Here is a 57,671-nt window from a genome sequence, read left to right as displayed (position 1 = left end):
GTTGAGGTGTCAATTGAATGCAAAAGCCAAGCAGCAAACTAAATTGATTGCAAAAGCACCAGCAGATATGGAGTTGCCCTTGTCGTATGCACAACAGGGGTTGTGGTTTATTGACCAGTTAGACGCGGGTAGCAGCCAATATAATGTGCCAGTTACGCTTGAACTAATTGGTGAGTTGCAAGTTACGGCAGTGGAAAGTGCCTTAAATCGTATAGTGCAAAGACATGAGATTTTACGCACCGTGTATAAAGAAGTGGACGGCAGTCCAATACAGCAGGTCATGCCAGCTCAACCTTTTCATCTAGCACAATATGATTTATCTGAAGTACCTGATGTGGAACAATCCAAGCGCATTCAGGAGTATGCACAGGTAGAGCTTCAGCAGCCATTTAACCTCAGTTTAGATCTGATGCTAAGAGGCTGCTTGTTGCGCTTGTCAGAGCAGCAGCATGTACTTTTTTTGACCATGCACCACATCGTATCTGACGGTTGGAGCCAGGGGGTGTTTAGCTATGAATTCACCTCTTTTTATAATGCTTTTTGTCAGGGCCTACCCGATACGCTCCCTGAGCTTGAGATTCAGTACAGTGATTTTGCGTGGTGGCAGCGACATGAAGTAACGCAGGATAAATTAAATGAACAACTCAACTTCTGGCTAGAGCAGTTAGCAGATATTCCTCTGCAACACAGTTTACCGTTAGACAGGCCTAGACCTGTACACCAGCAGTACCACGGCCAAACTTATAGTTGGCAAGTCGATAACCGGGTGTTAGAGCCGCTGAAAGCCTTAGCGGCGGAGTATAAAACTACGTTATTTGTTGTGATCCACAGTGCATTATCGGCTATGCTAGCCCGCTACAGCGGACAGCAGGATATTGTTTTAGGATCGCCGTTAGCGGGTCGGAGCAATAGTCAGTTGTCTCCGCTATTAGGCTACTTTATTAATACTCTGGTGTTTAGAAGCCGCATTGATTTAGATATGACTCCCCGAGATTTGTTGCTGAAAAACAGAGAGTATGCTGTCAATGCTTTTGCAAATCAGGAGTTGCCCTTTGAGTGGTTAGTGGATGCTTTGAGACACCAAAAGTCCTTGAGCCATAGTCCACTGTTTCAAATCATGTTCACTTTACAAAATAATCCTCCTAGTGAGCTGGTATTAGAGGGCTTAGAAGTTGCTCCTTTTAGTACACAAAATAGTATCGTAAAATACGACATGGAATGGGTGGCAGAAGAAACGGCTGCAGGTTTGCAGATGCACTGTAATTACTCGACAGCTTTGTTTGACCGCTCGACAGTGATGCAAATGGCGGAACATTTAGAAGTCATGCTGTTAAGTTTTATAGAACAAGCAGACGACACTATTTGGCGCTTGCCATTGCAAGGGTTAGAGCAAGGGCGAGAAGCGCAGGATCATTGGCAACATTTGAGCTATCCACAAGCTATGGAGGCCGCTTTGAAATGTCGAGGTATTGCACAAAACGCTTTGATTGTGGGGCCAATAGAGCTGGCTCAGAAGATTTGTATTTTACCTAAAAACACGAATACGCAGACCATCGAAATAAAGTCAAAAGCCCAACTACTAGCCGCTATTCCTGATTACCTCACACCAGATGAACTCCTATTTATTGAGTCACCACCAAGCGGTATGACTAAGCGGGACGGAGTGACCATCTTAGAAACTCAGTTTAATGAATGGCACCGTAGGGTGCTTGCGATTAAGCGTAAAGCAATGGCTAGAGCAACTGATTTAAACACCATCACAGGTGGGCAGAGGACGGGGGCGCGAAATAGCGAAACACTTAGTAAGCCTTATAGCAGAGATCAACAGGCTACCCTACAGTTGTGTGCTTTAGTGAGTGATAAATTGCAAAACTCAACATGTAAGCTTGCGATTAGTGAGGGAAGTGCACAGCCTGACTTTAAATCATTACAGTTAAAAATGCTTATAGCCCTACAAGTGTTGTTGCAAATTAGATGGCCAGACCAACCCTGCTTGCTCAAAACGGGTAGTTCCCCTTATTTTTCGACGAATGAGACTCGGTTGCTGTACTTAGATCTAGAATCTAGTACTCAGTTAAAGGATGTTTGTTCGAGTTTTATCACTCAACTTAATAACACTTGCTACTTGCCTCATGATTGGATGTTGGCGCACACAGCGCATGTGCTCCAAGAGCAAGGCCAACAAGTTTTGACAATGGGTTGTTATGCCGTTGATGAGATTGCTCAGGCTGAAACCTCAAAAGAGTTTGGGCTTTTCTATCGCCTTTTCCAAAAGCCAAAGGGCATAGACGGCATCGAATTACATTGGCGTCTTCCTGCCAGCTATAGCACACAGGGCAACCCTGAGAAGTGTCATGAACAATTTCAACTTATTTTAACTAGCGTGCTGGATGCACCCCATCAGACCCTGTCTGATATTCAATGCCTTTTACAACAAGGTACTCAGGCTAAAGTACAAAAAGCCAAACGTTCATTCAAATCTTTCAAAACAGGGTTGACTAAGGAGCTCTAATGAAGTTTGCAAAATGGAAAACTGAAAAAAAAGACAATGCTAGTGCTAACATAGATGCAATCGTAAATCGTTATTTTTTCAAACACGCCCCCAAACTACCTTTGGTATATCACTCCCGATTACCTTCTTATGATCTGAATCGTTGGTATGAGCATAATCGCAGTGTAGTGGAATCGGAGTTAAAGCAATACGGAGCCATTGTATTTCGTGGTTTTCAGATTAAAGACCAGCAAGATTTTTCCCGTTTTACTGAAGTAGCCATTACCCAAAGGGCCGCATATGTTGAAGGAGCGACTCCTCGTACCCACTTAGACGGTGGCATATATACTGCAACTGAATTTCCATCGGATCAGGAAATCGCGCTGCATAACGAGTTATCTTATGTTACCAGCCCGCCGTCCAGACTGGCATTTAGTTGCTTGCAGCCACCCCAAACGGGCGGTCAGACTCAGATCTGTGATGTGCAGGCGGTATTGCGAGCTCTTGATCCGAAAGTCGTTGAGGCTTTTGAGCAAAAAGGCGGTTGGCTACTTAGACGCAACTACCTTGAGGGGTTCGGTCCCACCATCTTTAAAGCCTTTGGTAAGTCTACCTTAGAAGATATAGCCAACTACTGTAAGAGCGTAGACGTATCAATGAAGGTGCTCTCGCCTAAGCATGTTGTTACTGAACAAGTCAGGCCCGCTGTGCATCAACATCCTCAATCTGGACATGACGTCTGGTTCAATCATATCGCCTTTTGGCACCCTTCTAGCCTGTGCCCTAAAGTGCGCGAAGAAATGGATAAGGCGTTTTCAAATGCAGGTTATCCTTATGCCACGTATTATGCTGATGGTTCAGAGATCCCAGAAGAGCACATACAGCATATTCGTCAGGTATACCTTGATAATGAAGTTACCTTTGACTGGAAAAAAGGCGATGTGATGTTGTTGGACAACTGGCAGGTTTCACACGGTCGCAAACCATTCACTGGTAGTCGTCAGGTTTTGGTAGCGATGGGGTAAAAAAGTGTGACAAAATAAGCAATATGGATAGGTACTATTTATCCTTCTATTAACACATGAGGAGTCGTTTGAAAGCACTCCTCATTGAACTCATGCTCTTAATCACGCCATTCAGACTCAATTACACGAAAATAGCCTTAATGCTGTATTGGTAGAGCATTGGCGAACCTCCAAACCATGTTACAGCATATCTATAAACTGCTTGTAATGAATATACAAGCTTGTTCGAGCGTGTTGCTGGATGCAGCAAGTAGCCAGATAAAAGCGTTCAAGGTACCTTGTGCATATTCTCTCCAGCTTTGATCACCCAATGGCATTAACTTTGATCACTTATTCTCATTAAGCTTTGATCACGAAAATCACTCGATAATGATCACTTTTGTGCTCTTAATGATTTTGCCGATCAAAGCTTAATGCCACTCGTTACTGAGTTCACGTTTTATCATTTTTGTAGGTATGTTAAACCGTTATCTAAATCATTTGATGAGGATAACAATAATGTCAACAAGACCTATATCTATGAGTAAATTACATGCTATTTTACGGCTGAAATATTCAGCAAAATTATCCCATCGAAAGATTGCCAGAAGCTTAACTATCTCCCCTGGCACTGTGGCTAATTACGTTAAAAAGGCCAATGAGTTAAGCTTAAACCAATGGCCGTTACCTGAAGATAAACAACACGGTACTTTTCTTAATACAAAAATCAGGGACTTCTCAACCCGTCAAAAAAGATACCCAACACCTGACTGGCTCACCATCAATAAGGATTTAAAGCAGCACAAACATTTGACGTTGCAGTTAGTATTCGATGAATTGCGTGATAAAGTCGGTGAGCCTTATTACAGCTATAGCCACTTCTGCCGCGCCTATCGGGAATGGTTAGGAAAACAACGGTTGTCGATGCGTCAGCATCATAAAGGCGGTGAAAAATTGTTTGTGGATTATTGTGGCCCCACGCTGACCATCACGTGCCCTACAACACAGGAGACACGACCTGCTCAAGTGTTTGTTGCCGTGCTCGGCGCATCAAATTATACCTATGCTGAGGCAACGTATAGTCAACAACTTGAAGATTGGGTGATGAGTCATGCCCGTTGCTTTGCGTTTTTAGGTGGTGTGCCTGAACTTGTTATTCCCGACAACTTAAAAAGCGCCGTTAGTAAACCCTGTCGCTACGAGCCTGATTTAAACCCCACGTATCATCAATTAGCCGAGTATTTTAATGTCGCGGTCATACCCGCTAGACCTTATAAACCCAAAGATAAATCGAAGGCTGAAGTCGGTGTACAAATTGTTGAGCGTTGGATCATGGCACGTCTGCGTAACCAAACCTTCTACAGCTTAGCGCACCTAAATCAAGAAATAGCAAAGCTACTTGATGTAATGAACAATAAGGTGATGAAGCAATATCAACAGTCACGTAAACAGCTCTTTGATAGGGTGGATAAAAGCGCATTAAAGCCATTGCCTGAAAAGCCTTATCACTATACACAAATCAAAACGGTGCGAGTACACATTGATTATCATGTTGAAATAGAAAAACATTATTACAGTGTGCCGTATCAGTGGGTTAAGAAACAATTACGCGCACACATAACCAATCAGCTAGTACAGCTTTATCATGACGATACCTTAATCGCACAGCATCCGCGCTCACATCGTTTAGGGGGGCATACAACACAGCCTCATCATATGCCTCTGGCGCATCAAAAACAGCATGAGCAGTCACCAATAAATTTACGCTCATGGGCATTAAGTATTGGAGAGTATACCCACTAAGTTGTTGAGTTACAGCTCAGTGGACGACGTCACCCCGAGCACGCTTATCGCGCCTGTTTAGGGCTGTTAAGTTTAGCTAAAACCTATTCAAAAGAAAGGCTTGAGCAAGCGTGTTATCGCGCAATCGTGATGAATACGACCACACTCAAATCAATTAAGCAGATGCTGAAAAAAGGGTTGGATCAACAACCGTTACCCACACAGCAAACCGAGCCAGAAAAGCCAATTAAGCATGGCAACATACGCGGCACACAGTATTACCATTAAGGAAATGAATCATGATAGACACCATTAACCAGCAACTTCAACTACTCAAGTTATCGGGTATAAAGCACGCACTCAAGCAGCAGCTTGAACAGCCAAATCTATATCAAGAACAAAGCTTTATAGAGCGCGTCAGTTTATTGCTAACACATGAAATTGACACGCGTGAGCAAAGAAAAATCGACCGACTCGTACGCCACGCTAAATTCCGCTTACCGGCTCAGTTAAATCAGCTAATTTACTCGCCGACACGTAATATAGAAAAAGCACAGATACGTAACTTAAGCCAAAATAGCTGGCTGAACTTACACCAAAATATCTTAATCACCGGGGCAACAGGCTGTGGAAAAACATACCTCGCATGTGCCTTAGGGCATGAGCACTGCCTACAAGGAAAAAGTGTTTACTATATTCGATTAAAAGAACTACTTGAAAGCCTGTTTCTAGCACAAGCAGATGGTAGTTACCGGAAATTACTGGCGAAGTTAATAAAGTATGATCTACTGATCTTAGACGACTGGGGGCTTGAACCACTGAGTGCGCAGCAACGAGGTGACTTACTCGAATTAATCGATGCGCGGTATGGGTATAAATCACACATAATTATAAGCCAGCTCCCGCAGGAAAACTGGCATGAGATGATCGGAGAATCAACCCATGCTGACGCCATTTTAGATAGGCTAATTCATGGTTCGATTAAGTTGAACTTAAAAGGAGAATCGATACGAAAACAACTAAATAAATTGACTGATGATGATCAGTTAAGCTAATTTAAAAACGGCTCTACAAAATGATAAATCAGGTGATCAAAGCTGATGAGAATCGGTGATCAAAGTCATGAGAATACGCACCTTGAAGGGAACATTTTATTTTGTAGCTGATATAATGTGAAACATTCTCAGAGGAACGCAGCGCTATTATTGATGAATAATCCTAGGGTGGCTGCTTCATTTGTGTCTTCATGAATTGTGAAATCTAAAAAGTCAATATTGTTTCAAGCTGACATTATGAAGCCTCCCATTCCTATGTTGTGAAAGGGTAGAACGAAACCATGATGTATCATCTTTGCAGCTTGAGGGTGAGATTACTTTCGCACTACCTAGGAGCGAGAACATACGTCTGATGTTTTGATTTCACATGAGGTGGGGTTACAAAAACGCACAAATCTTGCTACTGCTCAGAATAAAATCGGGGATTATCTCGAAACCATTGATTGTTTATATAGCCAAGATCAGCGAAAATAGTGACCAATCACGATTAACAAGACGGGTTTGACTGACGAAGAGCTAAGTGTGCGTTTCTTCTCAAAGTATTTACAACCCCGTGTAAAGACAAAAGAATTCATACTTGGTAAACCAAGATTTTCTTAATGAAATCAATAAGATAATGGCGTTCGCTATCATTTCGCACCCTGATGCGCCCAGCCTTTCAACGCTTAAAACCACCTTTCATTGCACACCACAATCACATCTCTACGTACTGAATTTAAAGGCTTTTTGTCTTTTTCTTGTTTCTTTGCTTTTCAATGATGTTCAAGCGTAACCTCGGAAAGTGTGTACAAACTTGAGTACAAATTCCGTTTTAGAGGCCTTTGGCGAAAATTCCATGACACAAACCTGGCTGTAGGCCATGTGGTTAGTGGGTTTGACGCAATGAGGAGACTAAAGCTTTTAATAGTTTTAAGGACTTACTTACTCAATCAGCAATTTCTTATCAACATATCATCGAGAATGAAAAAGTCATTAAATATGTAATTTCATCTGCTCATAAAAAATTAAAAAATATAAGAGCTTTTAATTCCGATGCCGCAGGATTGATCGTTGCTTCATCTGTCGGTCACGCTACCAAAATAGCAGTGCTTATGAAAGCTTGGTTTAATGAAAACAGTACTGTAGTGACATACAGAGAAAGTGACTCAACTACTATTATTCAACAGTTTAGACATTCAACAAGTAAGTGGATTATTTTAGTTGGGATGATAAGTGAAGGTACTAATATTCCTCGACTACAGGTTTGTTGCCACCTAACTAATATTAAAACAGAGATGCACTTTAGGCAGATTTTGGGGCGAATTCTGAGAGTAACAGATTCTACAAACCAAGAAGCTATTATATATATGCCCGCAGAGCCTAAACTGGTGGAATACGCCTACCGTGTTAAACAGGACGTCCCCTTTGAAGCAGATATAGTTAAATTTGATACTATAAAGCCAGAAGTTGATACCGGTATTAATGCAGAAGAGGTGACTATTTTATCTGGTGATACTAATTTGAGCCCTTTTAAATATGAGCTTCAACTTAGAGATATTGATACTGAAAAAACAGATTTTGAGCAGGCGAGTGATGTATCTGAAAAGTGTTTAATATCTTCTTATGAACAGACAGTAAATATATTTGGCCGGTTTAAGCAAGAGGCGATAGCATTGGGGTTAAGCGAGTTAAGGTAATTGCCGTTAAGCTCTCACAGCTTTTTATTCACGCTTCAAACTAATAGCTAGTCATTCTTTGCGTACAGAGGTGCTACTATGATCATGCAATTTCCGATAGCGCACAATGATGAGCTACTTGTAAGTATCTTAGCTCGCTTTGTAGCAAGACAAGGACTAAAAAATGACAAAGCTGCGTTAGATCTATTATTTGGTACTAGAAATATTGTCCCTTCAGCATTACTGCAAGGCCATATACAGCCTTTATTGTCGAATGTAGGGCATTTATGGTCTGTTAGCGAGACTGATGTAATCAATCGACACTCACTACTGCCTTTTTTTCAGTCATTTATAGAACCTCAAAGAATTGAAGCCGTACAAAATAGTTTGATATACAGTGAAAAATCAACGGCTCTGACGACTATAGGGAAAAACGCTTCAAATATTCATTGGCCTATGTATTATCGGTATTGTCCGAAATGTGTTGCCGAAGATAATAAGCTATTGGCTTACTCGTACTGGCGTAGGTCTTTTCAACTTCCGGGGTTAGTTGTTTGCCCTAAACATTTTGTTTATTTACAAAATAGTCACTTCAAACTGTTTCCAAGCAGTAGGCATGGATTCTGTAATGCATCTCAGGTTATTACTTCAGATAAGTTAATACATATAGATGTTGATTCAAACAATAAGCTGTCAAAACTCGCAATTCATTTACAGCAGTTACTACAGATAAATACTCCTTATGTTTCACCTTTACAATGGGCAATATTTTACCAAAAAGCGATCAGAGACATTGGCCTTGTAAATGGTGCAAGGCCCGATCACCTTAAGATTAAAGAAAGGGTTATATCCTACTGGGGTATTAAATTTTTATCATCACATGGCCTTGGGATACATAATGAAAATAGCTGGCTACTTGCTTTTTTCCGCAAACACAGACGGCATTATACAGCTCTACACCACTTAGTTTGTATGATGGCTTTATTTCCTTTTCAATCAATTTTTGGTGCGATAAACGAAGCGTCTTTGATAATCCCGGAAAGACAGAAAAAGAAGGTTTATACGAACAGTAAGCTTGAAGATAAAGTTGATGAATACCGCACTAATTGGTTGCTGATTTATTCCCAGTTCGATAGCTTAAAAAGCATTCGGGGGACTAGGGAAGGAGCTAGATTGTATTTATGGCTTTTTCGGTATGATAATGCTTGGCTACAAAAGCATTTACCTAAGCGCATTTATTACAATATAGGGAAGGTAAATTGGGCAAAGCGTGATCAAGAGCTAGTTAAGAAGCTGATTCTAGTTCGAAATAAAAGCTATGATAATTTAAGCTTACCTCGAATGACTCAAACTTGGTTCATTGCTCAAGTGGGGGTTATATGGGGGGTTACTAGTCATTTAGAGAAGCTTCCTCTTAGTAAGTGCTTTTTTATTAAATATACAGAGTCAATTGATGAGTACCAAATTCGTAGAGTTCTGGCTATTATAATAAATTGTATAAATAAAAATGAGCCTTTACCCAGACCTTATGAAATTGAACGTCTTGCCGGACTTAGTAAACAGCGTAGTCGTGAGCCTGTCAAATGCATCCTCGAAATGGATTTCGAGGAATTTTCCTGCTTTCAGATCCCTTCGAGAAAATGTTGAACTTAAAGAAGTGGTCGGTGTTTTCAGTTCAAATATATTATTTAAAAATAAGCGCGTATATATAGGTGTGCAATGGCAAGATGGACAGTATTCATCTTTGCCTATTGAAATGGCAAGTTTGGCGGCTCCGGGAAGAATATTTGAGAATAAAAAAATATCAAAAGAAACTGAATTTGAAAGGCTTAAAGTAACCATTTTAGAAGGAAAAGGCATAGATAAGTCATCAGATCATTATAGATACCTATATCAAACAGATATGGGGGTTATATCTATAACGGGATTTGAATTAGCGAGGATATTATTTTTTCATAATAGACATCTGGTAGATGCAGCTTATATGGCAAACGGCTTGTCTCAACTTGCATTTATTAATAAAGTGACCTCTCCCATAAAAATTAGCTTTCCAGAATCTACGACGTATCCTGTTAGTTATTTAAAAACTAAACAACAAAGGACACATCTTGCATGGCTTTTACTAGATAAAAATGCAAGAAAAAGCCTTTTCTCGATTTACCGAAGCTTTCAAAAAAACTCAAGTTTAATGGCTTTCGACTTTACTCCACCACTCTTAAAAGAATGGCAGGTTGAATTGTCAGTCATAAAAGATAATAAATCGGGGAAATTACTCGTACAGAGGATTGAGTCTATAGTTAATGCACATATTGATAGGGAGTATCCCAAAGTTGAAATTAGCCATCCTAAAAAAAAGGATGCAGCAGCACTTTCGAGTAAAGAAAAAGCAAAACTTACTAAGGCACCTAGTGTAGACATAGATCCTGAGCTTGATCTAGGTGATATTCCGGGTTTTTCTAAGCGGCTTCATAGTCTTAATTCAACAAGTTTTTCATTTAATATATCAGGTATCCAGAGTGCAACTCTTTCTGATGGAAAGAAGGCTTTAGAACGCTCAGCAGTCATTAATGACAGTGGCGATTTTACTCCTGAAAAAGCTGGCGTTGGTACGCCAGAGGTCGAAGGAAGTGCTCAAGAGTTCGACCCTATAATAAATCAGGAAGATGATTTTGAAGAAGCCGAAGAATCGCCTCAGAAGTTTTTAATTTTTAAAGATGTGGTAAATGAGCTAAGCGGCAAAAAAGGAATCGAGCTTAAAGCAATTAATTGTGGTGTGTTTCCAAATCCAACAAATGGAAGTATGGCTATCTTTAAGACTAAAGATAAGCAAACATTAAGGTTCTTTAGGGCTATTATTGTGGTGCAGCAGGTGGAAGTTGTAATGCTTGAAGCTGATACTACAAGCTTGATAAAGGCAAAGGGAGCAAGTACTTTAATTTTAGGACTGAAAGATGATGCGAATATTCGTTTTAAGGAAATTATTCAGAATTTTTCTGACAACGGAGCTCAATGGAAGCATCAATTTATCAGAGAAAGAGCTCATTTATTTCAAGCTTGTAATCACCCGAGACTAAAACATAAAGGTAAGACTTTAAATGAGGGTGAATATAAAGAAAAATGGGTTACTAGTTTACAAGAAAAGTTAAATCAACTTATCAAAGAGCTACAAGGAACCATTTAAAAAATATCAAACTTTATTATAGGATCGCTAGAGGCTGAGAAGGAATAATTATCAAACTTTAGCTAATTTATAGCTTTTAAGGGGCTATGTTTTTATCAAACTTTATTATAGTCGCACATTTATTAATGTTAAAAAAGCGCTTAAGGCGCTTTTTTTGTGCCTGAAACTCTGTTAACTTAAGTAACTTATTATTCTCTAAGGGATTAGTCATGCGTTTATTAACCGTTATTTGTTTTGTTAGCTTTAGTATTATTTTTAGTTCACAAAGTGCCTTTGCACAATCTGGCACTAAACAGCAAAGTACAGATTACTCTCAGTACACACACACTATTAAATCGGCTGTTTTAAACGAAGAACGCACTGTTGTTGTACAGTTACCAAAGAGCTACCAAGCTGAGTCAAATAAGGTATATCCTGTTATATATCGCTTAGATGGAGCGGGTAATATATCGCTTGCTAGTGCTGTTATTGAGCGCTTACAAAATGATAATCGTGCGCCTGAGGTTATTATTGTCGCTATTGAAAACACTAATCGACTTAGAGATATGTATCCTACAGTGAATAAAGAGCCACAAGGGCCTGTCGGTGAAGGGGGCGGCGCGGCAAAGTTTTTAGCGTTCTTTGAGCAAGAGCTCATTCCTCTCGTTAATAAAAATTATCGTACGCATGACTATAAAGTGATTGCTGGCGCATCTGCTGGTGGTGTATTTGCGCTGTATGCGTTGCAGGCCAAATCTGAGTTATTTCAAGCGCATATTGCGTATAGCCCTGCTGTTTGGTGGAATTATGGCGCAATGGTAAAAAGCACAAAATCATTTATAACTAAAACGAAAGACCTGAATAACTACGTTTACATCAATATCGGCGAAGAAGCCGGCATAATGCGGGAAAGGTATGATGAATTGCTGCAAGGTATGCAATCGCCTAAAGTGCGGGGGTTACGCTTTTTTAATGATGCGTTTGATGGTATCTCACATGGCTTAACCTCTGTTGCTGGCGTATTTAATGCCTATTACAACTTATTTTTACCTAAGCAAATGCCAATCAGCGCTTTAACTGATGATGTAGCTTCTATTGATGCTTATTATCAAACATTATCTCAGCAATGGGGCGAGCAAATATCACCACCGGATCGCGCTGTTAGATCGCTCGGTTATAACTTAACGGGCAGCAAGCAGTTTACCCGCGCTATAGAGGTGTTTAAGTACAATATAAAAAACTACCCAAAATCAGTCGATGCGCTTTCAGCTTTATCTTATGGCTATGAAATGCAAGGTGATACTCGCCAAGCACTTGAACAGATGGAGTCTGCTTTAGCCATTGCAGATGACTCATACCCTTATATAAATTACTTAAAAGAAACAAAAGCTAGGTTACAGGTAGAGCTAGATAAGCGTAACTAGGGTTTTTAGTTACTGTTAAATAAAAATGACGCGCAAGCGTCTTTTTATTACCTATAGCTAAATATTATTTAAATCACTAACCTCTACTTAATAGTTGCTAAATACGCTAAAATTACAGGCTATTTTTAGTAATGAGCCCGCACCTTTTATGACCTCATCCGCAAATCCTAGTAATTTCAACGAACTTGGCCTTATTCCAGAGCTAATTGCTCGTTTGTCTGATCTTGAATACTCGCAACCTACGCCGATTCAGGCAAAAGCAATTCCAAGTATCTTGGCGGGGAGTGACTTAATTGCGGGGGCAAATACCGGCTCAGGTAAAACAGCAACCTTTGCTTTGCCTATGCTACAAACGCTATTTTTAGCGCAAGGTGCTAATAAAGCGCCGAGCAAAGGCAACTTTGTAACAGGGCTTATTTTGGTACCTACTCGCGAGCTGGCAGTGCAGGTAGCCGATAGTGTTAAATCGTATTCTGCTAACTTTAATGGCGCCATTAAAACGGTGGCGGTATTTGGTGGTGTGTCGGTTAATACCCAAATGCAGGCACTTCGCGGCGGTGCTGATATCATTGTTGCAACCCCAGGGCGTTTACTCGACTTAATCTCAAGCAATGCGATTAAGCTTGATAAAGTAACAACCTTAGTACTTGATGAAGCTGACCGCATGTTAAGCCTTGGCTTTACTGAAGAGCTTGCTGAGCTATTAGCGCTTATGCCTGCTAAAAAACAAACCATGTTGTTTTCAGCTACTTTCCCAGAGCAAGTAATGCTTTTAACGCAAGAGCTGTTAAATAATCCGGTTGAAATACAAGTTCAGAGTAAAGACGAAAGCACCTTAGTACAGCGCGTATTTACAGTTAATAAAGGCGAAAAAACCACGGTTTTAGCGCATTTAATTAAGCAGCACAAATGGCGCCAAGCGCTGATATTTGTCAACGCTAAAAAAGATTGTGAGCACTTAGCCAGCAAGCTTGAAAAGCGCGGCGTGAATGCACAAGTATTCCATGGTGATAAAGGCCAAAGTGAGCGTACTCGCGTAATCGAAAAATTTAAAGCGGGCGAAATAGAAGTACTTATTGCCACCGATATAGCAGCCCGTGGTTTAGATATTGCCAAACTGCCTGTTGTTATTAACTTTAACTTACCGCGCAGCCCCGCTGATTACATGCACCGTATTGGCCGCAGCGGCCGTGCCGGTGAAGTTGGCCTAGCGTTATCGTTAATTGATTATGAAGACTTCCATCACTTTAGAATTATCGAAAAGAAAAATAAACTACGCTTAGAGCGCGAAGAGGTAGCAGGCTTTGCAGTAAACCAAGCGAATCTTGATGCAGCTGATGCGCTTAAAAACGATAAACCCATGGCCAAGCCCGAAGGCACCGGCAAGAAAAAGAAAAAAAATAAAGCTAACCCAGAAAATGATGTGTGGAGTGGCTGGCGAGGCCGTTCTAAGTAATACAAGGGCTCGATTGGGTATTGGGAACCAGTCAATAAGATTAAAAGGGGTTCTCGATACTTTTGTAATTAAATAAATGATATTAAAGCGCTTCAATATCGCTTTTCCACTTTACCAGTGCTGCTATGAATTCAGGGCCAATACCACAACAGCCACCAATAATTGTTGCGCCAAGGTTGTGCCATTGTTTAGCAAAGTCTACATACTCAGCGGGTGATAAGTCGCGGTAACCTTGCGAGCCTTCATTGGCTTTATAGTCGCTGGCGATTGGTGTAAAGCCATTCGCAAAGGCCCCAAAATCAAGATGTTTATTTTGCTGTTTTAGTACAGTATTTGTGTCGCGCAGCGCTTGTTCAATAACCTCGGGAATAGAGCAGTTGAAGAGTATGCCCGTTATATTATGTTCGAGTAATGCTAAGATAGCGTCGGATACTAATTCACCAGAGCGCAATGTCGCTTGTTCGCTTACTTCATCATTTAAGGTAAATGCGTAATAAAATGGTTTGTTTGAGCCTTTAAGTACCCTTGCCATAACCCGCGATTCTTCAATGTTTGATATGGTTTCACCAATCCAAACATCTACATATACATCCTGTGCTTTATACAGGGTATTTAAAATAGTAAATGCGCGTTCACTTTGAAAAAAATCAGCACGGTACGATCCAAATGCGGGTGGCAATGAACCCGCAACTAGCATGTTTTGATTAGTGTTTTAAGCTGCTTCTTTTGCAATTACAGCAGTTTGCTGTGCAAGGGCTGCACCTTGTGCTTGGTAAAGCGTTTCACCTAAATGAAAGGGACACACGCATAGCTATTTACTGTAATAATTTCAGCGCCTGCATCTATAAAACCTTGGTGAGCCTGCGTTACAAAATGCGGAGCTTCTATTAGAGCTTGTGCACTCCACCGTGGCTGTGTAAACGGCGCGCCCATGCGTTTAAGTTCACGACCCATGACGCCATCTAAAACAGTGAGTTTATTCATAACAAGTCTTTGTGTCTTTGTGCAATATGGCGTTATTCAACCATGTTTTTTATAAAATCATAATGAAACTTAGTCACTATTTACATGAAAAAAGCTCAATGCTTTTAATGCAAATATAAAAGCATATTTATCACTCAGGTTATACGCATTAAAATATATATTGCCATAGCTGCAAGAATAAAAAAGTAAATCATATATATCAACGTGTTAAGCTTATAAAAAATAAAGTGCCCTTGCGCTATTATCAGTAATTGATAATATGCGTAATACATGTATAAGCATACAGTTTTCTGATTGGCTAAGCGCCGCTTTACGCACTCGCATAAGCTTAGGAATAATTTGATCAAGCTGTGCGAGTAAGTAAATGAAAAACGCAAAACAATCGCGTTGCGTGATTGGGATTAAAGGGCAAACACCTGACCCCGATTACCCCGTTGATATTTGGTACGCCTCACTTAAATCGGTTACTGCGCTGGCAGTCTTTACAGGTCAAGCGGTTAGTAGTGTCTCAAGAACACTAAAAACCTTGGGCAAATACAATTTAGTTGAAATGCAAAGTACAAAAACCATGCATCGCCCTAGCGTCATCCATCAAGAATTTATAGTAGTAGTCAATAATGAACAATAAAAGCAATGTCCTTTTACAAGCAGAAGTGCTTATTAAACCCTTAGCACTTCAACATGTACCGCAAGAGAGCGCCGTTGAAGCTGTAATTGATCAGTGGTTACACGCCATTGCCACCGACAGCCAGTTTTACTGTAATCCTGAAATAAGTAAGCCAGAGGCACTTAAAGTAGAGGTAGTTAATCTGTTACAAAAAAATGGATTACATACAACCAGAAGCGCTTTTTTTAGTGATGTATTTGACTCTTTAAAGTTAAAACCAGATTTTGATAGTAAATTTAGGTTTATTGACTTATTTGCTGGTATCGGTGGCGTCAGGCTCGGTTTCCAGCAAAGTGGCGGCGTTTGTGTATTTTCTTCCGAATTTGATAAGCACGCACAACAAACTTATAAAAATAATCATGGTGAGGTACCGTTTGGCGATATAACAAAAATACCGGGAAATGAAATTCCTGAACACGATGTTCTCTTGGCTGGCTTCCCATGCCAACCATTTTCACATGCAGGCCTTAAGCTAGGTATTGAAGATACTCGAGGTACTTTATTCCATGACATAGCCAATATTCTAGAAACGAAAAAACCTAAGTTTGCGCTGCTGGAAAATGTGAAAGGGTTAATTAGCCATGATAAAGGTTACACGCTCAAAGTGATTTTAAAAACGCTAACTAAGATTGGTTATAGCTGTAATATCCCTAAAAGTGTTATCGAGCATGGCTCTACAAAGGAAATTCAAACATTAGCTAAAGAAATGGTTCTAAAATCAGTGGACTTTGGGATACCACAGAATAGGCAGCGAATATATATTGTATTGTGGCGTGATGGCGTGATTGATAAGTTTGAATATCCAAAACCACTAGCCCATGAAGTTAAAGTAGGTGATAAATTAGAGAAAAATCCAGATCCTAAATTAACCATTTCGGATAGATTATGGGAGGGGCATCAACGAAGGAAAATTCAAAATAAGTTAAATGGGAAAGGGTTTGGTTATGGATTAGTAACTGAAGAATCTCCGTATACGAATACTATTTCTGCAAGATATTATAAAGATGGTAGTGAGGTTCTTATCTTTCAAGATGGTAAAAACCCTAGAAAGATTAGTCCTAGAGAGGCCGCCCGTTTGCAAGGTTTTCCTGATGAATTTGAGCCAAGTGCTTCAAAAGTTCAAGCATATAAACAGTTTGGTAATAGTGTTACTGTTAATGTAGTTATGGCCTTAGCAAAGCGTATCGTTTCATATATGGAATAAAGGAATAACATGTTAATAAAACTTGACGAGATAAAGCTGGAAGAACCTTTAGTTAATAGTTCTAAGCTTTTCGACTATAGATTAACCTCAGTACAAAAGGATGTTTTGCATAAGCAGCTAGGCTCTATTGGGTATGGCTTTGATACCTATACTTCATTTGCAATTACAGATAAAGAGTCTAATGATAAGCCAGCAAATTATGCGCTAATTCCTAATCAATACTTTGCTTTTGCAAGTGAAATGTATGAATTTTCAAGTGAGTTATTTAAGTACTTCGAAATATACGAAAAATTAAGGCCTTATGCTAGTTCCCTTTTAGGGAATTTTGAGCAAATAAAAAGTAACATTCGAGCAAACCAAAAATTATTAGAAAATTTTAGTTCAGATAATGATTTGGAGCTCTTTTCAAAATTTCTTGATAAAGATGATGCTACATTTAGATTAGGTTCAAAGCGGCTAATTAATGATCAAGGAAAGCCAAGAGGATCAAGAGATTGCTTTGGTTCTGTTATTTTAAAAGAAATTAATTTGCCAGATGCATCTTCTAGTGTATTTGGGCGCCTTGTTTATGATCTTTGCCAAAACCCAAAGACATTTAAAAGTGTTTATGAAGCATATAGTGTGGCCAAAACAAGAAGTTTGACCACTACAAATGATTTTATAGTAAACGAGGTTGCTTTATCCAAACCCTTCCTCCTTCTCGCTGGTATTTCAGGCACAGGTAAAACCCGATTTGTGCGTGAACAAGCAAAAACTTCTAAGCAATTTTCAGAAACTTATTGCCTTACCTCGGTACGTCCAGATTGGCATGAACCAAGTGACTTGTTGGGGTATATTTCGCGGCTCACTCAAGATGGCAGCGCTGAATATATCACTACCGATGTATTGGATTTTATAGCTAAAGCATGGCGTGCAATTGCTGATAGCGGGCTAAACTTGGAAGTGCAAGATAGTGACGAGCTAGGCGAGCGCTTAGTGGTTGCGGGCGAGCGTGATGCGCTTGAGCAGGTATTACCTTACTGGCTGTGCCTAGATGAAATGAACCTTGCGCCCGTTGAGCAGTATTTTGCTGATTATTTGTCGGTACTTGAAACTCGTGAATGGACTTGGACGGGTGACAGCTTTTCGTACAGTAGCGATGCACTATTAAAACCCGCTACCATTAAAGCCGTGGCCAATAAAGAAAAGCTACGCGAAGCGCTGGGCTTTAATGGTACACAATACGATGAGCTGTGGGCGCTAATTTGCCAATATGGGTTAGGTATTCCGTTTAATTTGCTGGTGGCTGGTACAGTGAATATGGATGAAACGACTCATGGCTTTTCACGAAAGGTGATCGATCGTGCGCTTAGTTTTGATTTTGGTGAGTTTTTTCCTAACGACTATGCAGACTTTTTCACCCCAACTAACCGTAATAAACGTCTTAGTTACCCTATTTGGTCAAATGCCAGCAAAACGGATTTAGCCAATACCTTTGATGTTGATGGCACTAAAACTGTAGCGTTTTTATCGGCGGTGAATGCGGTGCTAAAAAACACGCCGTTTGAATTGGCTTTCCGCGCTCTAAATGAATTACTACTTGCTGTTGCCAGCAGCCAGCCGCAATATGATTTAACTCTTAAAGCTGTGTGGGATGACTTTATGATGTGTAAAGTACTACCGCGTATTGAAGGTGATGAGGATAAATTAGTAGGGCAGAGCCAGCATAATATTTTAGAAGCACTATTAAAAGTATTAGAAGAGCAGTTGGCTGGAGCTTGGGAAAACGGACGACCAGATTTGTACCGTGAAAAGCTAGATCCAGAAGGTGAAACTATTACTGTGGATTGTCGCTCTAAGAAAAAACTAAGTTGGATGAATGATCAACTTGTGCGTGGTTTTACCTCTTTTTGGCCTTAAATAAACAGCACTTTTTAAACTTTGGCGGTAATGGACCATGGCTAAAAATAGCGAATTGTTAAGCTATGAACATGATGACTTTGATATTCATGTATCTACTGATTGCTTAGATTCTCCTCGAAATAAATTAAAACGGACATATGTGTCACGCTCTGTTGAGCTGCCAAAATATGACGAAATGCTTGTTTTGGTTGGCCCTCAGCCAATGTTGCCTAGCTTTGATTGTGAGGGGCCTCCACATATTCAACCGTTCTTTTTTGAAAACCGCCAATATAGATTTGAAATTGAATTTAATGACCATGTTGATAAAGACTCTTTTTCGGTTAATCACAAATATGCATTGCTTGATCGAAGTTTTTTTGCTCATCCTAAACGAAAATCGTTAAATGCTGTGATTAATTTTGGCAATGATGTTGGGTTATGTCATTTTGAAATTAAATACAGTGTTAATGGGGTTTGGCAATCTGTACCCGTCGCTTTTACCGTCTTTGCCACTAAAATGATACAAGCTCAAGATTTGATCATTATGAACCATGAAATTGATCGTGTTTATCCGCTGTGGCGGTACAGTATTAGTGGAAAAACAACGCATACTCAAGGCAAATCAACTAGGCAACCAGAGAGATTTGAACTCTTTTGGTTAGCGCAATTTGAGCGCTTAGTTGACGAGTTTAATCAAGGTGTAAAAAGAGTATTAAACGCTGCACATAATCGGTTGCAGTCTTACACTTTTGAGCAGAGTTTAGAGAGAGTAAATAAACGATTAGGGGCTAAGCAGGAGCAAAAAGCAAAAGAGTTAATAGCATCAAAACGTTCATCTCGAATTGCTATTAAAAAGCAGCGCTTAAATATTGATACCCCAGAAAACCGCTTTATTAAAATGGTGCTTGCGAAAACTAAAGCGAACTTATCTCAGATACTATTAGAAATAAAAGCAGATAAAGATTCAAAAGTATCTAGTTCATTTATTAGCGAGTTAGACGCGTGGCGTACCCAAGTTGCTCAGTATACAAAGCACGCGTTATGGCACGAGGTGGGTGTTTATAAAGGGCAATATACCGAGTCTAAAGTGCTACAAGAAGCAGCTGGTTATTCAAAAGTTTATAAAGTTTGGCAGCAATTGAAATACTACTTAAATGGAAGCTTTGGAGAAAGTCGTTTATCGATGAAATCTGTTGCAGAAATTTACGAAATTTGGTGTTTTTTAGAGGTGAAGTCGATTATTGAATCTTTGGGTTTTAAGCCACAAAAAGAGACGCTAAGCCACCTTAAACAAGTGCAGTTTGAGAAGCAATTTCCCAAGGATGAGATGGCTGCTGCTTTTGTATACAAACACGAAAGTGATGGTATGCAGATTGAGCTGGCGCATGAGCCTTCATTTACACCTAAAGGCTCAGTTAATCGAACTTGGCTTGCAAACCACCGTCCGGATATTGTGCTGCGTGTTACCTTGGAAAATGGGGAAGCTTTCTTTATTTTATTTGATGCAAAGTATCGTATAGATACTACGCAGTTTGGTGGTAAAGATGCCGTACCTGAAGATGCTATAAATCAGATGCATAGATACCGTGATGCGATTATTCACCAACAGCATATTGAATACGAATTGCCATTAAAAAGTCGCCCTGTTCTTGGCGCATTCGCTTTATTCCCAGGTTTTTTTCCGGAACAAAAATCTGAACAAAACCCTTATGCCGAAGCTATTAATGAAATTGGTATTGGCGCGTTTCCATTATTGCCAAGTGCAGGGAGTCAAGACTCCACTAACTATTGGATAAAAGAATATTTAGCGCAAAAACTAGGTAAAACGCGCAAGGCTTTGGAATACAAACAATCTTCGTCATATGATTATCATTTTGTTGAAGATGCCGTTCGTATTGCCCCTTACGGCGTAAATGTGACTAGACATACTGGTTTGACATTTGTAGCACCAGTAAATGAGTTAGATCGTGATCAAACATATTTGGAAAAAGCCAAAACAGGTAGTTTAAAGGGTTATCATACAAGACTTATTGCGACTAATCGTCAAAATGTACACAGAAACATTATGCGCGAAATACGTTACCTTGTACTCACTGTTCGCGACAGCAATCAAGATACAGAGCAACTAGGAAAATATTTATATTCAGTGGCAAGCGTAAAGCTATTACCTAGGCGCGACATTGATAAGGAAATAACAGGAAAAAATAGTGATGCTATCGAAAAATACTGGGTGTTTGAGTTTTCTGGTACGCCAGTGCTTTTACATAATACTATTACAAAGCCTTATGAAGAGCACTTCAACTTTAAACTAATTCAAGCAGAGCGTTTACCTGAAATTTCTCATTGGGATGAAATTCAGGGTAATTTAGAGCTTTACAAAGATTTAAGTCCTATTTGGTAAAAAACACCTAACAATCGTAACGTATTTGTTGGTGTATAACTCTATGGTGAACTTAAAAAAGTGTTCGAAACCGTCATGGCGTGAAAGGCCTAGTTATATTAATTATGTAGAAGGTTAAGTGAATGGCAGAGCATATCCCTCAAGCTCCACAAGGAGAGTTTGTTCTTTTTACTGGCGCAGATGGTCAGACGCGTGTTGAATGTCGCTTTGAGTTAGATACCTTATGGTTATCTCAAGCTGTAATGGCGGAGCTTTACGACAAAGATGTTCGTACTATAAATGAGCACTTGATCAATATATACAAAGAAGGTGAGCTTGTACAAAACGCAACCATCCGGAAATTCCGGATAGTTCGGTTAGAAGGTACTCGCCAGGTATCTCGCGAAATCGATCACTATAATCTTGATGCGATTTTAGCCGTAGGCTACAGGGTTCGCTCGCAACGAGGTACACAATTTAGACAATGGGCAACTAGGATATTAAAAGAATATTTAGCTAAAGGGTTTGTCATGGATGATGAGCGTTTGAAAAACCCTCCTGTGGGAGACTCTACCGTTCCTGATTACTTTGATGAAATGCTTGAACGCATTCGCGATATTCGAGCTAGTGAACGACGTGTATATTTACGGGCTAAAGAAATTTTTACAATGGCTGCCGACTATGAGCCCTCTAATCAAGAGACTAATCGATTCTTTCAAACTATACAGAACAAGCTGCACTATGCTTGTACGCAGATGACGGCTGCTGAGCTTATTTCCAGCCGTGTAGATGCTAATAAGCCAGATATGGGCTTAACCAGTTATAAAGGTGATGAAGTGCGTAAAACAGACGTCACTGTTGCTAAAAATTATCTGCTGGAAGATGAAATTAAAGAGCTGAATCGAATTGTAAATATGTGGCTTGATTTTGCAGAAGACCAAGCGCTACGACGCAAGCAAGTATTTTTACAAGACTGGGCTGATAAGCTTGATCAGTTTTTGAGCTTTAATGATCGTGAAGTTTTGAGTGGCGCAGGGACAACCTCTAAAAAAGCGGCAGATGATAAAGCAAAATTGGAGTTTGATAATTTTGCAAAGAGACGCCGCCGTTTGAAAGAAGCTGAGGGGGAAAATGCCAATATTTCTGCACTTAAAGCAATAGCTAATAAGGGTAAAAAAGGCTAGAGATGGCTTATCTTAGAGGCTGAATCTCCTGTTGTATCTTTGCTAGGTAGGCAAATTTGTGTGGGTGCTACATAAATAAGCAATAATGTAGTAAAAGTACAAAAATGCGCTGTTAGATAAAGCAACTTCTAATCGTAGAAGACTCGTTTTTTAATAGCGAGCGTCAATATGACTCTATTAAGAGAGGCGTATTAATATGGTATTAGAAGGTAAATAAATACCCACATTTACTTAAGTAATTTACCTAGAAATATTGGGTATTTAAATAATTTTTACTCAGTTTACTTTATAAGCAATATATTTATTTTACTTATAAAATACCTCTACCGTGCCTTTTACTTTCATAAGTAAAGGTTGGCCGCGGCGGTCTAGCGCTTTAGGTGCGGCAATTTTAATCCAGCCTTCGCTAATGCAGTATTCTTCTACATCAAAGCGCTCTTTACCGTTTAACTTTACGCCAATTTCGTGTTCAAACACTTCTTCTACGTAATGCTTGCTGCGTGGATTAATAGAAAGCTGATCAGGTAATGCTGGTTTTGTTGAATCGGTCATGATTTTAATCTTTATTAAAAAGTGATGCGCTATTGTAGGCAATCCACTCAATACGCTCAAGGTTTAACTACACAATACAAAGCCAAGTATTAACAGTGCTATCCAAATTGTTTCAGCAACAATCATTATTTATTGGTTTTAAGCCCACCTCGGTGAGTTTGCCTAAGTTTGTTTTCATACCAATAGCGGCTATGGCGGCAATTAAAAAGAATCGAGAAAGCTCGTTAGCGGTTTCGAGCACGATAGCTGGTAGGTTAAAGGTGCTGTTAATAAGTATTAAAATAACAAAGCCAATTAAAAATCCGGGTACTTTTGGCAACTCGCCATGGTTACCTTTATTTGAGCGGTTAACCGCTGCGCTTTTTTTGTGTCTTAATTTTGTAATGATTTAGTCATTTTTTTTTAATTAAAAATACGCTTAGAGGTCACATCTGTTTTTTATAGTGCTGCGGTTACTTATTTGAGGCTTAGGCTTCAAGCAAAAATAACCACTACATAATGGGAATTACGGATGAAAATTAAAAAAGTTGCTGCGGCAATCGCACTAACCTGTGCGTTTAGTGCCGTTAGTCATGCCAATGTTTTACCGCAAAGTCAAAAAGACAGCAGCTGGTACAGCGCTGCCCAAGCAAAACTAACAACAAAAACAACGCAAGCGCAGGCAATTAAAAACACTAAAGCTAAAAATGTTATTTTATTTGTAGGCGATGGCATGGGTATTTCTACCTTAACGGCAGCGCGTATTTTACAAGGTCAACGCAATAATCAGCTTGGCGAAGAAGGCTATTTAAGCTTTGAGCAGTTCCCTTATTCTGCGCAAGTTAAAACCTATAATGTGGATGCACAAACGCCAGACTCTGCAGGCACCATGACGGCCATGATCTCAGGTGTAAAAACCGATGTGGGTGTTATTGGTGTTGATGAAGATATTGAGCGCGGTGAGTGCTCAACGGTGGCTGGTAATGAGTTACTTACAGCCACTGAGCTTGCTGAAATTAAAGGCCTAGCAACAGGGATTATCTCTACTGCCCGCATTACCCATGCAACGCCTGCGGCAACCTATGCTAAATCGGCTGATCGCAACTGGGAAGATATCTCAGACATGCCTGAGGCAGCAGTGAATGCTGGCTGTGAAGATATTGCCTCACAGCTGGTTAATTTTGAAAAAAACCTAGAAGCACGCTTTGTCGGAACCGATGTTGATGGCTTAGATTTTGTTATGGGTGGCGGCCGTCGTCACTTCTTACCAAAAGAGGCCGCGGCAAATTCTACTGATGCTATGAGCGCCGTAGAAGGCGATCGTACCGATGAGCGTAACCTTGTTACTGAGTGGCAAACACAATATCCAAATGGCACTTATGTGATGGATCAAGCTGGGTTTGATGCTATTGCCGATGACGCCACTAAAGTATTTGGCTTGTTTAACGAATCGCACATGCAATACGAAGCTGACCGTGCAAACGATATAGCTGGTGAGCCGTCGCTTACCGATATGACCACCAAAGCGATTGATGTACTGGATAAAAACGAAAAAGGCTTTTTCTTAACGGTTGAGTCGGGGCGTATTGACCATGCTCACCATGCGGGTAACGCATACAATGCACTTAATGACACCATTGAATTTGCAAAAGCAGTACAAGCTGCCGTTGATAACACCAATCCAGAAGAAACCCTTATTTTAGTTACAGCTGACCACAGCCATGTATTTACTATTGCAGGGTACCCTAAACGTGGTAACCCAATTTTAGGTAAAGTGGTTGCTGTAGGGCAAACTACACCAACGCTAGCTGCTGATAACATGCCATACACCACAGTAGGTTATGCAAATGGCCTCGGTTTTAGAAACTTAATCGATGAAACGGATGCGGACGCAAGCTATAAAACAGCTGCGGTTGCAGGACGTGTTGAGCTAAATGGTGTTGATACAACAACGCCAGGTTTTCACCAAGAAACCACGGTACCACTGAGCTCTGAAACACACGCAGGTGAAGATATTTCACTGCATGCAACCGGACCGGGTGCTCACCTAGCTCAAGGTGTTATTGAGCAAAACGTTGTATTTCATTTAATTAATCAAGCTCTTGAACTAACTCAGCAATAATGGCGGCTCACATGAATAAATTAACAGTACTTTCTTTAGCAGTAATGGTCGCATTAACGGGGTGTTCGAGTGATGACGACAAAAACAGCAATAATATTTTAGCGGTCGATCTCCCAATTGCAGTGGGATCTGCGCAATGTATCAATGGCGGCGTAGAAACACAAAGCGGTGTTGATACCAATACAAACGGGCAATTAGAGAGCAACGAAGTAACGCAGACTAACTTAGTCTGTAACGACCCATCCACCTCATTAACGAGTGAGCAGCTGGCGTCTCTTAGCAATAACGTATGGTTTAGTGATGCGCAAACTAAGCTCGCTGGCGCGCAAGATGCTGCAAGTAAAGTGGTAACTGAATCGGGTAAAGCTAAAAATGTGATCTTGTTTGTTGGCGATGGAATGGGTATTTCTACTGTGACAGCTGCCCGTATTTTAGCGGGGCAATTACAGGGTGAAATGGGTGAAGATCACCAATTAAGCTTTGAAACCATGCCGTACTCTGGGTTTGTAAAAACCTATAACGTGGATGCACAAACGCCAGATTCTGCCGGTACGATGACGGCAATGGCCTCAGGTGTAAAAACCGATGTGGGTGTAATTGGTATAGACGAAGCGGTTGAACGTGGTAGTTGTACATCAGGCAAAGGACATGAGCTTGTTACGTCATTAGAGCTGGCTGAGATTGCCGGTAAGTCTACGGGTATTGTTTCTACTGCGCGTATTACCCATGCAACACCTGCGGCAACCTACGCTAAATCGGCAGACCGTAACTGGGAAGATATTTCAGATATGCCTGCTTCTGAGTCAGCTAATTGTGAAGATATTGCTTCACAGCTGGTTAACTTTGAAAAGAACCTAGAAGCACGTTTTAGTGGTGTTGATGTAGACGGAATTGAAGTGGTTATGGGTGGCGGGCGTCGTCACTTTTTACCAAAAGATGCCGCGTTTAACTCAGCTGATGCTGTTAGTGCTGTAGAGGGCGATCGTACAGATAATCGCGACTTAACCGCCGAGTGGAAAACGCAATATCCAAATGGTGCTTATGTGATGGATCAAGCGGGTTTTGCTGCTATTGATGCAACCACAACTGAGCGTGTATTTGGTTTATTTAATGAATCTCACATGCAGTACGAAGCCGACCGTGGCAATGATATTGCAGGCGAGCCTTCATTATCACAAATGACCGAAAAAGCGATTGATGTGCTTGATAATAACGAGCAAGGGTTTTTCTTAACGGTTGAGTCGGGACGTATTGACCACGCGCATCATGCGGGTAATGCATACAACGCACTTAACGATACTGTAGAGCTGGCTAAAGCAGTAAAAGTAGCGATGGAAAACACCAACCCAGAAGAGACGCTAATTGTAGTAACAGCCGATCACAGTCACGTATTTACCATTGCGGGTTACCCTAAACGCGGTAACCCAATTTTAGGTAAGGTAGTGGGTGTAGGCCAAACAGAGCCAAGTTTAGCTGCCGATGATATGCCTTATACTACGGTTGGTTACACTAATGGTTTAGGCTACAGAGATCTAGGTGCAGAAACCGATGCTGATGCATCTTACTTAGCAGCACCCGTTACAGGGCGTGTTGATTTAAGTAATGTTGATACTACAACGCCAGGTTTTCACCAAGAGGCACTTGTGCCACTATCATCAGAAACTCACGCAGGCGAAGATGTAGGTGTGTATGCAATGGGCCCAGGGGCGCATTTAGTAACAGGTACTAATGAGCAAAGCTTTTTATTCCATGTTATGGACTTTGCCGCTGACTTTGTAAAAGCCGCGGATGAAAAAGTAGCGCAATAAACCTTGCGATATAAAACAACCCGCACACTGTGCGGGTTTTTTTATGTCATTAAACTGCCATTATTTTTGGTTATGTTAAAGGCAATTAAGCTAAAAGCGATTAACTAAAGAGATAGCCCAATGAAAAAAGTATTTTTAATAATGAGCGCATTATTTAGCGCAAGCAGCTTTGCTGAGCAGTGCGATATCAATCCACAGGTATTAAAAGCCACTTACACTATTATTAATAAGGCTCCACAAGCGCTTAAAAATAATAAGGAAAACAGCCAAACTCTCACCCTTTGGCGAAATGAGCAACAAGTGGCGCACCAAAGCCAAGTTATAACAGAGCTTTGGCAGCATACGAGCAACAATCAAATACGGCCTATTCGTTATTTTAATGCGCAGCAGCGCGGTATTGAATATCAGCCCTCAGAGGTGCAAGGAGTGCAAAACTGGAGTGCAAAAGTACAGCTGGTAGATAATCATCTTATTGAAAAAATGACATTAGTGAGCACCGAAGGCGAAGGCTGCAACGAAATAAAAAATTACAGCTTAGAAGAAAATAACTCTCAGTATAACTTGGCATTTTTTACCCATTCAAAACTGGTAAAAACATTTAGCATTAGTAACCTAGCGAATAAAGCAAGCATGTCACTTAGCTTAGACGCGGTGCAAAATGACACACCAGCGATTAAGGCTCAGTTTGTAAAATGGGATAACTTTCAAACCACCGACTATGCTGACATTGGCGATAACGAAAGCGACCCATTTTTAGCAAAAATGATTAACCTAGGTTTTATAGAGCACGGCGCCACCGGTTTTTATAATCCTCAAGGTGAGGCTATTCAAGGTGGACATCATCATTAGGTCGTTTTTTAGGCTTAGCAGAGTCTTCTGTTAAGCCATTTTCATAATCGTTTGCATCACAGGTATTTAAATTTTGCTGTGCTTGCTTATCTTGCTGTAATACCTGTTTTAAATCTTCCATACGTTGGCGTACTGCAACGCCGTAGCTGGCATCATCTCCCCAAAGCTCAGAAAGTTGTAACACAGATGCACGGTCATGATCCCTAAATAATTTACCAGCACGCTCAGCGTCTTCTTTGCTATTGCCAAGTAGCTGCAGTGATTCTATGGCTAAGTTAATGGCTGAGTCGACGGTTTCGCGGTTAAATGCATCCACTTTTAGATTCAGTAATTGATACGCATGGCGACGATCGATTGCGCGCGCCACTATTTTTAATTGTGGGTAGTTTTTATGTGCCAGCTTAATAATTTCAATGGTTTTATCTGGGTTATCGATCGCAACAACCAGCATTTGTGCTGTATGCGCGCCTGCGGCTTCAAGCAGTTCCTGGCGAGCAGCATCACCGTAAAATACGGTGTTACCAAAGCGGCGCAGCAGTTCTATTTGGCTTGGGCTGTGATCAAGTACGGTAATTTCGTAGCCTTGTGCATGTAATAAACGCCCCATAATTTGCCCAAAGCGGCCATAGCCCGCAATAATTACATGTTTAGCGGTATTTATTTGTTCTGGTTTATCAAACTCAGGCTTAGTGCTACTACTGCGTTTTTGTATTTGCTCATACAGCATCAGTAATAAAGGGGCTATCAACATAGATACCGCAACCACTAAGGTCACTAGACTGGTTTGTTCTGGGGTTAAAATACTTAATGTGGTGGTCACGCTTAAAAGTACAAAAGCAAATTCACCACCTTGTGCTAGTGCCAATGTAAACAATAGTTTTTGCTTTGAGCTAATTTTAAATGTGACAGCAAGGGCAAACAAAATGCAGGCTTTAATGACAATTAATAAGGCAACTAAAGCAACCACGGTACTAAATTGATTAAATAATAGCTCAAAATTAATTGAAGCCCCTACAGTGATAAAAAATAGTCCTAGCAATAGGCCTTTAAAGGGCTCTATGTCGGCTTCTAATTCGTGTCTAAATTCACTTTCGGCCAATACTACACCGGCTAAAAAAGTACCTAAAGCAGGTGATAGGCCAATACTGTGCATTACAAGCGAAATAGCCACGACTAAAAACAATGCAAAAATAGTGAATATTTCACGCATGTGAGTTTGTGCGATGTATCTAAACAGTGGTGCCGACACATATTTACCGCCAGCAATGATAGCGGCAATAACGCCAACAGAGACGCCTACTTGTTGCCAAACAGGCCAGTCTGCAATGATTGAATCGCTAATTTGTTTTGAGCTACTTGGTGCAGCAAACGCGAGTAAGGGGAGTAGCGCTAAAATAGGAATAATGGCTATATCTTGAAATAATAAAACCGAAAATGCATTTTGCCCAGCTTCTTGCTTTAACCAGCCTTTTTCTTCGAGGCTTTGCAATACAATCGCGGTAGAAGAAAGTGCCAGCATTAAACCAATGGCTAATGCGGTTTGCCAATGCATGCTAAAAAACCAATAACAAAAGGCAAAAATAACCGCCGCAGTTAGCACCACCTGTAAGCCACCAAGCCCTAAAATAGAGTGCCGAAGCTTCCATAGTCGTGAGGGTTGTAGTTCAAGTCCGACCAAAAATAGCATCATCACTACGCCAAATTCGGCAAAATGCATTACATCGGTTTGATCCCCTACGACTCCCAATGCATAGGGACCAATCAGTATGCCAGCAATTAAATAACCCAGTACTGATCCTAAGCCAAGTCGTTTGGCAATAGGAACAGCCACAATGGCGGCGGCTAAATAAATTAAAGCAATTTCTAGCATGGGGTGCTCTCTTGAGGTTAGGAGTTATTTATATTTTGATACTACTATAAATTAAGTTTGAGTTAATTGTGAAAGAAACATTATTAACGCATACTAATCCGCAATACTATTTAATCATTTTGAAGGGGTAAACCAGATGTTAGTTGCGTTAAAAACTTCTCTTTTAGAACAACTAAATAACAAAGTTTTACCTTGCTATCGACACGATTGCCTTCCCTCAAAATAGCTCACTTAATTAAGCGAATTGGTATTACTTTATTGTGTACCATTAAATTTAATAATATGTTTTTTATAGGAACTAAAATGAGTATTAAGCTGCTTTTAAAAATTATGCTGACCACTGTGTTTGCTGCGGTATTTACACAAACGGTGCAAGCTCAACAGTACAAGGTTGAGTTTGAACCACAGCGAGCTGAGCTTGAACAGCAAATTACTGGTGATGAATTTAATGACTATTTAGTTAGTGCAAAAGCAGGTGATATCCTGAATGTGACTCTGACTCCTTCAAATTTAAGTAACTACTTTAATATTTTGCCCTTAGACAGTAATGAAGCCGTATTTATTGGCTCAATAGAAGGGCATGAAGCTAAATATCAACTCAGCACAGATGGAGATTATATTGTGCGAGTTTATTTAATGCGTAATGCAGCGAGACGTGGTGAAACAAGTGATTATAAGTTAACCATCATTAAACATGCAGGTGTAGCCGTGCCTGTAAAAACTATGCACCCAAGCTGGGATAGCGATGGCGATGGAATAAATGATTGTGAAAACGATGGCAGTTGTGACCACACCATTGATTATACAAAACCAAAAACGGTCAATTAATTGACCGTTTTATATGATTTAAAAGTAAGATTAGATTATTAGTCTAGCTTTACTGAACCAGAGATATTATCGATACTAACATCGCCAGAGCCTGCTTCTGTAATTGTTAGCCCTTTAGCGTAATTAACGCGAATATCGCCAGAGCCATCTTCAATCGTCACGCTTGAGCCAATATGTTCAATCAACATATCTCCTGAGTTATCGTCTACGGTGACTGCGCCTTTAATATGTTTAATAGTTATGCCGCCCGAGCCATCTTCAACATTTAATACGCCTGTTACGTTAGTCACTTGCATTTCGCCCGAGCCATCTTCAATAGCGACATTACCACTGACATTATCAATATCAATGCTGCCTGAGCCGTCATTTAATACTAAGTCGCCGACCACATTTTTTACGTAAATACTGCCCGAGCCATCATCAATATTTAGGTTTTTAGCACTATTGATAGATAAGCTGCCAGAACCATCTTTTACATCAATATTGCTTTGCATCTCGTTAATAACAATATCGCCTGAGCCGTCGTTAATATCTAAATTTAGGGTGTTAGGTACGGTAACAACTAAATTGATACTTGGTGATTGCCCGCTGTAAAAGCTAATCCCATTATTACTTTTATTTTGTGCAACAAGTTTTGCTTGTGTACCGCTTTTCTCAAGGGTGAGTTCGTATTCATCGTCAATGTCGGCGGTGTAAATGATGGCATCAACGCTAATATTGGTTGCAGTATTAGAGCCCTGAATATCGAGCGAACCGGCACCACTTAATATCGTTAGGTACTCAAGGTTATTGCTTGGTAGTGAAAGCTGCTGGGTTTGTTTAACTGATGCGACACTGGGCGATATGTGAAATACACAACCGCTGAGTAATAAAATGCCGCTAATTAGTGAAACGGGCTTAGTGAAGTTGAATAGAGTTGATGCGCTCATGTTTAGTCCTTTGATATTGATTATTTTAGTTAATATACAAAGTATAGAGCAAAATTGAGGCCGAAATGTAAGTTGTTGTTTTATATGAGATGGCAGCAGTAGTTAAAAAGTTAAAATGCCAAAATATGGTTAAAAATACTAAATGTTAATAAAAAGGATGCACACTGCATCCTTTTGTAATTACTCTATTGTTAATGGGCGTTTTACTTAAAAATTGTAAGTAATGTTACCGTATAAAAAGCGCCCATCTAAACTGTAGGGTGTGTAAGGCGTGTACGGAAATATTTGGCCAAAGTTAGAGTAGCCAATATTATCTACCGTTGCTTGAGGGTACTGATCGAACAAGTTATTTGCACCCACTGCAAATTTCCACGCTTCGTTAGGACGATAAGCGACTTCTAAATCGGCAATCCATTTAGCATCTAAATATTCATCACCCTCGCTGGTGGTTGAAATATCTGCCACTTCCCCATAGCGAGTTGCACGCAAGGTTGTTTGCCATTGGTTAAAGCTCCAAACAGCCGATAGGTTTAACTTGTTATCGGGTGTGCCTTGCTCAAAACGGCCTACTTCACGACGGGCAAATACCACGTAGTCATCGCCTAAAGAATTTAGCTCGCTCGGGTTTGCATCTACATGAGTCACTTCGGTATCGTTAATGTTTGCCGCCGCATTTAAGCGCACATCACCCAATGTATTTAAATCAAGTGTGTACGTTGCCACAATATCAACACCTTGCGTGCGCGAATTGATGGCGTTGGTAAAGTAACGAACACTTTCGGTATTTAGCTCGCCAGCATTCGCTAGAATTTGCTGCACAGCGTTACCGCTTAAGTTTTCAGAGAGTACAATCCGGTCATCAATATCAATGCGGTACGCATCAACTGTTAAGCCAAAGCCACCTTGAGTGTAAACAAATCCAGCGGTAACGTTAACTGAGTCTTCTGCATCGAGCTGTTTTGCACCTAACGCTTGCGCTGCAGGAGCAGAGCTTGGGAATAGACCAACTTCAAAAGGCTGGTTATTTTCGAGAATAGTCGATATTTGACGGTACGAGCTTTGTGCAAGTGACGGCGCACGAAAGCCAGTACTTGCCGCACCACGTAACGATAGGTTGTCGTTAATACTGTAACGCGTGGCTAATTTTGAAGTAAATGTGTTACCAAAATCGCTGTAATCTTCATAGCGACTGGCTAAAACAACATTCCATTTATCAGTTAAGTAAGTATCAAATTCAGCAAATACAGCAACATTATGACGACTTTCATTGGTTGCGCTTTGCGGCCCAAACCCAGGAAGCACTTGCGCACCGCCAGCAGCAATTGGGTTGCCGTTGTTATCAAGCGCAGTAATATAAGAGGCTTCTTCGCCTTGCTCTATTTTATAGCTTTCACGGCGGTATTCAGCACCAATAGTGAAAAACACATCATCGGGTAGACCAAAATCAACGCTGGTATTGGCATCAAAGTTAACTAAAAACTGATCGTAAACCATGGCGCCGTTATCAAACTCAGTTTGGCTGTTAGTACCTAAAGAAGTATTTAGGCTATTTACAACCCCTAAACCAAAGTCATTTCGGCCGTAGTTGGTGCTTACATCCCAAGTCCAGTCGCCACTATCGCCTTGTAAACCAAGTGCCAGCGAGTAATCTTTTACGTCGGTAGCAATTTGTGGCAAAAAGCCATTAGGGTATAGCTCTAAAACATTGCGGCTGTCTTTTGCACGACGGTAAAATCCGCCCGAGTTACCTTCACGCTCTGAATAGCTACCAAACGAATAAACATTAAAGCCATTCTCTAAATCGTATCCCATATTGTAAAACAAAGCGTAGTCTTCCAACGCTGCTTTACCAAAACGGTGATTGTAGCGATCAATTGTAAATTCGCGTGGGTCTAGGCTGCCATCATCTAGGCGGTTGTATTGTTCGCGTGGATCAAAACCAGAGCGTTGAGTTGAGTCGTTATCACGGTATTCAATTGATACATTTACAAAACCATTGTCTGTTAATGAAAAACCTGAGTTTGCGCTAATTGTGCGGGTACTACCGTCGTTAACGTGACGATCGTCGCCTAAATTAAATGCAAGGTTGCCGTTATCATCCGCATAAGTGCTATTTAGTTGCGGTACACCGGCCATTTGGCTGTCGTATTGGCCATAAGTTACGCTAACACTGCCGCCTTCGGTGGCATCTTTTAAAACAATATTGATTACTCCCGCAATGGCGTCAGAGCCATATTGTGCTGCAGCCCCATCGCGCAGTACTTCAACACGCTTAATTGCAGAGGTTGGGATCATGTTTAAATCAACCGCGGTAGAGCCGCGACCAACCGTGCCCCCTAAGTTTAATAACGCACCAGAGTGGCGACGCTTACCGTTAATAAGGACTAAGGTATGATCGGGTGCAAGGCCTCTTAAAACCGCTGGGCGAGCATGATCGGTGCCATCAGAGAGTGTGGCACTTGGGTAGTTAAAGCTCGGGACTTGGTTAGCGAGCACTTGGCTAATTTCAAGTTGCCCCGTACTTGCCATATCGTCACTGCTAATAATATCTACAGGCACAGTACTTTGCGCAATACTACGCAAACTGCGACGCGTGCCTGTTACTGAAATTACTTCGATATTTTCTTCGACTTGGTTAGTTTGCTCAGCCGCATTAGCAGCTGAAAAAGAGGCGCTAAGTGCGGTGGAAATAGCCAAGCTAAGTGCTAATTTTTTATTAGCTGATAAATGCTGAAAAGTCATTGAGCGTGCCTTGAAGATTTTGAAAAGGGCGCATCATATATAAGCGGCTAGTGCATCGCAAAGATCTAAATTGACTAAGTTATTCAACTATTTTCATAAAAATAAGTGATCGGAATAATAGATTGAAACAGGAACAGACAAGGAGGCTAAAATATAGGATTATGCTTATTTAGGCAGCTAAAATGATTAACTTGGTTTAAAGCTTTGCTAAAGGGTTTAAATTATAAAGAAGCTACAGGCCAAACGATTAATGTGGCCTGTAGGGAATTAAAAAGTTATTCAGGTGCTACTTCAAGGGTGGTAAATAATACATAGCGGCTGGCGTCTACACCTTTTTCGTTTACTGTCACTTTTTGAGAGGTTTCGATTAGGTATAGGCCTGGCTCTTTCCACGTTGTGCTAAACATGCCGTTTTTGTCGGTCGTTACTTTTATTTCGCCACGTTCGTTACGGTAGCGTGTATCACCTTTTAAAATGCTGACTTCAATGCCTTCGCCAACCGGCTTTCCATCGCTTATTAGCTGAAAGCGCGCTTGCTCGCCAACAAATAAATCGTTTGGATGCGTTGGGCCGCTAAGCTCTAAGCCTTGACCTAATTGTGCTGGTTTAGAGGTACCATTATGACTAACAAAGGTATCAACAGTAGAGATGGTTTTAATTGTAGTGATGTCGCTGGCGTCTTTAGGTAGATTGGCATCTGCTTTTTTGGCGAATACACGGCTTCGCTCACCTGCTGCATTTTTGTAGAAGGTCATGTACATAGGTTTTTGCGTCATCGCAATATGATAGGTGCCTTGTTGCTGAAGTTTTACTGCAGCAGAGCTTTTGCGTTGTAGGTAGTAGGCACGAATGGTATCGGTAACTTGCTCGCCATTTGGGGCAAGTGCCATAAGCAGAGTATCGTCGTACTCTGCGCCTTTTGTGCTTGGACGAAATGCTTTATCAGGTGCAAAAATTTCGTTAGAAATACTCGCATCAATCATTACATAATGGGCTTTATCCCCTGATAGCGAAGTATGCGAAGGTAGTAACCAGCGGCCATGTGCACTTGCAGCTGTTGATACCAGCGCTGATAAACTCAGTGCGCCAATGAGTGCTGTTTTTAATAAATTAACGTTCATTATTTTTCCTTTAAATTTGAATGATAAGTAGGGACTACCTAGCGGATACAGTGACAAAGCTGGTTGAAAATTCGTTTTTGCCATCAATGGTTATTTTTCCTGATTGGGTTAAATCAAGCTCAATACGGCTGTAATCACGCCCGCCTTCTTCACGAACAACTTCAACATTTAACAGGTATTTTCCTGCGATAACTGATTTGCCATTAAGATCGTTTCCGTCCCAATTAATGGTATAAGTGCCTGCGCGTTTGGTTGCGCTACTAACCCCATCGAAGTTTGCATCACTTTTACCTGCTTTACGCCACCATTGGCGTAGGTCTTTAAACCATTCCGCTTTTTGTACCCAAAGCGCTAAAGTTGTGACATGTTTACGCTCTGGTGTTTCGAGCCAAACAGCAACATAAGGTCGATGATAGGGCTGCACATCTAACTCAGGTAAAGTTAATTCGATTTCTAATTGGGGTGATTGCGCTGCCACCGAAGTGTGAAAACACACGGCAATTAACAACAATACGGTGCTAATTAAAGATTTAAACTTGAACATTAAAATACTCCTTTAATTTGTGGAACCCAGCATAAATAAATAACCAATGGTGTTGCGATTCCTAATACGGTTATCCATATTCCTGCTAAGCGTTTTTTTCTATTTTGAAATAAAATAATCATGCCGGTGACAGCAAATAAGATCATCAGCACCGCTGATATATCAATAACCCAGCTCCATACTTCTCCTGAATGACGGCCTTTGTGCAAATCACTGATAACACTTAAAAAACCACCGGTTTGATAATCGAGCAACAATTCGCCACTGATAAAATCAAACTCTGCATAGGCATAGCCTGCTGGTAATGGGTAGTCGAGCATAACCAGTGAATCTTGCTTTTCCCATTCAATGCTTTTCACTTTATTAAGCCCATAGTGTTTGGCTAAGTAAGCTTCTATTTGTGGATAAATAGCAGGCAGGCTATTTAATTGTGTATTTGCTTGAGTAAGCAGATCTTGGGGGATTTGGACCGTAATTTGGCCATTGTTTTTATCGTTTTTTAACCAGTCAACATGGTTTAGCACTATACCGCTTACACAAAATAGAATAAGTAAAAAAAACAAAGCGGTGGAAATATAGGTATGTAGAGTACGACTTGTACTATATAAAGTGCGTTTATTAACAAAGGGCATAAAAGGAGCTGGGTTATTCAATTTATACGGATGATAATGATTTGCATTAGCTGTTACAAGTTTATTTACCAAACTTTACACTTTATTTTTTAGGAGGAGCTGAGGGCTTAGAAATTAAGTAAGCCATAACCAGCACTTCAACAACAGCCACTAGGGCAATAATCCAAGCTGGAGGGCTGTTGTATAATAAAAATATAAAGCCTATTAGCATACCTATACCCGCAGCATACTTTGCCTTTACAGGAACCACTTGATGGGCGCGCCAATGTTGTAATGTTTTGCCAAAGCGAGGGTGGTTTAATAGCCAAGACTCAAGCGCTGCGGATGAGCGAGCAAAACACGCTAAGGCTAAAATTAAAAACGGCGTGGTTGGCATAACCGGTAGGGCAACACCAATAATGCCCAGTAATACACACAGTAGCCCCAGCAATTTAAAGCCGAAATTTTTATAATAAATAAAAACGTTTTTTATGCTCACTTTAGCTCTTTTTTAATTAATTAAACGGTAAAAGGGTAAGCTAATTAAAAGGTAAAATGAAGAGAAAATGGCTTAGTTGCATGTTATCAACTAAGCCATTTAGGGTTAGCAAAGGAAAAGAATTTCCTGATTGCACTACCTATTAAAAGTAATAGCCTAAATTAATATTAAAACGGCGCTCGGTATCGCCATCACCAATAATGGTACCGCCAATAAAGGGTTGATTGCGGGCTTGTACGAAATCAACATAACTAAAGAATCCGCCAGCAGTAATGCTCATACCGGTTACATTCATCCAAGTATTGGCGCTATTATCTGACTTGTTGTAGATGATCCCATAGTCGTTATAAAACTGCAGGTTGGTAACTGGGCCCCACTCTATTGCGTAGTCATAGGCAATATTAAAGTTGGTCATTGTGGCTTGGCTCGATACACTGTCATAATAGTCAAAAGCACCCACCGCAAAGCGGTTATTACCATCGTCTAAGTCGTAGTCATATTCACCGTGTTGCAATTGAATATTCCAGTTATTAATGTTGCTGTTTAAGTGAACAGCCCACGCACTGTAATTACCAGCGCGGTCTTCACCGTCGTGAAGTCCACCACTGAGTAACGATACCCCGATGTCAGTGGTGATATTTTTACTATGCTCAAGCTGATAAGTAGCGCGACCAGCAAAGGTGTTGTATTCACCAAGTTGCTTTGCAGGCTCGGCATAGGTGCCTTCATCTGCAGGGCGACTACCAACAATATCATAAGAGTAACGATGATTTTTGTCTGATGCTGAGCCATCAACTCCACCCAGTTCATCATTTTTGAAAAAGCCTAAATCAAGTGTCCAGTTGTCTTTAAGTTTACGCTTAGCAACCACACCTAAATCAAAATCATCTTCTAGGCCCACATAGTAATTAGTGCTAAAAAAGTAGCTGTGAGAATTATAAGGACCGTTACCAAACGGCACGGCTGTTATGCCTGCCTGAGCTTCCCAGCCATCAATAAATTCGTACCCTAAGTAAGCGTACTTTACGACAGTCATATAATCGTAAAAGCGTATTTCACCATTGACTGAAATGTCATTAATTTCGCCAGAGACATTTAACCGGAAAATATCAAAATCAAAGTCACCACCGCGATCTTCATTGTCTTCATCGTAAGAGTTTATACCGTAGTTAGCGCGAATAGCACCTCCTACCTTTATTCCAGATGATTGCTTTTCTTGCTGTGCAGTGTCTGTAGAAGTAGCTTGCAACTGTTTACTAACTTGGTCTACTTGCTGAGACTTTTTTTCAGTGAGTTTGCTTTCAAGTTTTTCTACTTGTTGCTTTAACTGCGTTAATTGGCTTTGGAGAGGTTGAAGATTTGATGCATAAGAATTACTAGCAACACCACCTAAAATTAAGGCGAGTGTTAGTTTTGAGAGTTTAGTCATAATAGCCGTTTTGATTGTGATTAAAAAAATAAAGGCGCAAAAATGCACCTATTAGTGTGGAAAAAGGGGAAAATGGCAGGCTAATTTAGTTTATTGTTTTTATACTGCGTTTTATTCTTTAGGAGTTTGAAACAGTGCGCCTACTTCTAAAAGCGGGGAGGCGTCTAGCTTATCTGCATCCATCATTGCGGCAATACGCTGCATTGATGAAAGGAGTAAACTCTGTTCCCATTCAGCAAGCGCTGAAAATTTTTCGATAAAGTGCTCCTGCAGTGGCTGAGGTGCTTTTTCGAGTAGTTCTTTACCTTGTTCGGTAAGGTATAAGCTGACTCGGCGCTTATCCATTTGACTGCGAACACGTGTTACTAAGTTTTTACTCTCGATTCGGTCAAGAATATTAGTAACCGTTGCTGGGCTTAAGTTAACGTTTTGCGCAATACGGCTGGCGGTAATACCATCAGTTTGAGATACTTCCTGCATGATAAGCAGTTGTGGCCCTGTTAAACCCGCTGTTTTATTAAGTTGCTTTGAATGTAAGTCAATCGCACGGATCACCTTGCGTAAAGAAACTAGTAACTCGTCATATTTTTGCATTTGTTTGTCTCATGAAAGGCGAATCAGTTGCCGTAATCACGAAATGTTACACATCAAATAAATTGAATTCAAATGATATATGTTGTTTTAGCCCGCTGTTATTAGTTTTTATTGGTTTTTATTAATTTGAGCAGTAATTAAAATGGCATTTATTATCTTTATTTTATTAAAAGTTAATAACACTCTGTTTGCTAAGGCTGCGCACCTTACGTAAGTTAAAAGCGATACGCAAGCCACCGGTGTAAAACTTTAATCGTAATTTGGCCGTTGGTGTGGCATAAAAATATAGTAACTAACTCAATTTAAATAACTATTCTATGTAGCTTATGCTTTAAGCATGCATTATTGTTTGTGTACAGTAACCTGAACTCAGGTTAAGTACTAAAAAATTAGTCTCAGTGTTAAAGGAAATAAAATGCAATTATCACCCTCAGTATGTATTGAGCGTACACATAGCGGTTTGGAATTTATTAGTATTAATAGTCGCCAATGTAAGGCGAAAATATTTTTACAAGGTGGGCAAATAACTGAGTTTACACCCAAAGGTAAATTGCCACTATTGTGGGTGTCTGGGGATGAAACCTTTAGTGAAGGGAAGGGCATTCGTGGCGGTATTCCTATTTGCTGGCCTTGGTTTGGTCAACATGAAAATAAAGATTTTCCAGCACATGGTTTTGCGCGCACGCACGTATGGCAAGCCGATGAAGTGTATGAAACCGAGAACGAGATTACTGTTAGCCTAAAATTACCAATGAAGCAGATAGATTCTACCTTTTGGCCTCATCAATCTTCTTTAAGGGTTGAGTTTATTTTATCTGAGCAGTTAGAGGTGCGTTTAACCACCTGTAATTTAGGTAACACCCCATTTAGTTTTACACAGGCGCTGCATACTTACTTTCCAACTGATGATATTAATAATACTCGCGTAACAGGGCTGCAAGGAGCGCAATACATAGAATTTGGCCAAGGGCCTTATCAGCAAAGTGATGTGGTTGGTTTTACCCGTGAAACCGATATGGTTTATACCCAAGCCACGGCTGTGCAAACCATTGAAACTCCTCAAGGGATGATCAGCGTTAGCAGAGAAAACTCGCGCTCGTGCGTGTTATGGAATCCATGGATTGAAAAATCAAAGCGACTATCAAATTTTGCCGATGATGATTATAAAAGCATGTTATGCCTAGAGGCTGCGAATGTACTTGAAGATACGGTTACGCTTGAGCCAAAACAAAGTCATACCCTAGTAACAACAATTAAGTGGCTTGGCTAAGCCTACCATACGCGTAATGGAGCAAAGTGTGTTTACTAATCAACAAATAACCGACCTACCGCAACATAAAAGCATAGTGTTTGAGCCGCTTGCGGACAAAGCATTGTTGCATGCACAATTGAATTGGTTGTTATTTTTCATTCCTTTTTGCTTAGTACTAGCGGCTGTTTGCTATTTTAATACAGACTTTGCTGCTATGGCGCAAGGTTACTTATTGGTTGCTGTTTCGCTATTAATTTTACTGTGTACGTTATATAGCGTGTTTAGCATAAAATTACAGGGCAGCGCGTTGCGTGCCCACGATATTGCTTTTAAAAAAGGCATTATTTGGCAGCAGGTGACAATTTTACCGTTAGCGCGTGTGCAGCATATTGAAATACACCGTGGGCCCATAGAGCGAAAGCTTGGTTTAGCCAGTTTAAGACTTTACAGCGCAGGTGGTATGAGTGCTGATTTACAAATTAGCGGCCTGACCCACGAAAAGTGCAAAAATATTCGTCAATTTGTACAAAGCTATCGCGACGATGAAACCACAAGCGAGGCTACTGCCAGTGAGTGTTGATGCTACGCAAATGACGCCACCTTCACTTAATTGGCAAAAAGTGTCGCCCTGGGCACTGGCTTATTTTGTGATGCACTTTAGTGTGCGCTTCATAAAAGACGGCTTATTTAATTTACTGCCCGTGTTGGTGGTATTTGTTACCCAAGTAGAAAATAAACTATTTTGGGGGCAAGTAGGGCTCGCGGTTGCTTTGACTTCATTGCTTGCCTATTGTTTTTTGTATTACCGTAGTTTTCGTTTTTGTATTACTGACGAGCATGAAATTTTACTAAATAAAGGCGTATTTAAAAAAGAGCGACTCACCTTAAAGTTTTCTAGGGTGCAAAATGTAAACATAGCTGAGCCCTTTTATTTTACTCCAGTAGGTTTAGTTAATTGCATTTTTGATGCTGCCGGCAGTGTTGCTCAAGAAGCGGTATTGCCTGGAGTAACCAGTGATTATGCCAAGCAAATGCGCAAACAGGTATTTGACTACAAAGCACAGCAGCAACCATCAGCAGAAGTAGCTGACACAGCGCAGTCTCATATTGAAGAGCAGGACGAAAATAGTTTATTCATTTCAAATAAAGAAATAGCTAAGTTTGGTTTAATGTCGAACATGGCCATTTTAGCGCTTGCCGCTATTGCCCCTTTTATGAATGTGGCAATCGATTTTTTAGAGCAGCAGTTTATAACAAAAATAGAGGGTTTTTATCAGCAAGAGCTGGGTATGATGGCTAATGCAGCGGTATTTGCAGTAATTACTTTGATTTTTGTATTGGTATTTATAGCGGTGTTTTTATCGGTGACTATGTCGCTCATTCGTTTTTATAACTATCAGCTTTACTTTAAAAATAATAAATTCAAACGTATTGCAGGGCTGTTAGAGCGTCATCAACTATCAATTAGTTTAGATAAAGTGCAATCTATAGTTATTAAGCAAAACCTAATTGCTAGGCTATTGAAACGTTTTACTGTTGAGTGTTTGCAAGCCAGCAGTGGTGGCGCTGCAAGCATGGCGAAAAAGAATAAACAAACCTTAGTGCTGCCTGTGCTCACGCAGGAGCAAGTTGATAATGTGTGTCAGTGGATTTATCCGTGGTTTGACAGTAAAAAGCTGGCATTCAATGCGGTAGAAAGGGCATTGTTATATAAAAATATGGTGTTTTATGCCTTGCTACCGAGTGTTGCTTCTGGGTTTTTAATTAGCTTTATGCAACTTAATGTATTAATTCCGTTAGCGTTATTTTTGGTATTAGCTACGTTAGTATTTTTGTCTTATAAACGTTATGGGTATTATCTTCATCAACAAGATGGGCGTTTTTATATGGTGGTACGCAAAGGTATGATTGGCGTACATTACCGGGTATTTGAGCTGTACAAAGCACAAAGCGCTCGCAGTGTGAGTACCTTTTTTATGCGTCGCTCTGGCTTAATAAGCCTGTATATACAACTGGCTGCAGGTGGCGCGTATGTTCCGTATTTAAAACAGCAAGATGCTGACTTTATTATTGATTTTACACTGATGCAGGCTGAGTCAGACTCCCGTAGTTGGATGTAATTTCCTCCGTTGTAAATAATTAGCGTTCAGGTTAAATAATAAAGCAGGTGTAAATACACATTTGCACATGCTTTATTACACTTTTTTACTGCCCGTTTTTTCCTTTTAATAATAACCTAGGTGTATTAAGGAATTATTTTAGGGAATTTTATGAAACAGACACTGCTGGCATCCGCTTTATTACTTGCCTCACCAAGCTTCGCTGCTAATTGGCAAACCATTCATACCGAGCATTTCAATGTACACTTTAGTAGTGAGCATACTGATTTTGCTAAATCGACCGCAGTAGAGCTGGAGATTGTTCGTGCTAAAGTGCTTGAGCAACAAAACCGTGCGCTTGATAAAATTGTCGATGTGGTGGTGTTTGATCCTTTAAATGCAGCTAATGGCTTTGTCTTACCAACCTCTAATAATCCTGTTATGGCGCTTTTTACTACGCCACCACAATCGGATACGGTAATCTCAAACTCATCGGGCTGGCAGCAATTACTAGTATTGCATGAGTACATTCACTTAGTGCATTTAGCGCAGCCAACCCGCAGTGAGTGGCAACAAAAAATTAGAGGGGTATGGGATCTTTACGATTTAACCTATGGCGATACACCGCGCTGGGTAGCCGAAGGATACGCCACTTTAATCGAATCAAAAATGACAGGTCGAGGGCGACTCTTTGATAACTATTCTGAGGCAATACTCAGGGAGTTTGCTCAGCAAGGAGCGCTTCCGACGTATGGGCAACTAAATAGTGATGAAGGCTTTATGGCGGGCTCCATGGCGTATTTAATGGGAAGTCGTTTTTTATACTGGCTAGAGCAAAATTACTCAGAGCAGCTGGTCGATAATGTATGGGTTCGTATGCGGGCGGTTAAGTCTCGAGATTTTGACGACGCATTTTCTGGTGTATTCGGGCAAAGCGCTGCCAAGCTATATCGTCGATTTATTGCTGAGTTCACTTACAAAGCAATGCAACAAGAGCAAACCGAGTCACCACTTAATAGCAAGCTTTGGTTAAAGCTTGATTTATACGCTAGCAACCCCGCTCTTTCTGGTGATGACAGCAAAATTGCCATAGTGGAGCGTGATAAAAAAAGTAATACCAAGCTCATAATTTATAGCACTGAAGACAACACTAAAGCGCAACAGCAATTTACTAAAGCACAAAAGCAATTACTTGAAGATGATGCTAAGGATATTCCCGATACTGCGCCAAGTGTATTTAAGCGCGAACAAAAACAAATATTAAATCAAATAAATCGAGCAGGTATTGCCAATCCGCAGTGGGTAGGCAATAACACTCTTTATTTTAATGCCTACAGTATTGAGGAGTCGGGGACTTATAACAAAGTGTCTGACATTTTTAGCTATAACATAGATACTGGCAACGTCGAACAACTCACTGAACTGGCTGGTATTCGTCGTTTTAGTGTTACCCGTGATGGTGAAACACTTTACGGTGAGCAAATAAGAGCTGGGTATTCTGAATTAGTAAAAGTCGACCTTAATACACAAACAATCACGCCACTTTTTACCAAGAGCTTAAAAACGACGTATGATTACCCGACTCTGAACCCCGATGAAACAAAATTAGCTTACTTATCAGCATCATTAAACGAAAATTGGCAGTTGTATATACAAGACTTAAACGGTGATCCCAGGCGGTCAGTCCCAATGCCTAATGGGTATCAATATTTAAGCCAGCCGAGTTTTAGTCAAAATGGGGAGTCTATCTATTTTGTTGCTGGCTTAAATAATAAGACTGATATTTATAATTACCATATAAAAAATAACACCCTCACCCGCTTAACTAACGGACAAGAAGCGCTCGCATATCCGATTGAAACAGAAGATGGCTCACTACTTTACTTCTCCATTAATGCCGATGGCCCTGATGTAAAAACGCTAACAATAGCAAAAAATCGCGCAGCCGTGACGGATCTCGCTGTAACCAGTGAAGCTCCATTGTTGATGGTAAATAAGCACACTCTGCCACCGGCAAAAATATATACCGATGAGATAGCAGAGCAAAGCGATTACGCAGTACTTGATCAGCAAGCGACGTTTGCCTTGGGATCACAGTATTATTCAGCGTCAACCAGTTTGCTAAGCGTAGGTATAAAAAGTAGCGACCTATTAAAGCAACTTGATTTACAAGCGGGTTATAACATTGATTTGCATGACGGTGCATTACATGGAGGGTTTGTACAAGCAAAATACAATGCGCTGAATACAAAGTTTAAGCTTGCGCTATTTGATTATAATTTGGATACATCACATCAATATCAACCTAGCTTAAACGTCGATATTGACGCCCGAGGTGGCTTTGCTGCAATAAGCCACCCATTGAAATTTGGCCAGCTTCAGTTAACCCCAGAGCTTGCTTATAACTATACAGATTATAAAAATGGTCATAAAAATTGGACACGGTTGAGTATTAGTCAGCAATGGCAACACGACCGCCAAGCATTTGCCATAGGGCAGAGTATTTATGCCAGTATTTATGATGGGCGGAATCACAGTAGTCATTGGCAAGGTTATGACTTAGCAACAAAAATATTTGGCAAAGCATTTAATATTCCCATGTTTGTGAGCTTTGAACAAAAACAACGAGACGATAGTAATTTAGCTTTAGGAGGGTTTAGTTCTAACCTGATTAATCAGCAACAAAGTAGCGAGTTTGTGCTTGCTGCTGAATTGCCTTTTTACAGTGCAACTGCAGAGCGCTATCAAGGTTATGGCGGTGGCATTAGCTTTAAAGAAGGCATGCCCTGGTTTTACTATAAGCAACATCAATTAGATAACAGCGTTTATGCACAAAGTTATGGCTTAAAATATCAAGGTGATTTTAGCTTCGGAATGGGGCCTGCAGGCGTAAACGATTTAACCTTCAATGCTGGGTTGTCGCGTGTTGAAGGCGACAGCTTTGAAGATGAAATGCGCGCGTGGTTAAGCTTTTACTATTCATTATAAAAGCCTATTTAGCTAAGTTACTACCTAAAGCTAGTAACTTAGCTGAGTACTAATATTATAAAACGTTAGCGCTTTTTCGCTGCATTACACGATTTCTTTGTGAATGCTTTTTACGTTTACGGCGGGTAAGCCACAAATAAAAACCTGTACCAGCGAGCCATACAGGGCTAAGGCCAACAATACACCATAGTATTTTACTGATAAGCCCAGCAAAATAACCAAAGTGTAGTTTTCTAAAACTGTCTATTACTTGCCAACCCGCACCAGCCTCTCGAATATCCCAGTTAGCCATGTGTTCACCTGTTTGCTTATTGTAAGTTATGGTATTGGCGTATTCACTGGTAAGTGGATTACGGGTATTTACTTCGCCATAAAGAGTAATATTTTCATCAGGCTCTCGCGGGAAAACTAAAAAAGTAGTGTTAAAAGTGGGTATTTGCAGCTTACTATCATTAAGAATGCGCTCAAAAGAAATGTCGTCACTATATAATTTATTTGTAATAGTGTGGTGCTCTTCTTCTGCGTGTTCTATTACTTCGTGATACCACACTGCACCATTAAAATAACCACCGGTAATCGCTAAAACGATAAGGATAGGTGAGCCTAATACTCCAGTCATTTTATGAATGTCGCTAAGTACTATTTGTAATGTTGCGCGCCAGCGTACGCTAAATAGCCGCTGCCAAAATTTACGGTAAATAATTAAGCCGGTGATGCCCAGAGTTAATAAAAATAAAGCAAAAAAGAACCCTAATACGGTACCTGTTTGCCCAGGTAAACTTTTTAAGTCGTTAAGTAAAAAGGTGTAATGGAGCTCTAAAAACCAGTCGGTAAAATAATGAGTTGTGCTTACGGGTTCTGATAAAATCTCTCCGGTGTATTGGTCTAAATGCAACTTATACCAATCGTCAGTGCCACGCTTAACCAAATAAAGCCGGTCGGCGGTGGTGTTATTAAAAAGCTCCCAGCTTCCTACTACATACTCAGGAAAGGCTGCTTCGGCTTTATCTATTAATGAGTCCATAGGTAAGCGAGCAGCTTGCTGCTGTACCACAAAGTGTTTGTCAGGCATCAGTAAGCCATCAATTTCACTTTTAAACACTAAAACACTGCCGGTAATGCTAATAACAATTAACGGAATAATGGCAATTAGCGCCAACCAACTATGAACTTTAAACAGTGTTTTTCTCATTACTTAAGCTTGCATGTTAATTTTTAGATATGCGCATGATAACAGTTATCATTTGTGTTGCAATTATAAAATAGTGAGACTGTGAAGTTATGGCAACGGTTTTTGTATACTCAAGTTGCCACATTAAGAAACTAAAGTTGGTGTGAAGCTTGTATAAAACCTAGCCAGCTCTACAATGCGCGCACAAAAATAAAGCCTTTAAAAACAAATGTTTAAAAAATGTTTTATTTCTTCCTTTTTATTAACAACAATGTAACGAGCGAGGTTTGCTTTGGCGTATTATTTGCCTATTTTGTCAGTGTTTATTTTGGTTTTTAGTTTTTTACCGCTACTTAATAAAATTATTAAAAACCGCAGTGTATCGGGTGTATCACTGCTAATGATGACATTTGGTTTAGCGCAAAGTGTGTACTTTATTAGCTACAATCTTTATTTTGCTCGCTTTTATATTGCCTTGCCGTTTTTTGCGACAGGATTGTTGAGTGGTTTAATTTTATACTTTTTTGCTCGCTATAATGCAGTTAAGCGTCAAAAGCTGCAGTTACTTGGCATGCTTAGCTTTTCGTTATTACCTTTTTTGTTGCTGTTAAACCCTAACCTAGATACTGCCTCTGTGCTAAACGGCTTAACTTATGTGGGCTTAATTATGAGTTCGGTTCGGGTTATGCCACAAACCTATAAAACACTGCGAACAGGGAATATTAGTAACCTGAGTGCGCGCTATTTTAGTTTGCAATTTATAGCAGGTATCTGTGGTTTGTTTGCAGAGCTAGCCATGCCAGTGCAAAGTACTTCGCATATATTAATGTTTATTATGATATTGCTAACTAATGCGCTGCAATTTGCGTGTATGCAGTATTATCGCGTACGTCCTGTGTTGGCATAAAATTATAGTGACCGTTAATTTCATTTGTGGCACTTTGAGTGACCAATAAATAAAAAGTGCCCACTATGAAATTAACTATCCATCAAATCGATGCGTTCAGCAGTGAACTGTTTAAAGGTAATTATGCTGCCGTGATCCCATTGGAATCTTGGCTTAGTGATGATCTTATGCTGAATATAGCTTCGGAAAACAATGTGTCTGAAACCGCTTTTACTTGTCAGTCGGCAGATGGAAGCTTTGCGATACGTTGGTTTTCGCCATTAATGGAGATTGATTTTTGCGGCCATGCTACTTTAGCGGCGGCCTATGTGCTTTGTGAGCAACATAATATAACGCAGGTGTGCTTCAGCACAGAGACGGTGGGCGAACTGATTGTTAATAAAAATAACGATGGCAGCTTTGCCATGACCTTTCCTAAACAAGCCCCTGAAGAGGTTCAGCTCATCCCTGATGCTTTATTAGGTGGCCTGTCTATACAACCTGTTAAGGTGCTGCAAAACCGCCAAGCTTATTTTGCTATTTATGATAATGAGCAGCAGGTTGTAGACCTGAAAACAACCAATGAACAACTAAAAAAATTAGCCCCATTAGATGTGGTTGCAACAGCACCGAGTGTTGAGTATGACTTTATTTCTCGTTATTTTTGGCCTGCCAGTGGGGGTGATGAAGACTTTGTAACCGGCTCAATTCATACTGGGCTTGCCCCTTATTGGGCAGGGCAGTTTGGAAAAGATTCTCTCAGTGCTTATCAAGCCTCACAACGAGGCGGGAAGCTTTACTGTGAAGTGGGTGATACAACAGTGACATTAACGGGTCATGCCGTAAGGTACCTTAAAGGCACTATTTACCTTTGAGTTAGTGTAAAAAAGGCCACGTAAAACGTGGCCTTGGTTTACTCAGTGTTATTTACGCTTCTAGCGCTTTGCTAATTAAGCGGTCGATATATTTTTTATGTGCTTTGGTTGCGGTATCAGCGCCCCATGCAACATCTTGATCGGCTATTTGAGTTAGCTGATATAGCGCGGCTGTTTTCGCTAAGTTATCGTATTTACTTGCTTTTTCTAGGCCTGCAATTGCAATTAGCTGATTAACATATTCAATCTGTAAATTATGACTGATTGAATTAGCGGTTTTACTATCAACAAAGATACTTGCAGTTAAATCCTCCATAAATTGCGTAAGGGTGTATTCATTACCATATAAAGCAGTATCTGAAATACGCAGTAACACAGCAGGATGAAGTAGTTGCGCTAGTACACTCTTTTGCATACCTAAAATCATTTTATGCGGTTTAGGGTCTTCGTTTTTACCGTAATGATTAAACCCACGACGCTGCTGCTGCATAAAGTTATACAATGGCTGCATGCTTTGCAGTACATTTGGAGCAAACACATACTCAGCTAAAATAGCCATTGCTTGGGTTTGACGCTCAAGTGGTACCGGTGTAAAAGGCTTTGCTGCATTTTCATCGCCCACGACGGCACGCTCTACATAAACCCCTCCAATTTGACGAGATACCACGCCTGCTTGTGCACGATACTGGCCAAATAGGCTGTTAGCTGAAGTAACAAGCTGTTGGTAAGACTCACCTTTTACTGTAGCTTTGTCTTTAAGTTCAGAAAATAGTGTATTGATCAGTGCCATTCTATCTGCACCATAAGCTGCAGGGTTAGACGACAAGTCACCAATCATCACGCGAGGGTCTATGTGGCGACCTGGTGCACGCATGTCGTCGGCATCGTTACCAAAGGCCAGTGCATGTTCGCTTGAGCGAGCGAGTATTTTATCAAGACGAGCTTGTTCTGCTGCTTCATCTTTAAGTGCTGCGCTGTAGCCGTAGTTTATTGCCCAATCATCGTATGGACCTGGTTTAGTTTGGAAGATATCGCCTTGAGTTACACCCGTTGGCGCTATATTTGCTGGCGCATAGTCCATTACTGAGCCGGTCACTATACCTTGAGTTTTACTTTTGTCGTGAACTTCTTTCTCATCCCACAAAATAGAAGATTTCATGTTGTGATTGAGACCTAGAGTATGCCCTACTTCATGTAAAACCAGCTGAGTTAAGCCTTGACGTAACATTTGGGTATCTTCAATATCAGCACCATTTGCTAAGCCTTTTGCAAGTATTAGGTTTTGTTGTAACTCATGACCTAAAGAACAATTAAGCTCAGTGTTACTTCCTGGTTGTGTATGGCTCATAGTGCCTTGAGTATAAAGCGTATCGTATATCCAGCGGTTTTTCATAAATACAAACTCAAGCATAATGTCTGAGCCTAAAATTTCACCGGTTAGCGGGTTAGCTAATGCTGGTCCATATCCACCAAAAGGTGGCTTAGGCGATGAAGTCCAACGCAGTACATTATAATTAATATCGCCGGCATCCCAATCGGCATCGTCAGGTTGTACTTTTACTTCTATTGCATTTTTAAAGCCTGCCTTTTCAAATGAGCTATTCCAAGCAAGTACGGCGTCACGAACTGTATCTCGCCACTCAACAGGCGTAGTATTTTCTATCCACCAGGTAATCGGCTTTACTGGCTCTGAAAGTGCTGCGTTTGGATCTTTCTTTTGTAGGTCCCAGCGCTTTATTACATCTTGGTATGGTGCCCAGTCAGTTGATGTCATTTTATCAAACTGATTAGTGAAATAACCAATGCGCGCATCATCAAAACGAGGTTGGTAGCTATTATCAGGTAAAGCTACAAATGAGTGCTGAACTTTTACTGACACGCTTCGTGGATCGCTTATCGCACCTGAGCCTCGAACGGTTGGGCTACTATTAGTAAATACATAGTCAACCACCACATCTAGATTGTTAGGGTAAGGACGCTGTTTGATGATACGTGATTTTTTATCATCTAATTTACCTACTTTAAAACGCTTTTTAGCATTTTTATCGTTCGGATTAGGCGTTGGTGATACTTTATGCAGTGCTTCACTTAAAAATAGCTTGTTAACATTAAAGGCTATTTTACCTTCTTCTTGTTTTTCAATTTTTATACTTGCAAGTACCGCTTCGCTAATGTTTGCCTCGCTGGCTTTAGCTAGCGCGCTATTTTCGTTAAATAAGTAACGCGGGGTTTTACTAACAATATCGATACGATCAAAGTACTTTCTAAATTCAATTAACTTTGTTTCACGGTACGCGCCACGAAAATGACCCGCATCAGTCGCACCATCAATGGTATGTGCAAAATAAACAAAAGGGGTATCGAGCTGTGACTCGTTAATTACCATTAGGTGGTCACCGGTTTTTTCATCTTGGTAAAGATTAAAAATGCCAGCAAATTCGGTTTGGCCTTTAATCATTTCACTTAATGTTTGTGGCTTTTTTTCTTCTTTTTTTTCTGCAGCAACAGTATAGCTACTGCCAAGCGCTATACTAAGCGCCAAGGTAAGTGTAGTTAATTTCATTGTTTAGTCTTTTTTAGTTGTTAATGTAATTTTACTGTACGGTTTGTCATGCTATTTCGTACAGTATCGTTCCTAAATACTAACCTAAAGTGATTAGCTTTATGATTTATAATGGTAAAAGATTGTAACAATACATTTATAAAGCGGCTTAACAGTGCTTTTGACTTACCTTTTATTTGCTGAAGAAGACCTTATTTATACTTTTTTGTAACAGTTGCTTACAAATGTCACGTTAATGTTTCATTAAGCTTTGGTATCATGGTGTTAATAGTAATTTGGGAGTAATAAACAGATGCAAGGTAATGTACTTAGGTGGATTTTTCCGTTCGTAGCATTAACATTAGGTGTGGTTGGTTTTGCTGCAATTAATGCGATTGCAAAAGAGTCAGATAAAAAAGAAGTCATAGACACTCGTCCAACGGTGCAGGTTGAAGCTGTTTCCGCTAACAATCATCAAGTTATCATTAATAGTTATGGTGAAGTGCAGCCGCTAGAAAATACCCAGCTTTCAGCGCAAGTATCCGGTGAGGTAGTTAGCTGGCATCCAAGCTTTGTGGCCGGTGGGGTCGTGGGTCGTGGCGAAATCTTATTTACAATTGAAAAAGATAACTACGAAGCAGCAGTACTGCAAGCCGAGGCTGAACTTGCCCGCGCGCAAGCGATGTTAATTGAAGAGCAAGCGCAAGCCAAAGTCGCAGAAGACGAAGCAAAACGTTTCCCAAATAAAGCGCGTACAGATTTATTTTTACGTAAACCACAAGTGTTGAGTGCGCAGGCATCGGTTAAATCGGCCCAAGCTGCATTGAAAAGGGCACAACGCGATTTAGATAATAGTGAAGTGAGCGCACCATACGATGCACTAGTGGTGAGTCGTAATGTAGGTGTTGGTCAGTTTGTCACTATGGGCGCTCAAGTTGCCGAGCTGAATAATATTGAAACCGCTGAAGTGATTATTCCGATCGCTGGCTTTGACAGTGTGTTTTTACCTGAGCGTGTTAAAGGGGTAACTGCAACGGTTATTAAAACAGGATTAAATGGGTTTACTCGCCAAGCAGTAATAGACCGCGATTTAGGGATTGTTGATAACGCGACTCGCATGAGCAGTTTAGTGGTAAGAATTGAAGATCCTTATGGGCTTACTAATCAGCAGCCTGCAATTAAATTTGGCACTTATGTACAAGTAAACTTTGCTGGCACTATGCTCAATAATATTTATCGTTTACCGCAAGAGTTAGTAAATAACCAAACCGTGTGGGTAGTCAATGATGAGCAACAGTTAGAGCCGCGTAAAGTAAAAGTGATTCGTGAAGAAGGTGAATACTTCTATATCAGTGATGGCTTAGAAGCCAACGACAAGCTTGTTACTACCTTGCCGGAATATCCACAAAAAGGAATGGCAGTAAAAATAGCCGGTTTAACAGAGACTAAAAGTACAGATGCAGCAGAAAACGCATCCACTGAAAAACTTTAAGGTAGGGTGAGTTATGAATAACACAGAACAGCCCAATACAACCAAACAAACAGGGTTAATTGCTTATTTTGCTAACAACTCTGTTGCAGCCAATTTGATGATGTTTTTTATCATTGTCATGGGGCTTATAAGCTATTTTACTATTCAGCGACAAATGTTCCCCAATATAGAAGTTAACTATATTACGGTGAATGCAAATTACCCTGGGGCGTCGCCACAGGAAATTGAAGAAAGCATCTTAATAAAAATTGAAGAGTCGTTAAAAGATATAACTGAGATAAAAAAAGGGGTGTATCGCGCTTTTCGTAATGGTGGTTCTGCCAGCCTTGAAATTAATACTGACGCAGAGCTCACCGACGTTCTCGATAAGGTCAAGCTGCGAGTAGATGGTATTGCAACTTTTCCAGCGGGAATGGAGCCGGTTACCATTAGCCAAATAGAGTTTCGCCAAGATGTAATTGGTATGACGCTCGTTGCCGACCTACCGCTAAATGAACTTAAGCCAATCGCAAATCAGGTTGAAGATGAATTATTGCAGTTATCGAATGTATCTTTAGTGGTAAATGATGTGCCACTGGATGAAATTGCCATAGAAATAGAGCCCGATACATTGCGCCAATATAATTTAACTTTATCGGATGTAGCGAACGCGGTACGTCGTTATTCGGCTAACTTTTCAGCTGGGCAATTAAAAACTGATGCTGGTGTTATTTCGGTTCGAGTAGAAAATCAGTTTTATTCTGGTGAAGAATTTAGGCAAATTCCGGTAAAAATTGGCGCGAACGGTGCCAAGGTGTTGCTACAAGATATTGCGATTATTAAAGATCAGTTTGTTGAAGGTGAGCGCTACTTTAAATTTAACGGCGAAAATGCGGTTTATTTATCGGTTAAAGCCACCGAAGAGCAAAATATTATTCCGGTGGCCGATTCTGTTAAAGCCTACATGGACCAAAAAAATAAAGAACTACCATTGGGTGTGCGTTTAGAGCCATTAATGGACATGACATACTACCTTAATGCACGCTTAGATATGATGAAAGCTAATTTGCTGCAAGGGGCTATTTTAGTTGCCATTATGCTTTCATTATTTTTACGTTTTAAGCTGGCACTGTGGGTAATGATTGGTTTGCCGGTATGTTTTTTAGGGGCGATGATGTTGATGCCATTATTTGGCATCACGATTAATATTGTGTCTTTGTTTGCCTTTATTATGGTACTGGGAATTGTGGTGGACGATGCCATTGTCATAGGTGAAAGTGCCTACACCGAAATAGAGAAAAAAGGCGGCGGTGTTGTTAATGTAGTGAATGGCGCAAAACGAGTTGCCACCCCGGCGACCTTCGGAGTACTCACAACCATTGCGGTATTTGCGCCATTTACACTTTCAAGTGGACCTGAAAGTGCCTTCTTTTATGGTATTTCAGTGGTGGTGATTTTATGTTTAATATTTAGCTTGATTGAATCTAAGCTGATATTACCGGCGCACATTGCGCATACTCACTTTTCACCTATTAACCCTGACGGTTGGCGAGCACGCTTTAATAAGCGTTTTTTTGGCTTTGTAAATGGGCCGTATAGGCAGTTTATTATTAATTGTATCAAATGGCGTTGGACGGTGTTATTTAGCTTTATTGCGCTGTTAATTTTTACTTTTGCGTTAATCTCGTCTAATCAGGTAAGAATGATCCCATCGCCTAAAGTGCCGCATGACTTCCCGCAAATTAATGTTGAGATGAACGATAACGTATCAGACATTCAAACCATTAATGCTATTCGCCAAATCGAAGCCATGGTGCTTGAAATAGATAAGCAAACCGAGCGCGAAGAAGGGCAAAAGATGATTCGCGATGTATTGGTATTTAACCAAGGTCGTACAGAGGCGCAGTTATTAGCGCCATTGGTTGATGAAGATTTACGCTCTTATAATGCCTTTGAGCTTTCGCGCCGCTGGCGTGAAGCGATGCCTAATATTGCGGGCGTTAAATCGTTAACTATTCAGGATGATGTTGGCGGTGGAGGTGGCGGCGGTAACGGTGAGTTTGGTTACTTGCTGTATGGCTCTGATATCGATACATTGAATGAAGCAGGGCGTCGCTTTATTGGATTATTGCAGCAGCAAGAAGGCTTATTTGATATAAGCTCTACCATTGACCCTGCTAGCAAAGAAGTACAAATGAGCTTAAAACCAGTCGCCTTTGACTTAGGGTTAGATTTGGCCTCAATTGCAAATCAAGTCGGTGCCAGTTTTTATGGTGGCGAGGCGCAACGTGTTATTCGTCGCGGTGAAGAAGTACGGGTGATGGTACGTTACCCTAAGCTTACTCGCGAAGCGTTTTCATCGCTTAAACACGCGGTTATCACCACGCCCCAAGGCAAAGAAGTATTGCTAGGAGATGTGGTTGAGCTAACTGAAACCCCTGGTATTAGTTATATTCGTCGTGAAGGCGGTTATCGCACTGTTTATGTGTATGGCAACATTGATGAGGAAGTGATTGAGCCAGGCGAAGTGGTTAAGCAAGTAAAAGAAAATTTACTACCACAACTGTTGGACGAATACCCAAGTGTTAAGTCAGAACTAGGTGGCGCAATTGAAGAGCAACAAGCGCAAGCTAATGAGCAATTGTTATTTTTTGCTGGTGGTATGATTTTAGTTTATATATTACTTGCCGTGCCGTTAAAAAGTTACTCACAACCTCTCATTGTAATGTCGGTTATTCCATTTAGTTTAACGGGGGCAATATGGGGTCATTTTTGGTTTGGTTTAGATATTAGTTTAATGTCGGGCTTTGGTTTAATTGCTGCTGCAGGGGTGGTTATTAACGACTCTTTGGTGATGACTGATTTTATTAATCAGGCGCGTCGAGCTGGTATCAGTATAAAAGATGCGGTTATTGAAGCAGGCTGTGCACGCTTTAGGCCCATATTACTTACCTCAATTACGACCTTTGCAGGGGTATTGCCGATTATGTTTGAGACCAGTTTACAAGCCAAATTTGTAATACCTATGGCGGTAGCTCTGGGCTTTGCGGTTATGTTTGCAACACTGATCACCCTTATTTTGGTGCCGTGTTTGTATATTATTTTAACCGACATAGGCGCGCTATTTAAGCGCCCGTTCGCAAGTAAAAAAGCGAGCGTAAGTTAACATCACCCAGATCATGTAGCTGAAAAAAGCCAACCGTTTATAAAGCGGTTGGCTTTTTTGTTTTATGCTCATTAGTGCAAACTTTAGTATTGTTTTTAAACTCTGGTTACATTCTTTTGTTTGATTATTGCAACATTGCGAATTACAATCAGTCGGTATTGGTATTACACAATGGTTTTTAGCCTAATACTTTAGTTAACGCATATTAGCTCATGAGCTAGTTTGCCTGTTGAAAGCCATATGTTATGGGCGACGTTTGACTCTTTAAGGTGTTGCAGTGTTTATACATTCATCATTAACATGTGGAGAATGGTTAACTATTGGTTGTCTTGGGCTCGATCAGTATAGCCAGCTCTTTGTTGGTGATACGGTTAGTGTGAGCTTTTACGATGAGCATGGCGAATTAACTCAGCTAGCGTTTGATTATGAAATACTCTCTCCAGAGCAGGGCGAACCGCATGCTTGGAGTTTGCTGGTGGTTGAGCATATTAATATGCATATTCCGCTTGTGTGCGCTGGCAGAATGACAGAGCAAGGATTGGTGGTTGCGTACCGACATAACAAAATATTTGCACTTGAAAGCAGTGGTATTTGTAGCGCGGTGGTTCACTTTAATCGCGCTGAAAAAAATAAAAAATTAATCACAGTCAATAGCCTTGGATACGACGCGGTTTATCCTCAAAATGGCGATATGTACAGTGCGGGCACCAAAGTATTACAGCCAAAAACAGGGCATATATACCAGTGTAAGGCATGGCCATTTAGTGAGTTTTGCCGTGTGAATGAGAATAGCGCTATGTTTGAGCCAGGCGTTGGTGAAAGCTGGGCGATGGCTTGGCAGCAAATACAGTAAATCAACTTCCCTTAGGTATAACGACAACAATAAAAATTCTCGTAGTTTTTAGTTATCGAATTTATACCGCTTTAGCCCACTCAACTATGAGTGGGCTTTTTTATTTTTATGATAAACTGATCGCCATTGTTATTTTTTAAGCGGTTTTTTTTGTGTCTTCTTCTGATTATTCTTTAAGCTTATTACCTAATTTCCCTGTTGCTAAAAAGCAAGCTCATGCGCTGACTACTCATGCTAAAACACGCAGTGATGATTATTATTGGATGCGCGATGATGAGCGACAAAATGCCGATATACTCGCACATTTAGCGCAAGAAAATGCCTATTGTGATGCACAATTAGCTGCCATTAAGCCACTACAAAATACATTATTTGAGGAGCTTAAAGGTCGTATTGTAAAAGACGATAACACTGTACCGGTAAAAGACGGCCAGTATTGGTATCACTCAGAGGTTCGCGGAGATGATGAATATGCGCGTCATTATCGCAGCAGCAGTATGGCAATGGCTGATAAAGAGCTACTACTTGATGTTAATGCACTTGCCAATGGCTATGAGTTTTATGAGTTAGGGGAAGTGGCGCTGAGCCCCAACGAGCAATTAATGGCTTACTCTGAAGATACCGATGGCAGACGGATATACACAGTACGGTTTAAAGATTTAAGCAGCAATAAAATGCTCGACGATGTACTTGAGATTACCGAGGGGCAAGTGGTTTGGGCGAACGACAATAAAACCGTATTTTATGTAAAAAAGGATTTAAAAACCTTATTAGGTTATCAAGTTTTTAGACATGAACTAGGGACTGAGCAACACCAAGATGTGCTGGTATACGAAGAGCAAGACAGCAGCTTTTTTATGGGCTTAGGTAAAAGTCGTGATGAAAGCTTAATTATTATTGATTTAGCGAGCACAGAAACTAACGACATGTGGGTGCTTGATGCCAATCAACCTAAAGGTGAGTTTACTGCTTTAATGCCGCGTGAAGAGGGGCATGAATTTGATATCGATAAGCTCGGTGATACTTTTTATATAGTGACTAACTGGCAGGCTAAAAACTTTAGATTAATGACCGCGACAAGCAATACCATTGCTGATAAAAACCAGTGGCAAACACATACCCCCCATCGTGAAACTGTATTATTAGAAGGCGTTGAACTATTTAACGACTTTTTAGTGCTTAGCGAGCGCGAACAAGGCCAAGCACGCTTTGTTGTGGTTAATCAAAACGGCGAGCGAATGAGCCTTGAGTTTGATGATCCTTGTTACTACGCCGCTATTGCGATGAACCCAGAGCCAAGTGTAACCCATGCACGCATTTACTATTCAAGCTTAACAACGCCTGGCTCGCTTTATAATGTTGATTTAACCACAGGCGAAAAAACCTTACTTAAACAACAAAAAATACTCGGTGATTTTAACGCAGAAGACTACCAGTCAGAGCGACTTATGGTAAGCACTCGAGATGGGGTAAAAGTGCCGGTGTCGTTGGTATATCGTAAAGATAGCTTTAAAAAAGATGGTTCAAATCCGTTGTTTCAATATGGTTATGGCGCGTATGGGAT

Annotated in this window: 40 protein-coding genes and 2 pseudogenes (2 of these 42 cut by a window edge); 28 read left to right on the top strand and 14 right to left on the bottom strand. The window is 40.5% G+C overall.

Annotation, left to right across the window (positions count from 1 at the left end):
• The 9 genes and pseudogenes from L641_RS22635 to L641_RS0114650 form a co-directional block, all read left to right on the top strand.
• A protein-coding gene (locus tag L641_RS22635; RefSeq protein WP_024602289.1) for a condensation domain-containing protein crosses the window boundary here: on the top strand, nucleotides 1-2,512 show its 3' portion. Its footprint begins 170 nt before the window's first position; 2,512 of the gene's 2,682 nt are visible here — the last part of the coding sequence; its start codon lies beyond the left edge, outside the window; it ends in the stop codon at nucleotides 2,510-2,512.
• Nucleotides 2,512-3,516, top strand: a complete 1,005-nt coding sequence (locus tag L641_RS0114690) for a TauD/TfdA family dioxygenase (RefSeq protein WP_024602288.1) — start codon at nucleotides 2,512-2,514, stop codon at nucleotides 3,514-3,516. Before L641_RS22635 ends, L641_RS0114690 begins: the two co-directional genes overlap by 1 nt.
• Before the next feature lie 498 nt (nucleotides 3,517-4,014).
• Nucleotides 4,015-5,565: pseudogene (istA, locus tag L641_RS22365) on the top strand (IS21 family transposase).
• Between the two features lie 11 nt (nucleotides 5,566-5,576).
• On the top strand, nucleotides 5,577-6,332 hold the full coding sequence (gene istB, locus L641_RS0114680; RefSeq protein WP_024602287.1) for an IS21-like element helper ATPase IstB: 756 nt from the start codon (nucleotides 5,577-5,579) through the stop codon (nucleotides 6,330-6,332).
• Between the two features lie 1,091 nt (nucleotides 6,333-7,423).
• On the top strand, nucleotides 7,424-8,008 hold the full coding sequence (locus tag L641_RS0114675; RefSeq protein WP_051385869.1) for a hypothetical protein: 585 nt from the start codon (nucleotides 7,424-7,426) through the stop codon (nucleotides 8,006-8,008).
• A 78-nt stretch (nucleotides 8,009-8,086) separates the two neighbouring features.
• On the top strand, nucleotides 8,087-9,634 hold the full coding sequence (locus tag L641_RS0114670) for a TnsD family Tn7-like transposition protein (RefSeq protein WP_024602286.1): 1,548 nt from the start codon (nucleotides 8,087-8,089) through the stop codon (nucleotides 9,632-9,634).
• Nucleotides 9,558-11,168, top strand: coding sequence for a hypothetical protein (locus tag L641_RS0114665; RefSeq protein ID WP_144443715.1), 1,611 nt, complete (start codon nucleotides 9,558-9,560; stop codon nucleotides 11,166-11,168). The genes L641_RS0114670 and L641_RS0114665 overlap by 77 nt, the downstream gene beginning before the upstream one ends.
• A gap of 209 nt (nucleotides 11,169-11,377) precedes the next feature.
• Complete coding sequence (locus tag L641_RS0114655; protein ID WP_024602284.1) at nucleotides 11,378-12,571, top strand: alpha/beta hydrolase-fold protein; 1,194 nt, start codon at nucleotides 11,378-11,380, stop codon at nucleotides 12,569-12,571.
• 148 nt (nucleotides 12,572-12,719) lie between these two features.
• Nucleotides 12,720-14,027, top strand: coding sequence for a DEAD/DEAH box helicase (locus L641_RS0114650; RefSeq protein WP_024602283.1), 1,308 nt, complete (start codon nucleotides 12,720-12,722; stop codon nucleotides 14,025-14,027).
• Between the two features lie 82 nt (nucleotides 14,028-14,109).
• On the opposite strand, the pseudogene L641_RS22360 reads toward L641_RS0114650, so the two are convergent.
• Nucleotides 14,110-15,011: pseudogene (locus L641_RS22360) on the bottom strand (homocysteine S-methyltransferase family protein).
• A gap of 364 nt (nucleotides 15,012-15,375) precedes the next feature.
• Between L641_RS22360 and L641_RS0114635 the strand changes: the two are divergent.
• The 5 genes from L641_RS0114635 to rhuM all read left to right on the top strand — a co-directional run bounded on the left by L641_RS0114635 (nucleotide 15,376) and on the right by rhuM (nucleotide 22,327).
• Entirely contained in the window at nucleotides 15,376-15,639 is a 264-nt protein-coding gene (locus tag L641_RS0114635) for a hypothetical protein (protein WP_024602282.1), read from the top strand.
• On the top strand, nucleotides 15,629-16,882 hold the full coding sequence (locus L641_RS0114630) for a DNA cytosine methyltransferase (RefSeq protein ID WP_024602281.1): 1,254 nt from the start codon (nucleotides 15,629-15,631) through the stop codon (nucleotides 16,880-16,882). The genes L641_RS0114635 and L641_RS0114630 overlap by 11 nt, the downstream gene beginning before the upstream one ends.
• Before the next feature lie 9 nt (nucleotides 16,883-16,891).
• Nucleotides 16,892-18,781, top strand: a complete 1,890-nt coding sequence (locus L641_RS23600) for a hypothetical protein (protein ID WP_024602280.1) — start codon at nucleotides 16,892-16,894, stop codon at nucleotides 18,779-18,781.
• 37 nt (nucleotides 18,782-18,818) lie between these two features.
• Entirely contained in the window at nucleotides 18,819-21,164 is a 2,346-nt protein-coding gene (locus L641_RS0114620; RefSeq protein ID WP_024602279.1) for a DUF2357 domain-containing protein, read from the top strand.
• A 122-nt stretch (nucleotides 21,165-21,286) separates the two neighbouring features.
• Nucleotides 21,287-22,327 (top strand): RhuM family protein, encoded by a 1,041-nt coding sequence (gene rhuM, locus L641_RS0114615; protein ID WP_024602278.1) that lies wholly within the window; start codon nucleotides 21,287-21,289, stop codon nucleotides 22,325-22,327.
• A 306-nt stretch (nucleotides 22,328-22,633) separates the two neighbouring features.
• On the opposite strand, the gene L641_RS0114610 is transcribed toward rhuM, so the two are convergent.
• Complete coding sequence (locus tag L641_RS0114610) at nucleotides 22,634-22,879, bottom strand: DUF3297 family protein (RefSeq protein ID WP_024602277.1); 246 nt, start codon at nucleotides 22,877-22,879, stop codon at nucleotides 22,634-22,636.
• 112 nt (nucleotides 22,880-22,991) lie between these two features.
• Nucleotides 22,992-23,198, bottom strand: a complete 207-nt coding sequence (locus tag L641_RS0114605) for a putative sulfate exporter family transporter (protein WP_024602276.1) — start codon at nucleotides 23,196-23,198, stop codon at nucleotides 22,992-22,994.
• Nucleotides 23,199-23,390: 192 nt separating this feature from the next.
• On the opposite strand from L641_RS0114605, the gene L641_RS0114600 reads away from it, so the two are divergent.
• The 3 genes from L641_RS0114600 to L641_RS0114590 all read left to right on the top strand — a co-directional run bounded on the left by L641_RS0114600 (nucleotide 23,391) and on the right by L641_RS0114590 (nucleotide 27,637).
• Nucleotides 23,391-24,980, top strand: a complete 1,590-nt coding sequence (locus L641_RS0114600) for an alkaline phosphatase (RefSeq protein WP_024602275.1) — start codon at nucleotides 23,391-23,393, stop codon at nucleotides 24,978-24,980.
• Nucleotides 24,981-24,991: 11 nt separating this feature from the next.
• The gene (locus L641_RS0114595; RefSeq protein WP_024602274.1) at nucleotides 24,992-26,788 is read left to right on the top strand and encodes an alkaline phosphatase; all 1,797 of its coding nucleotides are present in this window, start codon (nucleotides 24,992-24,994) and stop codon (nucleotides 26,786-26,788) included.
• A gap of 120 nt (nucleotides 26,789-26,908) precedes the next feature.
• A complete protein-coding gene (locus tag L641_RS0114590; protein ID WP_024602273.1) occupies nucleotides 26,909-27,637 on the top strand; it encodes a hypothetical protein in 729 nt (242 codons plus the stop codon).
• On the opposite strand, the gene L641_RS0114585 is transcribed toward L641_RS0114590, so the two are convergent.
• Nucleotides 27,612-29,507: a monovalent cation:proton antiporter-2 (CPA2) family protein gene (locus L641_RS0114585; protein WP_024602272.1), complete on the bottom strand. Its 1,896-nt coding sequence runs from the start codon at nucleotides 29,505-29,507 to the stop codon at nucleotides 27,612-27,614. The genes L641_RS0114590 and L641_RS0114585 overlap by 26 nt on opposite strands.
• Before the next feature lie 303 nt (nucleotides 29,508-29,810).
• Here L641_RS0114585 and L641_RS0114580 point away from each other — a divergent pair, with 303 nt between their 5' ends.
• Nucleotides 29,811-30,335, top strand: a complete 525-nt coding sequence (locus L641_RS0114580) for a hypothetical protein (protein WP_016899006.1) — start codon at nucleotides 29,811-29,813, stop codon at nucleotides 30,333-30,335.
• Between the two features lie 38 nt (nucleotides 30,336-30,373).
• Here L641_RS0114580 and L641_RS0114575 read toward each other — a convergent pair whose 3' ends face one another.
• The 8 genes from L641_RS0114575 to L641_RS0114540 form a co-directional block, all read right to left on the bottom strand.
• Nucleotides 30,374-31,264, bottom strand: coding sequence for a hypothetical protein (locus tag L641_RS0114575; protein ID WP_024602271.1), 891 nt, complete (start codon nucleotides 31,262-31,264; stop codon nucleotides 30,374-30,376).
• A 207-nt stretch (nucleotides 31,265-31,471) separates the two neighbouring features.
• Nucleotides 31,472-34,006: a TonB-dependent receptor gene (locus L641_RS0114570; RefSeq protein WP_024602270.1), complete on the bottom strand. Its 2,535-nt coding sequence runs from the start codon at nucleotides 34,004-34,006 to the stop codon at nucleotides 31,472-31,474.
• Nucleotides 34,007-34,281: 275 nt separating this feature from the next.
• Nucleotides 34,282-35,127, bottom strand: coding sequence for a DUF4198 domain-containing protein (locus tag L641_RS0114565; RefSeq protein ID WP_024602269.1), 846 nt, complete (start codon nucleotides 35,125-35,127; stop codon nucleotides 34,282-34,284).
• 34 nt (nucleotides 35,128-35,161) lie between these two features.
• A complete protein-coding gene (locus L641_RS0114560; protein WP_016899010.1) occupies nucleotides 35,162-35,671 on the bottom strand; it encodes a DUF2271 domain-containing protein in 510 nt (169 codons plus the stop codon).
• Nucleotides 35,671-36,303: a PepSY-associated TM helix domain-containing protein gene (locus L641_RS0114555; protein WP_024602268.1), complete on the bottom strand. Its 633-nt coding sequence runs from the start codon at nucleotides 36,301-36,303 to the stop codon at nucleotides 35,671-35,673. Before L641_RS0114555 ends, L641_RS0114560 begins: the two co-directional genes overlap by 1 nt.
• An 82-nt stretch (nucleotides 36,304-36,385) precedes the next feature.
• Nucleotides 36,386-36,781: a YbaN family protein gene (locus tag L641_RS0114550; RefSeq protein WP_024602267.1), complete on the bottom strand. Its 396-nt coding sequence runs from the start codon at nucleotides 36,779-36,781 to the stop codon at nucleotides 36,386-36,388.
• A gap of 142 nt (nucleotides 36,782-36,923) precedes the next feature.
• Nucleotides 36,924-38,210 carry a porin gene (locus tag L641_RS0114545; protein ID WP_024602266.1) on the bottom strand — a complete coding sequence of 429 codons (1,287 nt, stop codon included), beginning with the start codon at nucleotides 38,208-38,210 and terminating at the stop codon, nucleotides 36,924-36,926.
• Between the two features lie 111 nt (nucleotides 38,211-38,321).
• Nucleotides 38,322-38,804, bottom strand: coding sequence for a MarR family transcriptional regulator (locus L641_RS0114540; RefSeq protein WP_008112832.1), 483 nt, complete (start codon nucleotides 38,802-38,804; stop codon nucleotides 38,322-38,324).
• A 415-nt stretch (nucleotides 38,805-39,219) separates the two neighbouring features.
• Here L641_RS0114540 and L641_RS0114535 point away from each other — a divergent pair, with 415 nt between their 5' ends.
• The 4 genes from L641_RS0114535 to L641_RS0114520 all read left to right on the top strand — a co-directional run bounded on the left by L641_RS0114535 (nucleotide 39,220) and on the right by L641_RS0114520 (nucleotide 45,143).
• Complete coding sequence (locus L641_RS0114535; RefSeq protein WP_024602265.1) at nucleotides 39,220-40,074, top strand: D-hexose-6-phosphate mutarotase; 855 nt, start codon at nucleotides 39,220-39,222, stop codon at nucleotides 40,072-40,074.
• A gap of 16 nt (nucleotides 40,075-40,090) precedes the next feature.
• Nucleotides 40,091-40,636: a PH domain-containing protein gene (locus L641_RS0114530; protein WP_029750385.1), complete on the top strand. Its 546-nt coding sequence runs from the start codon at nucleotides 40,091-40,093 to the stop codon at nucleotides 40,634-40,636.
• Complete coding sequence (locus L641_RS0114525; RefSeq protein WP_253944063.1) at nucleotides 40,599-42,176, top strand: PH domain-containing protein; 1,578 nt, start codon at nucleotides 40,599-40,601, stop codon at nucleotides 42,174-42,176. The genes L641_RS0114530 and L641_RS0114525 overlap by 38 nt, the downstream gene beginning before the upstream one ends.
• Before the next feature lie 150 nt (nucleotides 42,177-42,326).
• Nucleotides 42,327-45,143, top strand: a complete 2,817-nt coding sequence (locus L641_RS0114520; protein WP_024602262.1) for a PD40 domain-containing protein — start codon at nucleotides 42,327-42,329, stop codon at nucleotides 45,141-45,143.
• A 55-nt stretch (nucleotides 45,144-45,198) separates the two neighbouring features.
• On the opposite strand, the gene L641_RS0114515 is transcribed toward L641_RS0114520, so the two are convergent.
• The gene (locus L641_RS0114515) at nucleotides 45,199-46,335 is read right to left on the bottom strand and encodes a PepSY-associated TM helix domain-containing protein (protein ID WP_024602261.1); all 1,137 of its coding nucleotides are present in this window, start codon (nucleotides 46,333-46,335) and stop codon (nucleotides 45,199-45,201) included.
• 271 nt (nucleotides 46,336-46,606) lie between these two features.
• Between L641_RS0114515 and L641_RS0114510 the strand changes: the two genes are divergently transcribed.
• Nucleotides 46,607-47,221, top strand: coding sequence for a PQ-loop domain-containing transporter (locus tag L641_RS0114510; protein ID WP_024602260.1), 615 nt, complete (start codon nucleotides 46,607-46,609; stop codon nucleotides 47,219-47,221).
• A 65-nt stretch (nucleotides 47,222-47,286) separates the two neighbouring features.
• Nucleotides 47,287-48,075, top strand: a complete 789-nt coding sequence (locus L641_RS0114505; RefSeq protein WP_024602259.1) for a PhzF family phenazine biosynthesis protein — start codon at nucleotides 47,287-47,289, stop codon at nucleotides 48,073-48,075.
• Between the two features lie 52 nt (nucleotides 48,076-48,127).
• Here the strand turns inward: L641_RS0114505 and L641_RS0114500 are convergent, their stop codons facing one another.
• A complete protein-coding gene (locus tag L641_RS0114500) occupies nucleotides 48,128-50,638 on the bottom strand; it encodes a zinc-dependent metalloprotease (RefSeq protein ID WP_024602258.1) in 2,511 nt (836 codons plus the stop codon).
• Nucleotides 50,639-50,930: 292 nt separating this feature from the next.
• On the opposite strand from L641_RS0114500, the gene L641_RS0114495 reads away from it, so the two are divergent.
• The 4 genes from L641_RS0114495 to L641_RS0114480 all read left to right on the top strand — a co-directional run.
• A complete protein-coding gene (locus L641_RS0114495; RefSeq protein ID WP_024602257.1) occupies nucleotides 50,931-52,109 on the top strand; it encodes an efflux RND transporter periplasmic adaptor subunit in 1,179 nt (392 codons plus the stop codon).
• 13 nt (nucleotides 52,110-52,122) lie between these two features.
• Nucleotides 52,123-55,254 (top strand): efflux RND transporter permease subunit, encoded by a 3,132-nt coding sequence (locus L641_RS0114490; protein WP_024602256.1) that lies wholly within the window; start codon nucleotides 52,123-52,125, stop codon nucleotides 55,252-55,254.
• Between the two features lie 277 nt (nucleotides 55,255-55,531).
• Nucleotides 55,532-56,107, top strand: a complete 576-nt coding sequence (locus L641_RS0114485) for a hypothetical protein (protein ID WP_013466224.1) — start codon at nucleotides 55,532-55,534, stop codon at nucleotides 56,105-56,107.
• A gap of 152 nt (nucleotides 56,108-56,259) precedes the next feature.
• On the top strand, nucleotides 56,260-57,671 hold the 5' portion of the coding sequence (locus L641_RS0114480; RefSeq protein WP_024602254.1) for an oligopeptidase B. It continues 661 nt past the right edge of the window; only the first 1,412 of its 2,073 coding nucleotides appear in the window; the start codon lies at nucleotides 56,260-56,262; the stop codon falls past the right edge of the window.

The organism is Pseudoalteromonas sp. TB41, from assembly GCF_000497975.1.
Lineage (GTDB): Bacteria > Pseudomonadota > Gammaproteobacteria > Enterobacterales > Alteromonadaceae > Pseudoalteromonas > Pseudoalteromonas tetraodonis.
The sequence above is the reverse complement of the archived record's forward strand: the minus strand, read 5'-3'. Positions and strand labels throughout refer to the sequence as shown.

Coding starts and splice junctions, on each gene's coding strand:
- L641_RS0114520 (WP_024602262.1), top strand. CDS start 42,327: ATGAAACAGACACTGCTGGCATCCGCTTTATTACTTGCCTCACCAAGC.
- L641_RS0114600 (WP_024602275.1), top strand. CDS start 23,391: ATGAAAATTAAAAAAGTTGCTGCGGCAATCGCACTAACCTGTGCGTTT.
- L641_RS0114675 (WP_051385869.1), top strand. CDS start 7,424: ATGAAAGCTTGGTTTAATGAAAACAGTACTGTAGTGACATACAGAGAA.
- istB (WP_024602287.1), top strand. CDS start 5,577: ATGATAGACACCATTAACCAGCAACTTCAACTACTCAAGTTATCGGGT.
- L641_RS0114630 (WP_024602281.1), top strand. CDS start 15,629: ATGAACAATAAAAGCAATGTCCTTTTACAAGCAGAAGTGCTTATTAAA.
- L641_RS0114565 (WP_024602269.1), bottom strand. CDS start 35,127: ATGAACGTTAATTTATTAAAAACAGCACTCATTGGCGCACTGAGTTTA.
- L641_RS0114590 (WP_024602273.1), top strand. CDS start 26,909: ATGAAAAAAGTATTTTTAATAATGAGCGCATTATTTAGCGCAAGCAGC.
- L641_RS0114655 (WP_024602284.1), top strand. CDS start 11,378: ATGCGTTTATTAACCGTTATTTGTTTTGTTAGCTTTAGTATTATTTTT.
- L641_RS0114515 (WP_024602261.1), bottom strand. CDS start 46,335: ATGAGAAAAACACTGTTTAAAGTTCATAGTTGGTTGGCGCTAATTGCC.
- L641_RS0114620 (WP_024602279.1), top strand. CDS start 18,819: ATGGCTAAAAATAGCGAATTGTTAAGCTATGAACATGATGACTTTGAT.
- L641_RS0114500 (WP_024602258.1), bottom strand. CDS start 50,638: ATGAAATTAACTACACTTACCTTGGCGCTTAGTATAGCGCTTGGCAGT.
- L641_RS0114690 (WP_024602288.1), top strand. CDS start 2,512: ATGAAGTTTGCAAAATGGAAAACTGAAAAAAAAGACAATGCTAGTGCT.
- L641_RS0114495 (WP_024602257.1), top strand. CDS start 50,931: ATGCAAGGTAATGTACTTAGGTGGATTTTTCCGTTCGTAGCATTAACA.
- L641_RS0114525 (WP_253944063.1), top strand. CDS start 40,599: ATGAAACCACAAGCGAGGCTACTGCCAGTGAGTGTTGATGCTACGCAA.
- rhuM (WP_024602278.1), top strand. CDS start 21,287: ATGGCAGAGCATATCCCTCAAGCTCCACAAGGAGAGTTTGTTCTTTTT.
- L641_RS0114580 (WP_016899006.1), top strand. CDS start 29,811: ATGAGTATTAAGCTGCTTTTAAAAATTATGCTGACCACTGTGTTTGCT.
- L641_RS0114540 (WP_008112832.1), bottom strand. CDS start 38,804: ATGCAAAAATATGACGAGTTACTAGTTTCTTTACGCAAGGTGATCCGT.
- L641_RS0114595 (WP_024602274.1), top strand. CDS start 24,992: ATGAATAAATTAACAGTACTTTCTTTAGCAGTAATGGTCGCATTAACG.
- L641_RS0114570 (WP_024602270.1), bottom strand. CDS start 34,006: ATGACTTTTCAGCATTTATCAGCTAATAAAAAATTAGCACTTAGCTTG.
- L641_RS0114560 (WP_016899010.1), bottom strand. CDS start 35,671: ATGTTCAAGTTTAAATCTTTAATTAGCACCGTATTGTTGTTAATTGCC.
- L641_RS0114530 (WP_029750385.1), top strand. CDS start 40,091: ATGGAGCAAAGTGTGTTTACTAATCAACAAATAACCGACCTACCGCAA.
- L641_RS0114575 (WP_024602271.1), bottom strand. CDS start 31,264: ATGAGCGCATCAACTCTATTCAACTTCACTAAGCCCGTTTCACTAATT.
- L641_RS0114585 (WP_024602272.1), bottom strand. CDS start 29,507: ATGCTAGAAATTGCTTTAATTTATTTAGCCGCCGCCATTGTGGCTGTT.
- L641_RS0114535 (WP_024602265.1), top strand. CDS start 39,220: ATGCAATTATCACCCTCAGTATGTATTGAGCGTACACATAGCGGTTTG.
- L641_RS23600 (WP_024602280.1), top strand. CDS start 16,892: ATGTTAATAAAACTTGACGAGATAAAGCTGGAAGAACCTTTAGTTAAT.
- L641_RS0114545 (WP_024602266.1), bottom strand. CDS start 38,210: ATGACTAAACTCTCAAAACTAACACTCGCCTTAATTTTAGGTGGTGTT.
- L641_RS0114650 (WP_024602283.1), top strand. CDS start 12,720: ATGACCTCATCCGCAAATCCTAGTAATTTCAACGAACTTGGCCTTATT.
- L641_RS0114490 (WP_024602256.1), top strand. CDS start 52,123: ATGAATAACACAGAACAGCCCAATACAACCAAACAAACAGGGTTAATT.
- L641_RS0114635 (WP_024602282.1), top strand. CDS start 15,376: ATGAAAAACGCAAAACAATCGCGTTGCGTGATTGGGATTAAAGGGCAA.
- L641_RS0114670 (WP_024602286.1), top strand. CDS start 8,087: ATGATCATGCAATTTCCGATAGCGCACAATGATGAGCTACTTGTAAGT.
- L641_RS0114555 (WP_024602268.1), bottom strand. CDS start 36,303: ATGCCCTTTGTTAATAAACGCACTTTATATAGTACAAGTCGTACTCTA.
- L641_RS0114610 (WP_024602277.1), bottom strand. CDS start 22,879: ATGACCGATTCAACAAAACCAGCATTACCTGATCAGCTTTCTATTAAT.
- L641_RS0114505 (WP_024602259.1), top strand. CDS start 47,287: ATGAAATTAACTATCCATCAAATCGATGCGTTCAGCAGTGAACTGTTT.